Raw genomic sequence first — 57671 nt, forward strand, 5'->3', positions numbered from 1 at the left:
ATCTACAAGGCGGTCTCGTCCTGGTTCGTCGCGGTGACCAAGTTCAAGCACCGCATGGTCGAGCTGAACCAGCGGATCAACTGGGTTCCCGAGCACATCAGGGACGGCCAGTTCGGCAAGTGGCTGGAGAACGCCCGCGACTGGTCGATCTCGCGGAACCGGTACTGGGGCTCGCCGATCCCGGTGTGGGTCTCCGACGACCCGAACTACCCGAGGACGGACGTCTACGGCTCGCTGGACGAGCTGGAGCGCGACTTCGGTGTGCGGCCCGCGGACCTGCACCGGCCGTTCATCGACGAGCTGGTGCGCCCGAACCCGGACGACCCGACCGGCCGGTCGATGATGCGCCGCGTGCCGGAGGTGCTCGACTGCTGGTTCGAGTCGGGCTCGATGCCGTTCGCCCAGGTCCACTACCCGTTCGAGAACCGGGAGTGGTTCGAGCACCACTTCCCCGGCGACTTCATCGTCGAGTACAACGGCCAGACGCGGGGCTGGTTCTACACCCTGCACGTGCTGGCGACCGCGTTGTTCGACCGGCCCGCGTTCCGCAACTGCGTGGCGCACGGGATCGTGCTCGGCGACGACGGGCAGAAGATGTCCAAGTCCCGGCGCAACTACCCGGACGTCAACGAGGTGTTCGCCAGGGACGGCTCGGACGCCATGCGCTGGTTCCTGATGTCCTCGCCGATCCTGCGGGGCGGTGACCTGGTCGTCACCGAGCGGGGCATCCGGGACGCGGTGCGCCAGGCCGTGCTGCCGTTGTGGAACTCGTGGTACTTCCTCGCGCTCTACGCCAACGCCGAGGGCGTGGAGGGCACGTGGCGGACGGACTCCCGGCACGTGCTGGACCGCTACGCGCTGGCCAAGACGCACGACCTGGTGCGGGACGTCACGGCCGCGTTGGCGGCCTACGACCTGTCCGGCGCGTGCGCGGCGGTCCGGGACTTCCTGGAGGTCCTGACCAACTGGTACGTCCGGCGGTCCCGCGACCGGTTCTGGGCGGGGGAGCGCGACGCCGTCGACACCCTGCACACGGTGTTGGAGGTCGTCTCCCGGGTGGCCGCGCCGCTGCTGCCGCTGACCACCGAGGTCGTGTGGCGGGGCCTGACCGGGGGCCGGTCGGTGCACCTGGCCGACTGGCCGTCGGCGGACGAGCTGCCCGCCGACGACGCCCTGGTGCGCGCGATGGACGAGGTGCGACAGGTCTGCTCGTCGGCGTTGTCGCTGCGCAAGGCGAACAAGCTGCGGGTGCGGCTGCCGCTGGCCCGGCTGGTCGTGGCCACCCCGGACGCCGCCGCGCTGGAGCCGTTCGTCGAGCTGGTGCGGGACGAGGTGAACGTCAGGGAGGTCGTGTTGACCCCGGACGTGGCCGCGCACGGCCACTTCGAGCTGACGGTCAACGCCAGGGCGTGCGGCCCGCGGCTGGGCGCGGACACGCAGAAGGTCATCCGGGCGGTGAAGTCCGGCGAGTGGAGCCGGACCGAGGCCGGCGCGGTGGTGGCCGCCGGGATCGAGCTGCTGCCGGGCGAGTACGAGGAGCGGCTGGTCTCGACCGACCCGGGCGCGGCCGCGGCGCTGCCGGGCGGTGGCGGCCTGGTGGTGCTGGACACCGAGGTCACGCCGGAGCTGGCGGCCGAGGGCGTGGCCAGGGATGTGGTGCGGGCGGTGCAGCAGGCCCGGCGGGCGGCCGACCTGCACGTCTCCGACCGGATCGCGGTGACCCTGGAGCTGCCGGAGGACGTGGCCGAGGCGGTGCGGGCGCACCAGGAGTTCCTGGCCGCCGAGACGCTGGCCGACTCGGTCGCCTACGGCCCGGCCGGGGACGGCGCGTTCGACGGCACGGTCGGCGAGGGCGCCCCGGTGCGGGTGGCGGTCGCCAAGGTGTGAGGTGATCCTCGGCTGGGTGAACCGGGCAGGTTCACCCAGCCGAGGTCTTCGCGCGGTGGGGCGGGTGAGCGCCGGCGCACGGATCGGCGGCGCATGGACCGGCGGCGCACGGATTGGCCCGCCTGGTTCGGCCGGCCTGGTTCGGCGATCGATCGTCATGGTTCCCCGTGGTGCCCTTCGGGTTCGTTGTTTCGACGGCACGCGTGCTGTCGCGGGTATGAGCGCGGTCGCGGGCGCTCACGGCCAGGTGCTGGGCCTGTCCGCCGGTCGTCTGGGATGCGCCAGCGGTGTCGAATGATCTTCGTTCTGACGTCCGCGTGTTCGGCGCTGGTGATCCACGAAGTCAAGGTCTTCGGCGGTGGTTTGTCTTCTTTCGCCCTGTGGTGGGGTCTTTTCCCTCTGTCGAGGATCGAGTTGTCCCCAGGTGCCTGAGTTGTCCACAGGGGACGATCTTGTGCTTTCGGCGCCGGGGTGTGGCGGATAGGCTGGAGCGGGGCTCGCCCCCCGGGACGGGTGGGGGCTGACCTCGGTGGGGTGGTCCGGGCCGGCGGGCGGACCGTTGGTCGGCCGTTGATCGGGTTCTGGCCGGAGACCGGGTGGTGGTGCGCTGCCGGCTCGCCAGGCCCAGGGGTTGGCCGTTCGCGGTTGTTGGTTCGCCGACGACTCCTCGGCGGGCGTCCGGACGGGCTCGGTCGCCCCCTCCGAACGCCCCTCCCGGGCCGACGCCCGGCCGTTCCTGATGTTTTCGACTCCTGGTGATGTTTCCGGTCCGGCGTCGGGGAACCCCCGCTCCGAGGCGCCAGGGGCGGCGTCGCGCGTGTCCACTTCGGACCGGGTCGCCCGGCGGACAGGCCCCCACAATGAGGGCAGGGCGAGGTGACCGGGAGGTGGGGTGACGGGTCTGTCGGCCGTGCTCGGGATCGGCGCCGCGGTGGTCCTGCTGGCTGTGCTGGCGGTCCAGGTGTCGGTCCGACTGGGACTGCCCTCGCTGCTGCTCTACCTGGGCATCGGCCTGCTGCTCGGCGAGGCCGGGCTGGGCATCCGGTTCGAGGACGCGCCGCTGACCCAGGCGCTCGGGATCGCCGCGCTGGTGCTGATCCTGGCCGAGGGCGGGCTGACCACCCGGTGGCGCGCCGTCCGCCCCGCGCTCGGCATCGGCCTCGCACTGTCCACAGTGGCCGTGGTCGTGAGCGTCGGCGTCACCGGGGCCGCCCTGCACCTGCTGCTCGACCTTGACTGGCGCACGGCGTTGCTGTGGGGCGCGGTCCTGTCGTCGACCGACGCGGCCGCGGTGTTCAGCGTCCTGCGCGGCGTCGGCGTGGGGCGGCGGCTGGCCGGCGCGCTGGAGCTGGAGTCCGGCCTCAACGACGCCCCGGTGTTCCTCGCCGTGATCCTGCTCGCCTCGGGCGACCCGCTGCGCTGGTGGACCCCGCTCCAGGTGGTCTACGAGCTGGCGGTGGGCGCGGTCGTCGGGGTCGGGCTGGGTCTGGTGGGCGCCGTGGCCTTGCGGCGCGCGGCGCTGCCGGCCACCGGCCTGTACCCGCTGGCCACGGTCGGGGTCTGCGTGCTCAGCTACGGCGCGGCGCAGGGCCTGCACTCCTCGGGGCTGCTCGCCACCTACGTCGCCGGCCTGGTGCTGGGCAACGCGCGGCTGCCGCACCGCGGCGACACCCTGTCCTTCGCCGAGGGCCTCGGTTGGCTGGCCCAGATCGGCCTGTTCGTCCTGCTCGGCCTGTACGCCTCGCCGGGGCGGCTGCCCGGCGTGGTGGTGCCGGCGCTGGTGGCGGGGGCGGTGCTGTTGCTGGTGGCCCGGCCGCTCTCGGTGCTGACGGCCGTCCTCCCGTTCCGGATGCCCTGGCGCGAGCAGGTGTTCCTGTCCTGGTCGGGGTTGCGGGGCGCGGTGCCCATCGTGTTGGCCCTCGTGCCGTTGACCGAGGGCGTTCCTGACGCGCAACGCCTCGTCGACGTCGTGTTCGTGATCGTCGTGCTGCTGACCCTCTTCCAGGGCGGCACGCTGCCGGTGCTGGCCAGGGGGTTGGGCCTGGTGCAGCGGGGGCGCGTGCAGGAGGTCCAGGTCGACGCGGCCCCGCTGGACGAGCTGCGCGCGGTGCTGCTCCAGGTCAGGATCCCGGCGGGCTCCAAGCTGCACGGCGTGTACCTGGGCGAGCTGCGGCTGCCGGCGGACGCGACGGTCAGCCTCGTGGTGCGCGGGGACGCCGGGTTCACGCCGGAGCCGACGACCCGGCTGGCCGAGGGCGACCAGCTCCTCGTGGTGGCGACCGAGGCGGTCAGGGACGCGACCGAGAGACGCATCCGCGCCGTGGACCGCGCTGGCCGGTACGCGCGGTGGCGCGGCGAGGCCGGCGAGGCGGGCTGATCCGGTGGCTGAACCGGTGGCTGAACCGGTGGCTGAACCGGCCGCTGGCCGCCGTCGGAGGGGCAGCGCTCGTGTCGGGTTCGTGGGTGGTGGGTTCGCTGGTGGCGGGGAGCCTGCCCGGACCCCGCCCCTGGCGTGACGTCTCCCGTCCCGTCATCCGGGAGCGGGCGGCCGTGGCGGGAGGACCTCCGCTAACCTGCTGATCAAGGTCATGAGCGCCAGCGCGAAGCCCCGGCTCGCTGGCCGGCAACCCTCCAACCGCGGTGGGGTGCCCCGGGTGAGGACCTGGTCCGGCGCGGGGTGCGCCGGGCAAGCGCGGACCCCTCGCGGGTCCGGACGGACTCCCCGAGGAGGTCGTGTGTCGTCGCTCGCGCTCGTGTCGTCGGTCCCCACGTCGGTCCCGCCGGTCGTCGCCCACCCCGAGGTCCCGCTGGTCACCGGTGGTCAGGTCGGGTACGCCAACCTCGACCACGCCGCCAGCGCCCCCTGTCTGGAGCTGGTGCGGCGCGCGGTCGACGAGCTGCTGCCCTGGTACGCCAGCGTGCACCGGGGCGCGGGCTTCGCCTCCCAGGTCTCCACCCGCGTCTACGAGCAGGCGCGGAACGTCGTCCGGGACTTCGTCGGGGCGCCTTCCGACGCGGCTGTCGTCTTCACCCGCAACACCACCGACGCGTTGAACCTGCTCGCCCGGTCCCTGCCGAAGGGCACCACCGTTCTCCGTTTCGACACCGACCACCACGCGGCGTTGTTGCCGTGGCGCGGCCGTCAGGTGCGCCGGCTCGGCGTTCCGGCCTCGCCCGAGGAGGCGGTGGCCGCGCTGGACGCCGCGCTCGCCGACTGCCCGGTCGGCCCCCGGCTCGTCGTCCTGACCGCCGCCTCGAACGTCACCGGTGAGGTGTGGCCGGTGGCCGAGCTGGCGGCGGTGGCCCGTCGATACGGGGCGAGGGTCGCGCTCGACGCCGCGCAGCTCGCGCCGCACCGCCCGCTCCTGGCCGCCGAGTGGGACGTCGACTGGGTCGCGTTGTCCGGCCACAAGCTCTACGCGCCGTTCGGCGCGGGCGCGCTCGTGGGCCGCGTCGACTGGTTGCGGGCCGCCGAGCCCTACCTGGTCGGCGGCGGCGCGACCCGCCAGGTCGTCGACCTCGGCGACCGGCTCGGCGTGTCCTGGACCGCGGCCCCCGAACGGCACGAGGCCGGGTCGCCCAACGTGGTGGGCGTGCACGCGTTCGCCGTCGCCTGCCAGGCGCTCCGCCAGCACGGCTGGGACGCGATCGCGGTCCACGAGGAGGCGTTGGTGGACCGGCTGCGGGAGGGCCTGGCGGCGATCCCCGGCGTCCGCCAGCTCGCGCTGTGGGACGCCGACCACCCCAGGGTCGGTGTCGTGTCCTTCGTCGTGTCCGCTCCCGACGGGTCGGGGCTGGTCGACCCCGGCCTGCTGGCCGCCGCGTTGTCCGCCGAGCACGGCGTCGGCGTGCGGGACGGCGCGTTCTGCGCCCACCTGACCACCCGGGCGCTGCTGGGCCGGCTCGGTTCCGACGACCAGGGCGCGGCGCCGGGACAGGTGGGCGTCAGCCGCGCGCTCCGGGCCAGCGTCGGCCTGGGCACCACCGCCGAGCACGTCGAGCGGCTCCTCGCCGCGCTGGACGAGCTCGTGCGGCGGGGCCCGCGCTGGGACTACCGCCTGGTGGCGGGCCGCTGGACGCCCGACCCCGACCCCCGCCCGCTGCCCGCCCTCGTCACCGGTGACGCGGGCGACGTCGGGCCCGGCTGCGGCTCAGGGACAATGGCCGGGTGAGCTCAGAGGACACCAGTCCGGACGCTGTCCGGGAGGGCAGCCCCCCCTCCGCCGGCGACGGCGGGACCGCACGGCCGTTGCCGCCCCGCCGGCTGGCGCTGCTCGCCGCCGCGGCGGTGACGGCGCTCGCGCTCGACCTGGTCACCAAGGTCCTGGTGGTGGCCCGGCTGGAGGGCGAGCCCCCGGTGCGCCTGCTCGGCGGCGCGCTCTACCTCGTGGTGGTGCGCAACCCGGGCGCGGCCTTCTCGCTGGCCACCGGCATGACGTGGGTGCTCACCCTGATCGCGGTGGGCGTGGTCACCTGGATCGTCTGGATCGCGCCCCGGCTGCGGTCCCCCGGCTGGGCGTTGGGTCTGGGCCTGGTGCTCGGCGGCGCGCTCGGCAACCTGGCGGACCGGTTCTTCCGCGCGCCCGGCCCGATGCGGGGCCACGTGGTGGACTTCCTGTCGCTGTTCGCCCCGGACGGCAGCGTCTGGCCGGTGTTCAACGTGGCCGACTCGGCGATCGTGGTCGGCGGCGCGTCCCTGGTGCTCATGGCGCTGCTCGGCCGCGAGTACGACGGCAGCCGGACCAGGGACGGGGAAGCGACGCGGACCGGTCGGGAGGCCACGCGGTGAGGGACTCACGGACGTTGCCCGTCCCGGACGGGCTGGACGGCATGCGGGTGGACGCCGGGCTGTCGAAGCTGCTCGGGCTGTCGCGCACGGCGGTGGCCACGCTGACCGAGGCGGGCGACGTGCTGGTGGACGGACGCCCCGCCGGCAAGTCCGACCGGCTGGTCGCGGGAAGCTGGCTGGAGGTGCTGCTGCCCGCGCCGGAGCGCCCGACGGTGGTCGCCGCCGTCCCGGTCGAGGGCATGGTCGTGCTCCACGAGGACGACGACATCGTGGTCGTGGACAAGCCGGTCGGCGTCGCCGTCCACCCCAGCCCGGGCTGGACCGGGCCGACCGTCGTGGGCGGCCTGGCCGCCGCCGGCGTGCGGATCGCGACCTCCGGCGCGGCCGAGCGACAGGGCGTGGTGCACCGCCTGGACGCCGGCACCACCGGGGTCATGGTGGTCGCCAAGAGCGAGCACGCGTACTCGGTGCTCAAGCGCGCCTTCAAGGAGCGCACGGTCACCAAGTGCTATCACGCGCTGGTGCAGGGCCACCCCGACCCGACGCGCGGCACGATCGACGCGCCGATCGACCGCCACCCCAAGCACGACTACAAGTTCGCCGTGGTCGCCGGGGGCAAGCCGAGCGTCACCCACTACGAGGTGACCGAGGCGTTCCGGTCGGCGTCGTTGCTGGACGTGCGGCTGGAGACCGGCCGGACCCACCAGATCCGGGTGCACTTCGCTGCCCTGCGCCACCCCTGCGTGGGCGACCTGACCTACGGGGCGGACCCGGTGCTGGCCCGCCGGCTCGGGATCTCCCGGCAGTGGCTGCACGCGCGGACGCTCGGCTTCGCCCACCCCGCCGACGGCCGCTGGGTCGAGTTCACCAGCGAGTACCCGCACGACCTCCAGCACGCGCTGGACCTGTTGCGCGAGGAGTACTGACAACCAGCAGAGCACCGGCTCCGCGGACCGGTGGGACCGACGAGGAGGGCGGGGCGCTGGCCGACGGGCCGGCGCCCCGCCCTTGTCATGCGGGGGCTGGTGAGGGCGACGTCGCGAACCTGACGCGAAGAGTGGTCAGGACTCCGCCAGCGACCAGGTGAGCGTGCGCTGCTCGTCATCCGGCCGGGGGCTCCACCGGACCGCGACCAGGTCGGTGTCCTCCGGGAGCACGTAGACCGTGTGACCGCCGGCCGTCTCGCCGGGCTGCACGCCGATGCGGTGCGGCGGCCGGCTCGACAGCGACACCGGGGCCTTGGCCACCGGCGTGCCGTCGGCGGCGACCAGCACCAGGTAGAGGTCGGGCAGCGAGGAGAACGCGGTCGTGCCCTTGTTGGTCAGCTCGGTGTGCACCACGACCGCCCGCTCGCCCTCCTGGAGCCGGTACCCGGCCGCGGTGAACAGGAAGTCCGCCGGGTCGACGACCTCGACGAGCTGGATCGCCAGCCGCTCGCCCTCCAGGCCCTCGGTCTCCAGCGTGGAACCCACCTTGCCGGTGCGCGGGGCCGGCGCCGCCGGCGGGGCGTTGCGGCCGGGGGCGGGCTGCTGCGGCGGCTGGTCGCCCCTGGCCCACGACGCGCTCTGGGGCGGCCCCCAGGTGCTCATGGGGTCGGGCGTGGCCGGAGCGGCGGCCACGGGCTGGGGATGGGCCATGGGCGGCGCGGGTGGCTGGGGCGCCGCGACGGGGAACGGCTGGCTCGGGGGTCCGGGCTGCACCCCGGGGTACGGCCCGGTGGGCGGGACGACGTGCTGGGGGTGCGCCATCGGCTGCGGGTACTGCGCGGGAGGCGCCGGGTAGGGGCCGCTCTGCTGGGGCGTCGGGTACGGGCCCGTGTGGACCGGGTACGCGCCGGTGTGCACGGGGTACTGGCCGGTGGGGTAGACCTGCTGCTGGTACCCCCAGACGCCGGCGGCCGCGAGCGCGGCGCGGATGCCGTTCGGATCGCACTCGACGCCGACGACCAGCGGCAGGCCGCTCGCGGCGAGCGCGGCCAGCCGGGCGGCGACCTCCCGGACGTCCATTCCGGCCCGCGCCGCGATGTCGTGCACGGCGATCCGGCCGGCCTCGGCGACCAGGGCGAGCAGGCGGGTGTCCACGGGATCCGGCGCGACCACGCAGCGCACGCTACCCGGTTGCCCCGTCCCCCGTGGCAACGCCCGGCCAAGACATGACCATGTCCCTCACAGCGCACCCGTCTGTGGGGCGCGCCGGGTCCCCCGCGCCGCCGGGCGGCCTGTGAGAACGGCTCGGCCAGTAGGTCCGATGACTTCAGTGCCGAACGAGAAAAATCCCTGGTCGAAGACCGGAGGCGGGCAGGTCACGACCGGGCCCCTGGGGCGGGTCACGGCCATGGACGCCACTATTTCGGGGGACCTCGGCCCGGTGCCCCGCCGACGACCCCTGGTCCTGTCGGGGGTCGGGGGTAGGCAGGGGGCATGGCAGGGAACGACAGGGACGACCTCGCGGGACGGGCCGCCGGCCGGCCTCCGTTGGCCCGATCCGGTCCGGCGTTAGGCTGACCGGGCCCAGCCGACGGCGCCGGTCGGGGACCCGCGGTGTCGCGCCGCCCGCCCCCGTCCCACCTCCCGCGCCGCGTCGGCGGCACCGGACGTCGCACCCGACCTGTGAGGAGGCCCCTGCCCGTGGCCGGTGACTCGTTCGTCCATCTGCACGTCCACACCGAGTACTCGATGCTCGACGGTGCGGCGAAGCTCAAGGACATGTTCGCGGAGTGCGAGCGACTGGGGATGCCCGCCGCCGCGATCACCGACCACGGCAACATGTACGGCGCCTACGACTTCTTCAAGCAGGCGACGGCGGCCGGGATCAAGCCGGTGATCGGCATCGAGGCCTACATGGCCCCGGACTCGCGGTTCAACAAGGAGCGGGTGCGGTGGGGCGACCCGAGCCAGCGCGCCGACGACGTCTCCGCGAGCGGCGCCTACACGCACCAGACCATCTGGGCCAGGACCAACGAGGGCCTGCACAACCTGATGAAGGTCTCCAGCCTGGCCTCGATCGAGGGCCAGTTGGGCAAGTGGCCCCGGATGGACAGGGAGCTGATCGCCCAGCACTCCGCCGGGCTGATGGCCACCACCGGCTGCCCGTCGGGCGAGGTGCAGACCCGGCTGCGGCTCGGCCACGAGCGCGAGGCGCTGGAGGCGGCCGCCGCGTGGCGGGACATCTACGGCAAGGACAACTTCTACGTCGAGCTGATGGACCACGGCATCGAGATCGAGCGCCGGGTCAGGGACGGGTTGCTGGACCTGGCCCGCAAGCTGGACCTGCGGTTCGTGGTCACCAACGACTCGCACTACACCTACGCCGACGACCGGGACGCGCACGACGCGTTGCTCTGCGTGCAGACCGGCAAGACCCTCCAGGACCCGAACCGGTTCAAGTTCGACGGCGAGGGCTACTACCTGAAGTCGCCGGAGGAGATGCGGGCGATTGACTCCTCCGACGCGTGGCAGGAGGGGTGCCGCAACACCCTCGTGATCGCGGAGAAGGTCGACACGACCGGGATGTTCGAGTTCCGCAACCTCATGCCGCGGTTCCCGATCCCGGAGGGCAAGACCGAGGGCGAGTACTTCCGCGAGCAGGTCTGGGAGGGCATGCGGCGGAGGTTCCCCAACGGCATCGACGAGGTGCACCGCCAGCAGGTCGAGTTCGAGATCGGCGTCATCCTCCAGATGGGCTTCCCGTCCTACTTCCTGGTGGTGGCCGACTTCATCAACTGGGCCAAGGAGAACGGCATCCGGGTCGGCCCCGGCCGCGGCTCGGCCGCGGGCGCGCTGATCGCCTACGCCCTGGGCATCACCGACCTGGACCCGCTGGCCCACGGACTGATCTTCGAGCGGTTCCTCAACCCGGACCGCGTCAGCCCGCCCGACATCGACATCGACTTCGACGAGCGTCGGCGCGGCGACGTGATCCGCTACGTCACGCAGAAGTGGGGCGAGGACAAGGTCGCCCAGGTCATCACGTTCGGCACGATCAAGGCCAAGGCGGCGATCAAGGACGCGGCCCGGGTGCTCTACGGCCAGCCCGGCTACGCGGTGGCCGACCGGATCTCCAAGGCGATGCCGCCGGCCGTGATGGGCAAGGACATCCCGCTGTCCGGGATCTTCGACCCCCAGCACAAGCGGTACGCCGAGGCGGCCGAGGTGCGCGCGCTCTACGAGAGCGACCCGCAGGTGAAGGAGATCATCGACACCGGGCGCGGCCTGGAGGGCCTGATCCGCAACGCCGGCGTGCACGCCTGCGCGGTGATCATGTCCTCCGAGACGCTGACCGACCACATCCCGGTCTGGATGCGGCCCAACGACGGCGCGATCATCACGCAGTTCGACTACCCGACCTGCGAGACGCTCGGCCTGCTGAAGATGGACTTCCTGGGCCTGAGCAACCTGACCACGATCGACGACGCCCTGCGCAACATCGAGCTCAACGGCAAGGGCACGATCGACATCGCCAGCGTGGCGCTGGACGACAAGAAGACCTACGAGCTGCTCAGCCGGGGCGACACCCTGGGCGTGTTCCAGCTCGATGGCGGCGCCCTGCGCGACCTGCTGCGCCTGATGCGGCCGGACAACTTCGAGGACGTCTCCGCCGTCATCGCGCTCTACCGGCCCGGCCCGATGGGCGCGAACTCGCACACGAACTACGCGCTGCGCAAGAACGGCCAGCAGGAGATCACGCCGATCCACCCCGAGCTGGCGGAGCCGCTGGCCGAGATCCTGGACACGACCTACGGCCTCATCGTGTACCAGGAGCAGGTCATGGCGATCGCGCGGAAGGTGGCCGGGTACACGCTGGCACAGGCGGACCTGCTCCGCCGGGCGATGGGCAAGAAGAAGAAGGAGATCCTCGACAAGGAGTTCACCGGCTTCGAGGCGGGCATGCTGGCCAACGGCTACTCGCCGGAGGCGATCAAGACCCTGTGGGACATCCTGGTCCCGTTCGCGGACTACGCGTTCAACAAGGCGCACTCCGCGGCCTACGGCCTGGTCGCGTACTGGACCGCGTACCTGAAGGCCAACTACCCGGCCGAGTACATGGCCGCGCTGCTCACCACGAACTCGGACAACAAGGACAAGTCCGCGATCTACCTGGCCGAGTGCCGGCGCATGGGGATCACGGTGCTCCCGCCGGACGTCAACGAGTCCGAGCGCGAGTTCGCCCCGGTCGGGGAGGACATCCGGTTCGGGCTGGGCGCGATCCGCAACGTGGGCGCCAACGTGGTGGACGCGATCATCAAGGCGCGCAAGGAGAAGGGGAAGTTCACCGACTTCTCCGACTTCCTGCGCAAGGTGGACGCCCAGGTCTGCAACAAGAAGGTCGTCGAGTCCCTGATCAAGGCGGGCGCGTTCGACTCGCTGGGGCACCCGCGCAAGGGCCTGCACCTGGTGCACGCCGACGCGATCGACGCGGTGATGGAGACCAAGCGGGCTGAGGCGGTCGGCCAGTTCGACCTGTTCGGCGGGGACGACGCGCCCGACGTGGGGGGCGTGTTCGACGTCAAGGTGCCCGAGGAGTACTGGGATGCCAAGCACCAGCTCACGCTGGAGCGGGAGATGCTGGGCCTGTACGTGTCGGGCCATCCGCTCAACGGCGTCGAGCACATCCTGACCGCGCAGTCGGACACGCCGATCGCCACCATCCTGGAGGGCTCGGTGCCGGACGGCGCCCAGGTCACGGTGGGCGGCATCCTGGCGTCGGTGACGCGGCGGGTGAACAAGAACGGCGAGCCGTGGGCCGCGTGCCAGTTGGAGGACCTGGCGGGTGGCATCGAGGTGCTGTTCTTCCCGAAGAGCTACACGGTGCACTCGATCAACGTGGTGGAGGACGCGATCGTCCTGGTGAAGGCGAGGGTCACCAAGCGGGACGACCGGGTCTCGCTGATCGCCAACGACCTGGTGGTCCCGGATCTCAGTGACGCGGGCACGCAGGCGTTGCGGATCAAGATGCACGCGGCGAAGTGCACGGAGCCGCTCATCGTGAAGCTCAAGGACGTGCTCAAGACGCACCCCGGCACGACCGAGGTGCACCTGAAGCTGGTCAACGGGCAGCGGACGACGATGCTGCGGGTGGACTCGGCGTTGCGGGTGAGCCCGTCGCCGTCGTTGATGGGTGATCTCAAGGCGTTGCTCGGTCCGGGGTGCCTGGGCTGAGCGGGGTCGGCGAACGCCCCGGGAGACCGCGTGGGGTCTCCCGGGGCGTTCTCGTTTCCGGGTCGGGTTCTCACGCCGGCACACGGGGCCGTCGTCGCGCCTGCGGGGCGTCGCCCGTTTGCTGCGAGTGGCGGTGTCCGCGTTCCCCTGCCCATCCGTTCTTGCTGGGCCGTTCGGCGTCATCTGGTGGTTGGTCGGCACTGGGGCCTCGCCTTCGGCCGTTTTTGCGAGTGAACTGTGTTCACTCACCGCACGACCCGGAGGAGCCCATGCACCACACCGTGCTCGACGCGGCCTTCGTCCAGGACCCGTACCCCCTCTACGCCCGGCTGCGTCGCGAGGCGCCGGTCAGCCGTGCCGTCACGGCCACCGGCCTGTCGGTGTGGCTGGTCACCCGCTACGAGGACGCCAGGGCCGCGTTGGCCGACCCCCGCCTGTCGAAGGACGCGCGCCGCATACGGGAGGTCCTGGAGATCAGGGGCGGGGTGCGCGTGCTCGACGAGTCCATCATCGAGCACATGCTCAACAGCGACCAGCCGGACCACACCCGGCTGCGCCGCCTCGTCGGCAAGGCGTTCACCGCGCGGCGGGTGGAGGCGTTGCGGCCCCGGATCGAGGAGATCAGCGCCGGGCTGCTGGACGGGATCAACCCCGACTCCGAGATCGACCTGCTGACGGCCTACGCCTTCCCGTTGCCCATCACGGTGATCTGCGCCCTGCTCGGCATCCCGGACGCCGACCACGACGCCTTCCGCTCCTGGTCGAACACGATCGTGACCAACAGCGAGCCGGAGGAGTTCGAGCGGGCGCAGAGCGGCCTGGTCGCCTACCTCGTCCAGCTCATCGACCGCAAGCGCCGGGAGCCGGGCGAGGACATGCTCAGCGCGCTGGTCGCCGCCAGGGACGACGGCGACCAGCTCTCCGAGCGCGAGCTGCTGGCGATGGTGTTCCTGCTGCTGGTCGCGGGGCACGAGACGACGGTCAACCTCATCGCCAACGGGGTGTTGGCGTTGCTGCGGCACCCCGACCAGATGGCGCGGCTGCGGGCGGACCTCGGCCTGCTGCCGAGCGCGGTGGAGGAGTTCCTGCGGTACGAGTCGCCGGTCAACATGGCCACGTTCCGGGTGACGGCCGAGCCGGTGCGGATCGGAGAGGTGGAGATCCCGGCGGAGGAGGTCGTGCTGGTCTCGCTCGGCTCGGCGAACCGGGACGGCGACCGGTACGGGGACCCGGACCAGTTGGTGATCGACCGCGGCCTGGGCGGGCACCTGGCGTTCGGGCACGGGATCCACTACTGCCTGGGCGCGCCGCTGGCGCGGCTGGAGGCCGAGATCGCCTTCCGGGACCTGCTCACCCGGTTCGGCCGGATCGAGCTGGCGCCGGGGCGGGAGCTGCGGTGGCGGGACAGCCAGCTCATGCGCGGGCTGGTCGAACTGCCGGTTCGGTTGACGCCCGCCGAGGTTAACGCGCGGTAGCGAGCAGGGCGCGGCTCGCTAGCCTGCTGCGCGTGCCGCTGGTGCCCGTGTCCGTGCCGGGGCCGGTCGACCCCGACGTCGTCGCGGTGGTGTCGCGCCGCTGGACGAGGGCACGGCCCCTGCTGTGGTGGTCGCTGCTGGGCGTGCCCGCCCTCGGGGTGGCGGCGACCGTGATCCTCGTGCTCGTCCGTGGCTGGCAACGGGGTTCCACCTCCTGGTGGGCCTCGTTGCCAGCCTTCGCCGTGGTGGCGCCCCTGGTGGGCAATGTCGTGGCGCTGCGCGGCGACCAGTTGCCGTGGGACACCGACCGGTGGGGGAACCGGGCGGCGAGGACCGGGATGTTGCTGGCGCTGCTGGGCGTCGGGCCGGCCGTCGGGTTGGTCGGCGGTGGCGCGTGGACGTGGGCGCTCGTGCCGGCGTTCCCAGTGGCGGCCGTGGTGCTGGCGGCGGTGGCGCGACGTCGATTGCTGGTTCCGCTGTCGCCGGAGCTGGGCGCGAGCGCCTTCACCGTCGCGCTGCCCCTGCGGGGCGTGTGCCAAGGGCGGGTGGTGCTCGCGGCGGACCGGGTGTCGTGGGCGGTGTGGGAACCCGGTGGGGGCGGTCCGGCGGGGGAGGAGATCCCGTTGCGGGCCGTGCGGTCCGCACGCGCCACCGTGCTGCCGCCGGAGCAGCCACCGCTGCCGTGGACGAGCGACCGCGCGGGACGCCCGTTGTTCACCGATCCCGGACCGGCGGTGCTGCTGAGCACGACGTCGGGGGAGCTGTTGGTCCCGACCGACCACGCCCTGCTCCTGGCCGAGCTGGTGGGCCGCCGGCTGCTGCTGCGGCGTCGACTGGAGGGCGGGGACGGCGCGTTCTGGCGTGATCCCCGCCGCCGGGACGGCCTCGGGCGAGGGGAAGGCCCGTAGTCTGCTGGCCCATGCGACCCGAGGAACTGCTGGCGTTGGACCGCGCGCACGTCTGGCACCCGTACGGGCCGATGCCGGGCGTCGACGAGCCGCTGGTCGTGGAGTCCGCCGCCGGGGTGCGCCTCCGGTTGGCCGACGGGGTCGAGCTGGTGGACGGCATGTCCTCGTGGTGGTCGGCCATCCACGGCTACCGGCACCCGGCGCTGGACGAGGCCGCGCGCCGCCAGCTCGACCGGATGAGCCACGTGATGTTCGGCGGGCTGACCCACGAGCCGGCCGTGCGCCTGGCCGCGCGGCTGGTCGAGATCACGCCGGAGCCGTTGCGGCACGTGTTCCTGTCCGACTCCGGCTCGGTGTCGGTGGAGGTCGCCGTCAAGATGTGCCTCCAGTACTGGCGGTCGCTGGGGCGGCCGGAGAAGCGCCGCCTGCTGACCTGGCGCGGCGGCTACCACGGCGACACGTTCCACCCGATGAGCGTGTGCGACCCCGAGGGCGGGATGCACGGCCTGTGGCGCGGGGTCCTGCCCGAGCAGGTGTTCGTCGACGAGCCGCCGGCCGGCGCGACGTGCGGCGGCGCGGGCCCCGACGCCGCGTACGTCGCGCGCCTGGCGGAGGCGGTGGAGCGGCACGCCGGGGAGCTGGCGGCGATCGTCGTGGAGCCGAGGGTGCAGGGCGCGGGCGGCATGCGGTTCCACTGCGGCTGCTACCTGAGGGCGCTGCGCGAGCTGGCCGACGCGCACGACGTCCTGCTGGTCTTCGACGAGATCGCCACGGGCTTCGGGCGCACCGGCGACCTGTTCGCGGCTGACGGCGCGGGCGTCGCGCCGGACGTGATGTGCGTCGGCAAGGCGCTGACCGGCGGCTACCTGAGCATGGCGGCGACGTTGTGCACGACGCGGGTGGCCGACGGGATCTCCAGGGGCGCGGTCCCCGTGCTCGCGCACGGTCCCACGTTCATGGGCAACCCGTTGGCCTCGGCGGTCGCCAACGCCTCGCTGGAGTTGTTGCTGGGCCAGGACTGGGCTGGCGAGGTGCGGCGGATCGAGGCCGGGTTGCGCGCCGGTCTCGCCCCGGCGGCCGAGGTGCCCGGGGTGGCGGACGTGCGGGTGCTGGGAGCGATCGGTGTGGTCCAGCTCGACCACCCCGTCGACGTGGCCGCCGCGACGAAGGCGGCGGTGACCCAGGGGGTGTGGCTGCGCCCGTTCCGCGACCTGATCTACACGATGCCGCCCTATGTCACCGACGACGACGATGTGGCGCGCATCGCGGCGGCGGTGGTGGCAGCCGCGGCTGTGGGGTGACCGCGCTGGGCCGCCAGGGGACGTTGACGGCGCTCTGGCGCGCTTTTCGGCGCCCTGGGCGCCCAGGGCGGCCGGTCAGGTCGTCTGTGCGCGCCCGATGGCATCGACCTGGTGTCTGTGCTGGTCCGTCGGGTCGTCTGTCGGATGATCTGTGGGGCCGTCGGGGGCATCGCCGGCCGTTTGCGGGGTCGGTGGGTTGCCCGCCGGGCCGCCTGACAGGTGATCTCTTGGTCGCTCGACGGGGGCCTGCCGGATCTCCTGGCGGGTGATCTCTGGGGCTGTTTGGCGGGCGACTTGTCCGATCTCTTGATGGGTGATCTGTTTGGGCCGCCTGGTGAGTCGTCTGACGGGCCGCTCCCCGAGGCTGGCCCAGCCGATGGCCGGCGGCGCGCCGGGCCGGGACGCGCCGGGACGCTCCCGGGCCCGGCGCGCCGCCGGCCACTCTGGACAGAGATTTTTCCGTGGACAGAGATTTTCCGTTGTGTCAAAGGGTTTTCGCAGAAACCCCGGGGTTTATCCACATCACTCCGCTGAACCACTGGCCGGGCGATGGGTGGAACGCCTGTTGTCCACAGGCCCGCGGTCTTGTGATGCGGGGCGGGGTTGGTGCTGGCTAGGCTGGTCGCGGGGACGCCCCCCAGGGCGGGTGGGGGCTGTCCTGAGGGTGGGTTTCCGTTGGGGCGCCGAGGAAACGGGCGGCTCGACCGCGGGTGGTGCGGCCGCGCCGGCGTGACGACGCCACCACGGGCCTGCCGTCAGGCCCCGGGCTGAGAGGACCCGCCGGGCAGAAGCGCGGCGGCCAGCTCGGCGTCGGTCGGCTCCACCAGGATCGCGCCGTCCGGCAGCACCACGACCGGGATGTTGCGCCGCCCGGACAGCTCCACCGCGCGCTCCCGCGCCGCCTCGTCGTGCTCGACGTCGATCTCGGTGAAGGGCACCTCGTTGCGCCGCAGCCACGCCTTCGCGCGCCGACAGTCACCGCACCACTCCGCGCCGTACATCACGACCTGGTTGTCGCTCATGGGGCCCGACGCTACCCGTTGGGGGCCGCCGTCCAGAGGACGTAGCCTGGCTGGCCGTGGATCTCCTCGTGATCACCGGAACCGGGACCGAGATCGGCAAGACCGTCACGACCTCGGCCGTGGCCGCCCTGGCGGTCGACGCCGGCCGGTCGGTGGCCGTGCTCAAACCGGCCCAGACCGGCGTGCGTCCCGGCGAGCCGGGCGACGTGGACCAGGTGGCCGCGCTCGCCGGCGCGGTCACCGGGCGTGAGCTGGCCCGCTACCCCGACCCCCTGGCCCCGGAGACCGCGTCCCGGCGCTCCGGGCTGCCGCCGGTGCGGCCGGCCATGGCGGCGGCGGCCGCCGCCGAGCTGGCCGAGCGGCACGACCTGGTCCTCGTGGAGGGCGCGGGCGGCCTGCTCGTCCGCTTCGACGACCGGGGCGGCACCCTCGCCGACGTCGCGTGGGCGCTGGGCGCGCCGGTGCTGATGGTGGCCACCGCCGGGCTGGGCACGCTCAACGCGACCGCGCTCACCGCGGAGGCGTTGCGTCACCGGGGGATCACCTGCGCGGGCGTGGTGGTCGGGAGCTGGCCGGAGGAGCCGGACCTCGCCTCCCGGTGCAACCTGGTGGACCTGCCCGTGGCGGCCGGAGTCCCGCTGCTCGGCGTCCTGCCGGCCGGGATGGGCAAGCTGCCGCCCGCCGACTTCCTCGCCGCGGCGCGCCGGTGGCTGGCCCCCGAGCTGGGGGGCGAGTTCGACGCCGAGGACTTCGCCGCTCGATTCTCGGTGTGACCGGCGGTTGTGCGCCGTCCACAGTGTCGCGTCGGTCTTCTTGGAGAGTGATCCATGCCGCATCGACAGGCCCTGAGAGTGCGGCAGACTACAGCGCCAACCGCATCGACGACAGGATCGACGACAGGGGAGAGCCGTGACCGCAGCCGCTGAGCGAACCGCCGTCGAACCCGGCGCCGGGGACATCCTCGCCGTCGCCAGGGAGCAGGTGCTCGACCGGGGCGAGGGACTGACCGAGCAGCAGGTCCTGGAGGTCCTGCGGCTCCCCGACGGCCGGTTGGAGGAGCTGCTCCAGCTCGCCCACGAGGTGCGGATGCGCTGGTGCGGCCCCGAGGTCGAGGTCGAGGGCATCGTCTCGGTCAAGACGGGCGGCTGCCCGGAGGACTGCCACTTCTGCTCGCAGTCCGGCAGGTTCCCCACGCCCGTGCGGGCGGCGTGGCTGGACATCCCTGGCCTGGTGGAGGCGGCGCGGCAGACGGCGGCCACCGGCGCCACCGAGTTCTGCATCGTCGCCGCGGTGCGCGGCCCGGACCGGCGGTTGCTGTCGCAGGTCAGGGCGGGGATCGAGGCGATCCGCGCCGCCGGGATCGACATCCAGATCGCCTGCTCGCTGGGCATGCTGACCCAGGAGCAGGTCGACGAGCTGGTCGCGATGGGCGTGCACCGCTACAACCACAACCTGGAGACCGCCCGCTCGCACTTCCCCAGCGTGGTGACCACCCACAGTTGGGAGGAGCGCTGGGAGACGCTGCGGATGGTGCGCGAGGCCGGGATGGAGGTCTGCTGCGGCGGCATCATCGGCATGGGCGAGACCGTGGAGCAGCGCGCCGAGTTCGCCGCCCAGCTCGCCGAGCTGGACCCGGACGAGGTGCCGATGAACTTCCTCATCCCGCAGCCGGGCACCCCGTACGAGGACTTCGAGGTGGTCGAGGGCGCCGAGGCGCTGCGCACGGTCGCCGCGTTCCGGCTGGCGATGCCGCGCACGATGCTGCGCTTCGCCGGCGGCCGGGAGCTGACCCTGGGCGACCTGGGCGCGGAGAAGGGCATGCTCGGCGGGATCAACGCGATCATCGTCGGCAACTACCTGACCAACCTGGGCCGGCCCGCGCAGCAGGACCTGGACATGCTCCAGGACCTGCGGATGCCGATCAAGGCGCTGAACGAGACGTTGTGAGGGCGCGGTGAGCGAGGCTTTCTGCTCCTGGTGCGGCGGGGCGGCCGGGGAGGGACGGCACGAGGCCTGCCAGCGTCGGCGCGTGCTGGACCCGCCCCGGTACTGCTCCCGCTGCGCGCGGCGCATGGTGGTGCAGGTGACGCCGGCGGGGTGGACGGCCCGGTGCAGCGCGCACGGGACGACCAGCTCGGCGATGTCGGACGCCCCAACCGCCTGAACGTGTCGCCCCGCCACCCGACGAAGCGGGGTGGGCACGGGCGACACTAGGGTCCGGGATGCCCGACGGGGGTCGGGCGGTGGGCCGACGGGAGGTCTTGCGTGCCGGAGCAGCCGGTGGGGTCGCCGGAGAGCCGGGTGGAGTCGGACGGGGTGGTCCCGGCGGAGCGGGGGCCGGAGGCGTTGCCGCCCGCCGAGTGGCACCACGCGCGGCCGAGGGTCGTGGTGCGCCGCGACCTGATGCCGGCGGTGAGCGTGTTGTCCACGGTGGCGTTGGTCGGGCTTCCGGTGGGGTGGCTGTGGTCCCGGCTCGCGCCGCCGCAGCAGGTCCGCGTGGTCCAGGGCGAGCGGTTGGCGCCGCTGCCGCTGGAGAGCTACCACCGGTTCGACGACCTCGCGGTGTTCCTGCTGCTCACGCTGGCCGTCGGTCTGGTGACCGGCGGTGCCGTGTGGTTGTTGCGGCAGCGCAGGGGTCCGGTGGTGATGCTCGCCGCCGCCCTGGGGTCGCTGGTGGCGGCCTGGCTCGCCCTGCGCACGGGCCTGTCGTTCGCCGAGGGGCTCTACCCGCTGGGCGATCTCCACCGTGTCGGAGCCCTGCTGTGGGACCCGCCGCGTCTGGAGTCGGGTTGGGTAGTGCTGGCCCAGCCCCTCGCCGCGCTCCTCGCCTACGGCGCGTGCGCGGCGTGGAACGGTCACGACGACCTGGGGCGCCGGCTCGGCTGAGCGCTCGTGCGGCGGGGCCGCGCCCCTGGCCACCTCAGGCGCCGTTGATCGCCTCAGGTGCCGCTCATCGCCTGGTGCCACTGAACGATCTGAGGGCCACTGTCGCCTGAGGCGCCACTGACCGCCTGAGATGTCGCTGATCACTGGAACCCGCCGGCCACCGGAACCCGCCGGCCACCGGAACCCGCTGGTTACCGGAACCCGCTGGTTACCGGAACCCGCTGGTCAGGTCAGATCCGGGTGGCCCATCTCAGCGGGTCGGGTCGGCTCACCGTGGGGCGGGAGGGTCCAGGCCGCCGGTGCCTACAGCCCTGTAGTAGGGGGACCCCCCATTTCGAACATCTCACGGGGGTCTGACAGTTCGGGCCGTCGTCGGTCGCTCTTCCGGGTGGAACCGTGGAAGATCGCCCTGGGTGGGTGATCTCCGGGGTCGTTGTGGCATCAAGGAAAACGAGTTGTTCGGCGGGACCCCGCTCGAAGATCGTGATGCGTCGTCGGGTCGTCTGCCGAAGGAGTCCATGGTGCCCATCGAACGAACCGGTCCGTCGCCCCTGGCGGGCGAGCGCGAGATGCTCCGCGGCTACCTCGACTTCCATCGCGCCACGCTGGCGGCGAAGTGCGAGGGGCTCTCCGACGACGACCTGCGCCGGCGGTCCATGCCGCCCTCGACCCTGTCGCTGCTCGGGCTGGTGCGGCACATGGCCGAGGTGGAGCGCACCTGGTTCCGCCGTGTGATCAACAAGGAGGACGTCCCGCTCGTCTGGTCCGAGGACGGCGACTACCAGGTCGCCTACGACGACACCGGGGCGACGCGGGCCGAGGCGTTCGGCGCGTGGGAGGCCGAGATCGAGCACGCGCGCCGCATCGAACGCGAGGCGGAGTCACTGGACGTGACCGGGCGCCACCCCCGGACGGGGGAGGAGCTGTCGCTGCGCATGGTCATGCTGCACCTGATCGAGGAGTACGCGCGGCACAACGGGCACGCCGACTTCCTGCGTGAGGGGATCGACGGGACCGTCGGCGTCTGAGCGCCCGGGCGCCGCCGGGCCTCCCGCCGCGGCGTCGCCCCGGTCCGGCGTCGCCCCGGTCCAGTGTCACCTCGCCCAGTGGCCGTCGCGGGCTGAATCGCCGGGCCGCATCGTCGAGCCGACTTGCCGGGACGCCTCGCCGGGCCGCTCAGTTGCGGGACGGGAGGTCGGCGAAGTCGGAGAGCGGGGCGGGGACGGCGCGGAGCAGGCGGAGCAGGCCGGCCTCCCGGAGCAGCACCCGGCGGATCAGGCGCAGGCGCAGCGCAGGGCAGGTCTGCTCCAGCAGGTGCTGCCGGTCCTCGGTGCTCAGCAGGCAGTCGGCCGCGAGCAGGTGGGCGAGGTCGCCCGGCTCGGTCTCCGGCGGCGGTTCCTGCCAGTCCTCGCGGGACCACGCGATCGCGCAGTAGCGGCGGTGGGCGGCCCTGGCGGCCTCGGCGAGCGCGGGCACCGCCTCGGTGATCTCGGGCGTCGGCGCGGTGTCCGGCAGCCACTCCACGGAGCCGACCAGGTACGGCGCGGCCGTGTCGTCCACGTCGAGGAGTCGGAACCGGCGTTCTCCGGTGACGACGATGTCGAAGCGCCCGTCGGGCAGCCGGCGGGCCTCGCGGAGCGTGGCCGAACAGCCGATCCCGTGCAGCGACTCGACGTTGTCCGCGCCGACCTCCCAGCCCTGCCGGATGGCGACCACGCCGAACCGGCGGTCGGGCACGACCTCGGTCATCAGGTCCACGGTGAGCTGCCGGTACCGGGGCTCGAAGACGTGGAGCGGCAGTGACGCCCCGGGCAACAGCACGGTGCCCAACGGGAACAACGGGAGCGTCTCGGCCACCCGTTCACGTTACGACGACGCCCGGACGAATGCCGGCCGGATGACCATTTCGCTGCTCAGCGTGTGCTTCTCGGGGGCCTGAGCACCGCGAACGGGTCGGTCACGGCCAACCCCCGTCCGGTGAACCGGAACAGCGCGGCCGGCCGGCCCCCCGACGGGCCGGGCGGCGCGGTGTGCCCGGTCGGCTCCAGCAGGCCCCGGCGGGACAGCACGCGTTGCAGGTTGGTCGCCGACACCCGGTAGCCCAGCGCGGCGGAGTACAGCTCGCGCAGGGCCGAGACGGTGAACTCGCGGGGCGCGAGGGCGAAGCCGAGGTTGGTGTAGGAGAGCTTGGCCCGCAGGCGGTCGCGGGCCCGCAGCACGATCGCGCCGTGGTCGAAGGCGGTCTCGGGCAGCGCCGCGACCGGGTGCCACGCGGTGTCCCCTGGTGTCTCCGGGTCGACGTCGCAGGGGACCAGGCCGAGGAAGGCCGTGGCGACCACGCGTGGACCCGGCACCCGGTCGGGCGCGCTGAACACGGCGAGCTGCTCGACGTGGGACAGCCGGCGGACGTCGACCTTCTCCGCGAGCTGGCGGCGGATGGACGCCTCCACGTCCTCGTCGGCGCGGAGCCGCCCGCCCGGCAGCGACCAGCGGCCCGCGTGCGGTTCCAGCGCCCGTCGCCACAGCATGACCTGGAGTGATCCGGCTCTCACCTGGAGCACCGCGGCCAGCACCTCGTGTTCCACACCACCCGAACGGCTGATACCATCACCCACGTTTTCGATCCTAAGTCGAAAACCGGGGCGACGGCCAACCGGCCGCAGGGACCGGGTCCGCCACGCCGCGTCGCGGCCGCCGGGCGCGGGGTGCCCCGCAAGGAGCGCGAGGAGGACGAGATGGCCGCTACTGCATCCGTGGGGCGGGCCTCGGCGCTGGAGCCCTACGACGGGGTCCGGCCGGACGCGGCGTGGCGGGAGGAGGTGCTGCGGCTCGCCGAGCGGCGCAACGCCGTCATCCTGGCGCACAACTACCAGTTGCCGGAGATCCAGGACATCGCCCACCACACCGGCGACTCCCTCGCGCTGAGCCGGATCGCGGCGGACAGCGACGCCGACACGATCGTCTTCTGCGGCGTGCACTTCATGGCCGAGACCGCGAAGATCCTCAGCCCGACCAAGACGGTGCTGATCCCGGACGAGCGCGCCGGCTGCTCGCTGGCCGACTCGATCACCGCCGAGGACCTCAGGGCGTGGAAGGCCGAGCACCCCGGCGCCGTGGTCGTCTCCTACGTCAACACCACCGCCGAGGTGAAGGCGGAGACCGACGTCTGCTGCACCTCGTCGAACGCCGTCGACGTGGTGCGGTCGATCCCGGCCGACCGCGAGGTGCTGTTCTGCCCCGACCAGTTCCTCGGCGCGCACGTGAAGCGGGAGACCGGCAGGGAGAACCTGCACGTCTGGGCCGGCGAGTGCCACGTCCACGCGGGCATCAACGGCCCGGAGCTGGCCGAGAAGGCCGCGGCCAACCCGGACGCCGACCTGTTCATCCACCCCGAGTGCGGCTGCGCGACCTCGGCGCTGTACCTGGCGGGCGAGGGCACCGTGCCGCAGGACCGGGTGAAGATCCTCTCCACCGGGGACATGGTGAAGGCCGCCAGGGGCACCAGCGCCCGCACCGTGCTCGTGGCCACCGAGGTGGGCATGCTGCACCAGCTCCGCAGGGCCGCCCCGGAGATCGACTTCCGCGCGGTGAACGACAGGGCCGCCTGCCGCTACATGAAGATGATCACGCCGGCCGCGTTGCTGCGCGCGCTGCGCGAGGGGCGGGACGAGGTCCACGTGGACCCGGACGTCGCCGAGCGCGCGCGGGGCGCGGTCCAGCGGATGATCGCGATCGGCCAGCCGGGGGGCGGGGAGTGATGACTCCCTCCTGGGAAGCCGGCGCCGACCTGGTGGTCGTCGGCACCGGCGTGGCGGGCCTGACCGCCGCCATCACCGCCCGCGAGCTGGGACTGCGCGTGCTGGTGGTGACCAAGGCCGGTGCGGGCGACGGCAACACCCCCTGGGCGCAGGGCGGCGTGGCCGTCGTGCTGCCCGGCCAGCACGAGCCGGGCGACTCGGTGCGGCGGCACGTCGCCGACACCCTCGTCGCCGGCGCCGGGCTGTGCGAGGAGGCCGCGGTGGCCGCGATCCTCGCCGACGGCCCGGCCGCCGTGCAGCGCCTGCTGCGCGGCGGCGCGCGCTTCGACACCGAGGAGGACGGCAGGCTCGCCAGGGGCCGCGAGGGCGGGCACAGCACGTTCCGCGTCGTGCACGCCGGGGGTGACGCCACCGGGGCCGAGGTGGAACGCGCGTTGCTCGCGACCCTGCGCGACGGGCGGATCCCCGTGCTGGAGCAGCACATCGCGGTGGAGGCGTTGCGCACTCCGGCCGGTGAGGTCGCCGGTTTGCTGGTGCTCGACGCCCATGGCGTGCCGGGCGCGGTGCGCGCGCCCGCCGTCCTGCTCGCCACCGGAGGCGTCGGGCAGCTCTACCAGGCCACCTCGAACCCGGAGGTGGCCACCGGCGACGGCCTCGCGCTCGCGGTGCGGGCCGGCGCCGCGCTCGCCGACGTGGAGTTCGTCCAGTTCCACCCCACGGTGTTGTTCACGGGCGCTGGCGCGCACGGCCGTCGCCCGCTGGTGACCGAGGCCGTCCGCGGTGAGGGCGCGGTGCTGGTCGACCACACCGGCGCGCGCGTGATGGCCGGGGTGCACCCGCTGGCCGACCTCGCCCCGAGGGACGTGGTGGCCGCCGCGATCACCCGCAGGATGGTCGCCACCGGCGCGGACCACGTGCTGTTGGACGCCACGCGCCTGGGGGGCGAGGCCTTCCGGCGGCGGTTCCCGACGGTGCACGCCGCCTGCCGGGCAGCGGGCGTCGACCCCGCGGTCGACCCGATCCCGGTCGCGCCCGCCGCGCACTTCGCCTGCGGCGGTGTGGTGACCACTGTGGACGGTCGAGCCTCGGTGACCGGCCTGTACGCGGCCGGCGAGGTCGCGCGCACCGGCCTGCACGGCGCGAACCGGCTGGCCTCCAACAGCCTGCTGGAGGGCCTGGTGGTGGGCGCCCGCGCGGCCCGCGCCGTCGCCGCCGACCTGGCGGCGGGGCGGCTCGCCGACCCGAGAACGGCCGAGCCGGCCGAGCTGCCGGCGGCCCCGGTCGTGGAGCGGGCCGCGCTCCAGCGGGCCATGAGCCGGTACGCGGCCATCGGCAGGGACGCCTCGGGCCTGGTGGAGGCGGAGTCCGTGCTGGACGCGCACTCCGTGCACCGTCCACTTCGGACTCATCAGGAGGTGGAGGACGCGGCGCTGGCCATGGTCGCCAGGGCGCTGGTCGCCGCGGCGCTGGAGCGGACCGAGACCCGCGGCTGCCACGTCCGCACCGACTTCCCCCGCACCGAGGAGGCGTGGCGGCGCAGCCTGCCGATCCGGCTCGACGCGGCGGGACGGCTGGCGTTCTTCGAGACCGTGGCGTTGGGAGGGGCGGCATGACGGGCGAGTTCTCTACCGGGGCCGCCACAGGGTCCTCCTCCGGCTCCTCTGGCGGGTTCTCCGCTGGGGTCGTCGCGGAACTGGGCAGGGTGGGGCTGGACGCCGCCGAGGTGCGGCGGGTCGTCGGCCAGGCGTTGGACGAGGACCTCCGGTACGGGCCGGACGTCACCACCGAGGCCACCGTGCCGGCGGAGGCCGTGGCCGAGGCCGTGATGAGCCCGAGGAAACCCGGGGTGCTGGCCGGCCTCCCGGTCGCGCTGGCCGTCCTGGACGTCGTGGTCGGCGACTACGAGGTCGTCGAGCGGGGCGTCGACGGGCAGCGGCTGGCCCCGGGCGACGTGGCCCTGCGGCTGCGCGCGCCGGTGCGGGGCCTGCTGACCGCGGAGCGCACCGCGCTCAACCTGGTCTGCCACCTCTCGGGGATCGCGACCGCGACCGCCAGGTGGGTCGAGGCGGTCGCGGGCACCGGGTGCGCGATCCGGGACAGCCGCAAGACGCTGCCCGGCCTGCGGTCGCTCCAGAAGTACGCGGTGCGCTGCGGTGGCGGCGTGAACCACCGGATGGGTCTCGGCGACGCGGTGCTGATCAAGGACAACCACGTCGTGGCCGCCGGGTCGGTCACGGCCGCGCTGGCCGCCGCGCGCGAGCACGCGCCGGGCCTGCCGTGCGAGGTCGAGGTGACCACGCTCGCGGAGCTGGACGCGGTGCTCGCCATGGGCGCCGAGGAGGTGCTGCTGGACAACTTCACCGTCCCGCAGTGCGCCGAGGCGGTGCGGCGGCGGGACGCGGCGGGCGTGCCGACGCGGCTGGAGGCCTCCGGCGGACTCACGCTGGACGTCGCCCGGGCCTACGCCGAGACCGGGGTGGACTATCTCGCGGTCGGCGCGCTCACGCATTCCAGTCCGTCGCTCGATCTGGGCCTTGACATGTGAGGTCGGGCGCGGGGCGTGGAGTCATGCCTGGTGAGGGGGCTGGCGTCGGGTGCGGGACACCTGGCGTCAGCCCTCTGTCGTGGGACGGCCGCCCGCAGTTGTCCACAGTGTCCAGAGTTGTCCACAGTGGCGCTTTCGTTCCTTGTGCGGCCTTCGGGCTGTCGATAGGCTCGACGCGGGGTCGCCCCCCGGGCGGGTGGGGGCTGTACCGGGGTGGGAGGCGTTGGCGGCGGGTGTGTCGCCCCCCGGGAGGACGGCGGGCGGCCACTGGGAGCGCCGTTGGCCGGGATCAGCCTGGTGATCTCTGTCAGAGATCTTTGCGGGTCCGCTCGTGCGGAGCACGCGTCGGAAGACCTGAGGCGTGGGAGAGGCGCGGCGGAACTGCCGTCCGCCTCCGCGCGGCACGGAGACACCCGTGCCGCGCGGAGGCCGGGAACGGCTCGAACCGCTCGAAATCCCGAACCGCTCGAACCCCCGAATCGCACGAGGCTCGAACCAGGCGAGGCTCGAACCGGTCAAGGCCTCGAACCGGCCAAGGGCTCAAAGCGGGCAAGGCCTCGAACCGGAAACCGGGTGGGGCCCCGACGCACAGCGAACCGGTCGAGGCCTCCTCAGAAGCGGCGGTTCGCCAGCACCGGATTGGTCCGCCTGGCCTCCTCCACCACACCGGGGTCGATGTCGACGACCAGGCAGTCCGGCTCCGTGCCGAGCCGGGAGTGCACCCGACCCCATGGGTCCACCACCGTGCTCACCCCGATGCCGCACGGCGCGGCGCCGACCGGCTCCCGCCCCACCGTCACCGGGTCCGCCTGGTCACAGGCCACCACCCACGACGTGGAGTCCAACGCCCGCGCCCGCACCAGCAGCTCCCACTGCTCCCGCTTGCCGGGGCCCGCGCCCCAGCTCGCCGGCAGCAGGACCACCGAGGCCTCCTGCTCCGCCAACGCCGTGAACAGCCCGGGGAACCGCACGTCGTAGCAGGTCGCCACGCCGAGGGTGACGTCGGCGACCGTGAACGTCACCGGCCGCTCGCCGGGCGCGACGAACTTCGACTCCTGGTACCCGAACGCGTCGAACAGGTGGATCTTGTCGTAGTGGGTCTCCACATCCGGCCCGGTGACGAGCAGCGTGTTGCGCACCCGCCCGTCCCCGGCCGGCGTGAACATCCCGACGACGACCACGACGCCGGCCTCGGCCGCGATCCGGCGCACCCGCTCCGCCCACGGCCCGTCCAGCGGCTCGGCCAGCTCCGACCATCTGGCCCCCGAGCAGGCCATCGTGGCCTCGGGGAACACCACCACCTCCGCGCCCCGTTCCGCCGCGGCCGCGACGCCGTCGCGCACCAGGGGCAGGTTCGCCTCGGGGTCCGGCGTCGACACGATCTGGCACAGCCCGATCTGCACTGGCTCCTCCTCCACTCGCGGTGGTCATACGATGACCGACTGTTGTTAGCCTCTCTCAGGGATCGGTGGCACGAGTAGGGGGCGCGGGTGACTTCCGGCCGGGAACGCGCGTACGAGTTCCTCAAGGACGCCGTGCTCACCGATCCCCGGCTCCAGGGCCAGTTCGTCAGCGAGCAGGAGATCGCCGACCGGGTCGGCGTCTCGCGCACCCCGGTGCGGGAGGCGTTGCTGCTGCTGGCCGCCGAGGACCTCGTGCGCCTCGTGCCGAAGCGGGGCGCGTACGTGGCGCCCGTCACCGGACGCGAGGTCACCGAGCTGATGGAGTTGCGTGGCGTGCTCGAACGGTACGCCGCCGAGCGCGTGCTGGTCACGGGTTCCGCTCCGCTGTCGGAGATGCGGCACGCGGTCGAGATGCAGCGCACGCTGCTCGACGCCGCCGACGTGCGCTCGTTCGCCGAGTGGGACCAGCGGTTCCACACCGCCCTGGTGGCGGGCACGGGCAACAGCTTGTTGGCCCAGGTCTACGAGGGTCTGCGCGCGCGTCAGGTGCGGTGCGCGGCCGCCGCGCTCTACCGCACCGTGGAACGCAGGGAGGAGGCGCTGGCCGGGCACGAGGCGATCCTGTCCGCGCTGGCCGAAGGGGACGCGGTCCTGGCGGGCGCGGCGATCACCACGCACCTGGAGGCGGGGCTGCGGGTGCTGCTCGTCACCTGAGCCGGGGAGCGGCTGACAAGACCCGGATTTCGCCGACCAGCAGACTTGTTGCAAGTGCTTCGCAACGGAATCTAGGGTCTGCGCGTGCCTTTCCCCCGCCGACTCCTGCCGGGCGCCGCGGCCCTGGCGGCCGCCGTGGCCGTCGCCGCCTGCTCGACGCCGTCGAACCCCGACTCCGGACGCGACCGGGACCAGCTCACGCTGGCCGACGCCTACGAGCCGGAGAGCCTCAACCCGTTGCTCGGCTACGGGGAGGAGGGCGTGTCCAAGATCTTCGACGGGCTGTTGACCTACCGCGCGGACCGCAGCCTGGAGCCGGCGCTGGCCGCCGAGCTGCCCCAGCCCTCCGCCGACGGCCGGTCGTGGACCGTCAAGCTCCGCAAGGACGTCAGGTTCCACGACGGCTCGACCTTCGGCGCCGAGGACGTGGTGGCCACCTACAGGGCCGCGCTCGACCCGGCCTACGCCTCCACCATCCGCTCCAACCTGTCCATGATCACCAACGTGGAGCAGGTCGACCCGCTGACCGTGCGGTTCGACCTCGCCCACCCCTACGCGCCCTTCGGCCACAAGCTCGTGCTGGGCGTGCTGCCCAGCGAGGCCCTGGCCAAGCCGGAGCCGCAGGACCGGTCGCCGATCGGCACCAAGCCGGTGGGCACGGGCCCGTTCCGGCTCACCGAGTGGCGCAAGGGCGAGCGCATGGTGCTGGAGGCCAACGACAACTACTGGCACGGCACCCCCAAGATCCGCAAGGTCACCGTCGTCTTCGCCATCGACGACAACACGCGCGCGCAGCGCATGCGCGGCGGCGAGTTCGACGGCGGCCCGCTGCCGCCGAACCTGGCCAAGACCTTCGAGGGCGTCGACGGCTACCAGGTCGTGACGCACAGGAGCGCCGACTACCGCACGGTGGTCCTGCCCTCGGCCAACCCGGTCACCGGCGACAAGGCGATGCGGCTGGCGCTGAACCTGGCCATGAACCGGCAGGGCATGATCGACGCCCTGCTCGGTGGCAAGGGCGCGCCCGCGTCGACCCTGATCCCGCAGGCGCTGCCCGAGTTCGTCGAGCCCTCCGCCCAGTTCCGGTACGACAAGGCCGAGGCGGAGCGCGTGCTCGACGCCGCGGGCTGGGTCAGGGGCGCGGACGGGGTGCGGGCCAGGGACGGCCAGCGTGCGAAGTTCAGCCTGATGTACCCGGCCGGCGACAACGTCCGCAAGGACCTCGCGCAGGCCTTCGCCTCGGACGCCAAGGCGGTGGGTGTCGAGGTCGCGCTGGAGGGCCTCGGCTGGGAGGCCATCGAGCCGAGGATGGGCAACGACGCCCTCGTGCTGGGCGGCGGCAACCCGCTCGACCCCGACCTGAAGGCCTACCCGCTGCTGCACTCCTCCTACGCGGCCAACGGGTTCAACAACCCCGGCTCCTACCGCAACGCCGAGGTGGACGCCGCGCTGGAGGCGGGCCGGCGGACCACCGACCCCGCCCAGCGGGTCGCCGCGTACAAGCAGTTCCAGCGGGCCTACGTCGCCGACCCCGGCATGGTGTTCCTGGTCTTCCTCGACCACACCTACGTGGTGCGGGAGGGCTGGACGGGCTACCAGGAGGTCGTGGAGCCGCACACCCACGGCTTCACCTGGGGCCCGTGGTGGAACCTCCAGGAATGGGCGCCCAAGCGATGACCGAGGGCGCGACAGGTCGGGCCACGCCGGCGGCCGCACGGGGCCGGCGTGGCCCGTCCCGCGCCGCCGGACGCTCGCGCGCCCGCGCCGTCGCGGCCCTGGTCGGCCGGCGGCTCCTCTTCGCGGTGCCGGTGCTCGTGCTGGTCAGCGGGGCCGTGTTCGCCCTCGGCGCGCTCTCCCCGTTCGACCCGGTCAAGCAGTACTACGGCGTGCAGATCTTCAACGCGTCCCGGGAGGACGTCGAGCGGGTGCGCGCCGAGCTGGGCGTGGACGACCCGGTGATCGTCCAGTTCGGACGGTGGGCCGGCGGGCTGCTGACCGGGGACCCTGGCAACAGCCGGTCCTTCCGCCAGCCGGTGGCCGACGTCGTCGGCGAGCGGCTGCCGTGGACGTTGCTGTTGGTCGGCGTGGCCCTGGTGGTCGCGGTGCTGCTGGCGCTGCTGCTCGGGGTGGCCGCCGCGTGGCGTCAGGGCGGCTGGCTGGACCGGGTGGTGACGGCCGTCGGCCACGCGCTGGAGGGCGTGCCGCCGTTCGTGTTGGCGCTGGGCGCGATCGCGGTGTTCGCGTTGGGCCTGGGCTGGCTGCCGGTGGCCGGGCTCAGTGACGCGGGGGCCGAGGCGAGCGCGGGCCAGGTGGCCCGGCACCTGGTGCTGCCCGCGCTGGTGTTGGGGATCTCGCAGTCGCCGTGGCTGGTGCTGCACGTGCGGCAGTCGCTGCTGGCGGCCCTGGCGGAGGACCACGTGACCGGCGCGCGGGCCAGGGGTCTGGCCGAGCGGGTGGTCGTGCTGCGGCACGCCCTGCCCACGGCGCTGCTGCCGTTCGTCGCGCTGGTCGGCGCGCGGGTCCCGGAGCTGGTCACCGGCGCGGTGCTCGTCGAGGAGGTCTTCTCGTGGCCGGGGGTGGCCTCGGCCGTGGTGAAGGCCGCGCTGGCGGTGGACTTCCCGCTGCTCGCGGCGTTGACCCTGTTGGCGACGGTGGCCGTGTTGCTCGGTTCGCTGCTGGCCGACGTGGCCTCCGCGCTGCTCGACCCGAGGGTGGCGACCGATGGCTGACCTGGTGACGTCGTCCACAGAGGACAGTTCTGTTCCCTCGGCCGGTGGGCCGACGGCCCCCGCCGCGTGGCGGTCGGCCGCGCGCCGCCGCGCCGGGACCCCGCGCGCCTCAATCGGCTCCGGCCGGGCGGCCCGGCTGCGCTGGATCGTCGGCGCGGCAACCCTGGCGGCGCTCGCCGTGGGCGCGGTCCTGCTGCCGTGGCTGGGCGGGCTGGACGAGCGGGTGCTCGACTACGCCGCCGTGCGCCGTCCCCCCGGCCCCGACCACCTGTTCGGCACCGACGAGACCGGACGCGACCTGCTGTTGCTGGCCTTCGCGGGACTGCGGGTGTCGCTGCTGGTGGCCGTGCTGTGCGCGGTGGTCTCCACCATGCTCGGCGCCGTCGTGGGGGCGGTCTCCGGCGCGGTCGGCGGTTGGACCGACCGCTTGCTCATGCGCCTGGTGGACACCGTCAACGCCGTGCCGCACCTGTTGCTGGGCATCGTGATCGTCGCCCTGTACCGGGGGAGCCTCACGGCCGTGGTGGCCTCGATCGCGCTGACCCACTGGACGACGGTCGCCAGGATCGTCCGCTCCGAGGTGCTGTCCCTGCGGCAGCGCCCCTACATCGACGCCGCCATCTCGGGCGGTGCCTCGCGGTGGCGCGTGGTGCGCCGGCACCTGCTGCCGGCGGTCGTGCCGCAGGCCGCGATCTCCGCGGTCCTGCTGCTGCCGCACGCGGTGTGGCACGAGACCGCGCTGAGCTTCCTCGGGCTGGGCCTGCCGCCGCACATGGCCAGCATCGGCAACATCCTCGGCGACGGCAGGGACGCGGTGCTGCTGGGCGCGTGGTGGATCGTCGTGCTGCCCTCGGTGCTGCTGATCGTCGCCACCCTCGCCGTGTCGGGCGTCGCGGCGACCTGGCGGGACCGGCTGGTTCCCCGACGTCGATCGGAGCTGGCGCTGTGACCACGACCGCGCGTGAGCCGAGGCAGGCCCCGCTGGGCGCGGCGACGCCGCTGTTGAGCGTCGACCGGCTGTCGGTCCGCTTCCTGCTGGGCCGCGGCGGGCGGCGCGGCGAGGTCCGCGCGGTCACCGACGCGTCCTTCGACCTGCGCCCCGGCCAACTGCTGACGCTGGTGGGGGAGAGCGGCTGCGGCAAGTCCGTGCTGGCCTCGGCCCTGCTGGGCCTGTTGCCGGGCAACGCCCAGCTCAGGGGGACGGCAACACTGTCCACACAGGACGGTGGGCGGGTGGAGCTGCTGTCCGCGCCGGAGAGCGTGCTGGCCGGCCGGGTGCGGGGCAGGCTGGTCGGCCTGGTCCCGCAGTCCTCGGCCACCCACCTCACCCCGGTGCGCACGGCGCGCAGCCAGCTCCTGGAGGCGGTGCGGGCGTTGCGGCCCGGGCTGGACGACCCGGCCGGGCTGGTCGACCACCTCGCGGAACGCGTCGGCCTCGAACCCGCGGTGCTCGACCGGTACCCGCACGAGCTGTCCGGCGGGACCGCCCAGCGCGTCGCGGTGGCGTTGGCGCTGGCCGGCGACCCGCCGGTCGTGCTCGCCGACGAACCCACGACCGGCCTGGACCGGCCGCTGGTCGACCGCACCGTCGACCTGCTCGCCGGCCTGGCCGAGGAGGGCAGGGCCGTCCTGATGATCACCCACGACCTGGCGGCGGCCCGCGGGGTGGCCACCGACGTGGCCGTGATGTACGCCAGCCGCCTGGTCGAGATCGGACCGGCCGGCCGGGTCTTCGACGACCCGTGGCACCCCTACACGGCCGGGCTGCTGGCCGCGTTGCCCGAGGGCGGGTTCACGCCGATCCCCGGGCACCCGCCCGAGCTGACCGCCCTGCCCGACGGGTGCGCATTCGCGCCCCGCTGCGCGCTGCTCGGCGCCCGCGACGAGCGCTGCACCGGGCGGCCCGAGCTGGTCCGGCACGACGACCGCATGGTCGCGTGCCGCCGCCCGTGCTGACCGGGGCCGGCCTGGTCGCCGGCTACACCAGGGGACACCCCGTGCTGTCCGGGGTGGACGTGGAGGTCCGCCCCGGCGAGGTGCTCGGCATGGCGGGGCCCAGCGGCTGCGGCAAGTCCACGCTGGCCAGGGTGCTCACGCTGCTGTTGGCGCCGTGGGCGGGCGAGGTGCGGCTGGATGGCGCGCCCGTGCGCCGGTTCCGGCACGCCGCCCCGCGCGAGCAGCGCACCGCGGTCGGCGTGGTGTTCCAGCAGCCGCGACTGTCGGTCGACCCCCGGTTCACGCTCCGCGAGGTGGTGGCCGAGCCGATGCTGGCCAGCGGCCGCGCCGGGGACGTCGCCGACCGGGTGGACGAGCTGGCCGACCAGGTCGGCCTGACCGCCGAGCTGCTGCGCCGGCGCCCGCACGAGGTCAGCGACGGCCAGCTCCAGCGGGCCTGCCTGGCCCGCGCGCTCTCCCTGCGCCCCCGCTACCTGGTCTGCGACGAGATGACCGCGATGCTGGACGCGTCCACGACCGCCGCGCTGGTGCGCGTGGTCAACGCGCACGTCGAGTCCACCGGCGCGGGCGTCCTGGCGATCAGCCACGATGACTCCCTGCTCGGGGTGTGGGCCGACAGGGTGATGCGTCTCGCGCCGTGAGCGGCCCCGAGGGGCGCCTCGCGGCGGGGGTCGGTGTGGCGGGGGTCGGTGTGGTGAGACAGGAGGGTGACCAGTGATCGATCTTGACGCCGTGCGCGCCGACACGCCCGCGTGCCGTGACCAGGTCTTCCTGGACAGCGCGGGGTCCTCGCTGCCGCCCAGACCGGTCCTCGACGCGGTGGTCGGCCACCTCCGCCGGGAGGCCGAGGTCGGCGGCTACCGCGCGGCCCAGGAGCGGATCGACGAGATCGAGGCCGGCTACGGCGTGGCCGCCGACCTGCTCGGCTGCCGGCCCGAGGAGATCGCGTTCACCGACAGCGCCACCCGGTCCTGGGACCTCGCCTTCGCCGCGGTCCCGCTCGCCGAGGGCGACCGCGTGCTGGTGACCGAGGCGGAGTACGCCGGCAACGCGGTGGCGCTGCTGCACCGCGCCGCCGCCGTGGGCGCGACCGTGGAGCCGATCCCCTCCGACGAGCACGGCGCGGTGTCGGTCGAGGCGCTGCGGGACCTGCTCGACGAGCGCGTGCGACTGGTGTCGCTGGTGCACGTGCCGACCAACGGCGGCCTGGTCAACCCGGTGCGCGAGGTCGCCGACGCCGCGCACGAGGTGGGCGCCCTGGTCCTGCTCGACGCCTGCCAGTCCGTGGGCCAGCTACGGGTCAGGATGGACGAGCTGGACGTGGACATGGTGTCGGTGACCGGCCGCAAGTGGCTGCGCGGACCGCGCGGCACCGGCCTGCTCGCCGTGCGCGAGTCGGCCGCCGGGCTGCTGCGGCCCTACCTGGTCGACCACCACGGCGCGGACTGGATCGCGCCGAACCAGGCGCGGCTGCGCCCCGACGCCCGCGTCTTCGAGCTGTGGGAGTACAACGTCGCCGACCGGCTGGGACTCGTCGCGGCGATGCGGTACGCGCTGGGGCTGGGTGTCGACGCCATCGCCGCGACGGTGGTGGAGCGGGCGGAGCGGGTGCGTGCCGGGCTCTCCGCGTTGCCCGGGGTGACCGTGCGGGACCTCGGCCGGCAGCGCTGCGGCATCGTCAGTTTCACCGTCGACGGCATGTCGCCCGAGACGGTGCGGGACACGCTGCGGGAGCGGGGTGTCACCGTGACCGTCAGCCGGGTCTCGTCGACCCTGCTGGACATGACCCGGCGCGGGCTCGACGCCGTGGTGCGGGCCTCGCCGCACTACTTCGTGTCGCCGGAGCAGGTCGACGAGTTCGTCGCGGCCGTGGCCGACCTCCGCTGAGGTTCTCCTGGGAGCCGAGGTTCCTGAAGCCGAGGCTCCCGGAGCCGAGGTTCCTGAAGCCGAGGTTCCTGAAGCCAGGGTCCCCAACGCTGAGGCTCCCCGAGCGCGCCCCTGGGCGCGCTCGGCGCCCAGCCCTGCTCGGCCTTCTGGTGGTCCGGGGCAGCGCCTGGGAGTCCTCTATGGACAGTCCTCCTGGCCTCGCGCGCGACTCCAGCCCTGTAGTAGGGGGACCCCCCACTTCTAGCGTCTCGCGTGAGGCCGACAGTTCTGGCTTCGAGAAGGGGCCGCGCTCGGGTGATTTCGGTGAGCGGAGGGGAAGCGGGCGTCCTGCGGCACCATGCAACATCCTCACACCTGTGCGTCACGCGCCTGACGCTCGATTTTGTGGTGCGCGGCCCCGTGGTGCGCGGCCCCGCGGTGCTCGGCCCCGCGATGCGCGGCCTTCTGGTGATTCGGGCTACGCACTTGTGAGTCCTCTGTGGACAGTCGTGCTCGTCTCGCGCGCGACTTCAGGCCTGTAGTAGGGGGACCCCCCACTTCTAGCGTCTCGCGTGGGGCTGACAGTTTCGGCCTCGGCGTGGGGCCACAGGCGGGTGATCTCGGCGGGCGGAGGGAGGCGGGCGTCCTGCGGTCCGCCCCGCCGCCCCGCCCCGCGCGGGACGCCGGGCACGCCCGTGCGGCACGCGCCGAGCGCGCGTGCCGCACGGGCGGGGGAGAAGACCAGCCGTCAGCAGGTCTTGCCGATCACGCGGGGAACGCAGTCGGCGTAGGACACCAGCAGGTCGACGGCCTTGTCGTTGCGCGCGGTCTCGCGCGGGATGACCTCGTCGGGCGGGTAGAAGCCCGACAGGCCGCTGCTGCTGCGCGGGTACATCTCGAACGTGTACGACCAGATCTTGTGCTGGCCCCACATCCAGTCGTTCACCGAGCCGTCGGTGACGTAGAGGTCACTGGACTGCTGGGGCGTGTAGCCGTTGGTCTGGGCCATCTGCCGGCCCAGGGCGCTGAACGTCCTGGCGTCGTCGGCGCTCAGGCCGGGCGCGGTGTCGTCGTAGGTGTAGCCGTACGGCCAGAGGATCAGCTCCGAGTACGTGTGGAAGTCGATGTGCGCGGTGATCTGCTGCTTGCCGCCCACGACCCGGGAGTTGACGAAGTCCCGCACGCGCGCGGTCTCCGGCGCGGAGAAGGCCGACGGGCCTCGGTAGGTCTCGCTGCTCGCGCTCCCGCTGGAGCCGCCGCAGCAGCCCCACTTGTAGCCCCAGTTCCGGTTCGGGTCGGTGCCGACCGAGCCGCCGGCCGGCTGCCGGTTCTTGCGCCAGCCCTGGTAGCGGCCGGAGGCCACGTCGTACTCGGCGCCGTCGGGGTTGACGCTGGAGATCACGTAGATCTCCCGCGTGTCCACGAACTTCTTGATCGCCGGGTCGGTGGCGTACTGGGTGGTGAACCGCTGCACGATCCGCAGGCACATCTCCACGGTGAGGTGCTCGCGCGCGTGCTGGTTGCAGGTGAACAGCACCTCGGGCTCGTCCTCGTCGACGGCCACGTTGTCACTGATCTTGAGCAGCCACAGGTCGCGGCCCTGGTGGGACTTGCCGACGCTGGACAGCGCCGCGATGGAGGAGTGCGAGGACGCCGTGTTCCGCAGTTCGGCGGTCAGCTCGGTGTAGTTGTGGTAGTTCGAGTCGTTGGGCGGGAAGTCGAGCGTCGTGGGCCCGTCCGCTCCGGGGACCCGCTCGACCAGCTCGGTCCGGAAGCCCGCGGCCCGGACGGCCGCCGCCTGCTCCGGCGTGGCCGTGACCGTCACCCGGTCGTTCGCCACCCCCAGAACGTCGACACCCGTGCGGGCGATGGTCGTGCGCTGCTCGGGGCTCGTGGCCCCGTGCACCTGGTAGACGGCCAGGTCGTGGGGCCGTCCCGAGTCGGCCACCGCCGTCCCCGACGACGGCGTGCCGGCCGCCCAGCGCGCGTCCGCCCCGGCCACGGAGAGCGGGACGAGCAGGGACAGGCAGGCGCCGACCGCCGCGGCGACCAGCCTGCGACGCGTGGGTAACATCATGCCTCCGATCGTTGACGGAGAGTCATGGCAGGGTCGTGCACGGAGAATGCGGCCCGGTCACGGTGCGTGGCAAGGGATCGCCGAATCTGCAATGACCAGGTGTTATGGCGCTCACCCACAGGAGTGGCCAAGGTGACTCCCAGCCACTGATATGCCCGCTCGGCCGATCGGCGGCACCGTTTACCCTGGTGGGAGCGTCGATCCGCGAGGGCCGGCGCCCCCGCACCCGTCCAGCCCCCGACCTCCGAGGACGCCCATGCTCACCCGTGCCGACCTGCGCGGTCGTGTCCCCTCCCCCGTCGAGCTGCGTGCGACCCTGCCGCGCGCCGAGGTGGACGTGGACGCGGTGCTGCATCAGGTGCGGCCGGTGGTCGAGGCGGTCAGGGAGCGTGGCGTCGCGGCGGCGCTGGAGTTCGCCGAACGGTTCGACCGCGTGCGCCCGTCCTCGGTGCGGGTGCCGGTCGAGGAGCTGACCAGGGCGCTGGAGGAGCTGGCCCCCGCCGTGCGCGAGGCGCTGGAGGAGTGCGTCGCCCGCGCCCGCCGCGTGCACGCCGACCAGCGCCGGGTCGACGTGACCACGCAGGTGGTGCCCGGCGGCACCGTCACCGAGCGGTGGACCCCCGTGGCCAGGGTCGGCCTCTACGCCCCCGGCGGCCTGGCCGTCTACCCGTCCAGTGTCGTGATGAACGTGGTGCCGGCGCAGGAGGCCGGCGTCGAGTCGCTCGTGGTCTGCTCGCCGCCCCAGGCCGAGCACGGCGGGCGGCCGCACCCCACGATCCTGGCCGCGTGCGCCCTGCTCGGCGTGACCGAGGTCTGGGCCGTCGGCGGAGCCCAGGCGGTGGCGCTGCTGGCCTACGGCGGCGTCGACACCGACGGCGCCGAGCTGGCCCCGGTGGACATGGTCACCGGGCCGGGCAACATCTACGTGACCGGTGCCAAGCGCCTGCTGCGCGGGCTGGTCGGCATCGACTCCGAGGCCGGCCCGACCGAGATCGCGATCCTCGCCGACGACACCGCCGACCCGGCGCACGTGGCGGCGGACCTGATCAGCCAGGCCGAGCACGACACCCTGGCGGCGAGCGTGCTGGTGACCACCTCGGAGGCGCTGGCCGACGCGGTGGACGCCGAGCTGGAGCGCCAGGTGGCCGCGACCAAGCACGCGGAGCGGGTCCGCGCCGCGCTGACCGGCCCGCAGTCCGGCTGCGTTCTGGTGTCCACTGTGGACGACGGAGTGCGGGTGGTCGACGCCTACGCCGCCGAGCACCTGGAGATCCAGACCAGGGACGCCCGCGCGGTGGCCGGCCGGGTCCGCGCCGCCGGCGCCATCTTCGTCGGCCCCTACGCCCCGGTCTCCCTCGGCGACTACTGCGCCGGCTCCAACCACGTGCTGCCCACCGGGGGCTGCGCGCGCCACTCCTCCGGCCTGTCCGTGCAGACCTTCCTGCGCGGCATCCACGTCGTGGAGTACACGGCCGAGGCGCTGGCCGAGGTCGCGCCGAAGGTGGTCGCGCTGGCCGAGGCCGAGGACCTGCCCGCGCACGGCCAGGCCGTGACCGCCCGGTTCGCCGCGAGGGGTGGGGCGTGACCGTGACCGACGCCCACACCGGCCCGACCACCGGGTCGGGCGCCGCCCCGGCCGCCGGCCGGGTCCGGATGGAGGACCTGCCGCTGCGCGCCGACCTGCGGGGCCGCACCCCCTACGGCGCGCCCCAGCTCGACGTACCGGTCCGGCTGAACACCAACGAGAACCCCTACCCGCCGCCGCCCGAGCTGGTCGCCGACGTCGCGCGCGCGGTGGAGAAGGCGGCGCGGACGCTGCACCGCTACCCGGACCGGGACGCGCTGGCCCTGCGCGGGGACCTGGCCGCCTACCTGTCGGGGGCGACCGGCGTGCCGCTGACCGCCGCGAACCTGTGGGCGGCCAACGGGTCCAACGAGATCCTCCAGCAGATCCTCCAGGCCTTCGGCGGGCCGGGCCGCACCGCGTTGGGCTTCGAGCCGTCGTACTCGATGCACCCGATCATCGCGGCCGGCACGCGCACCGAGTGGGTGCCGGCCCCGCGCAGGGCCGACTTCTCGCTCGACGTCGCGCGCGCCGCCGAGCTCCTCGTCGAGCACCGGCCGGACGTGACGTTCGTGACCAGCCCGAACAACCCCACCGGCCAGTCGCTCCCGCTGGAGGACCTGCGCCGGCTCGTGGAGTCCGCGCCCGGCTTGGTGGTGGTGGACGAGGCCTACGCCGAGTTCTCCAGCCAACCCAGCGCGGTGGCGCTGCTGGACGAGCTGGGCCACAAGCTGATCGTCAGCCGGACGATGAGCAAGGCGTTCGCCTTCGCCGGCGGCCGGCTCGGCTACCTCGCGGCCGCCCCGGCGGTCGTCGACGCGTTGCAGCTTGTGCGCCTGCCCTACCACCTGTCGGCGCTGACCCAGGCGGCCGCGCGGGCCGCGCTGCGCCACGCCGAGCGGACGCTGGCCTCGGTCCACCGGCTCAGCGCGGAGCGGGACCGCGTCGCGGAGGCGTTGTCGGGCACGGGTTTCTCGGTCGTGCCCAGCGACGCGAACTTCGTCCTCGTCGGGCGGTTCGCCGACGCCGACGCCGCGTGGCGGGCCTACCTGGACCGGGGCGTGCTGGTCAGGGACGTGGGCATCCCCGGGCACCTGCGGGTCACCGTGGGCACGCCCGAGGAGAACGAGGCCTTCCTGGCCGCCAGCAAGGAAGTCGCCGCGGAGCACCTGCTCCGCGCGGAGGAACCCAGCACGGGCACGGAGGTCAGCCGGTGAGCCGCACGGGTCGGGTGGAACGGTCCACGAAGGAGTCCGCGGTCCTGGTCGAGCTGGACCTCGACGGCGTCGGCAAGGTGGACGTCAGCACCGGCGTCCCCTTCTACGACCACATGCTCACCGCGTTCGGCGTGCACGGCGCGTTCGACCTGACGGTCCGCGCCACCGGCGACATCCCGGTGGACGCCCACCACACGGTGGAGGACGTGGCGATCGTGCTGGGCCAGGCGCTGCGGCAGGCCCTGGGCGACGCGTCGGGCATCCGCCGCTTCGGCGACGCGTGGATCCCCATGGACGAGACGCTGGCGCACGCCGCGGTCGACGTGTCGGGGCGGCCGTACTGCGTGCACGTGGGCGAGCCGGAGTCGGTGGCGGGTTTCGTCATCGGCAACAACTACCCGGCGGTGCTCAACCGGCACGTCTTCGAGTCGCTGGCCTTCCACGCGAAGCTCGCCCTGCACGTGCGGGTGCTGCACGGCAGGGACCCGCACCACATCACGGAGGCCCAGTTCAAGGCGATCGCCAGGGCGCTGCGCGCCGCGGTCGAGCCGGACCCGCGGTTCGGCGGTGTCGTCCCCTCCACCAAGGGGTTGCTGGACGGGAGTTGAGCCGTCCCGCGACGGCGGAAGGGGATTCTGGGTGGCCAAGGACTGGATCTGGATCGGGCTGTTGGCGTTGGCCGGCTTCCTCGTCGGCGGCGCCTACGTGATGTGGAAGTCGATGAAGGTCTTCGCCGGCCTGCTGGCGGTCGCGGCCGTGCTGGCCGGGGTCGGCGCGGTGCTGTGGATGATGTGACGCCGCCTCACCGCGTCCTGGTCAGGTAGGCCGCCGGGACGCGTGGGGTGAGCCACACGCCGTTGGCGCTCACCCGGAACTCGTGCCCGGCGGCCGTCATCGCGGCGGCGTCGACCCGGAGCACCACCGGCTCGCCGCGTCGCCGGCCCACGCGGGTCGCGGTGGTGCGGTCGGCGGACAGGTGCACGTCGTGCCGGCGCACGGGGCGCGGCCCCTCGCGCAGGATGGCCGGCAGGAACCGCTCCACCGTGCCGTGGAACGGCGTCGGCGGCGGGGTGGCGACGGGGAGCCCGAGGTCGACCGGGACCGTGTGGCCCTGGTTGGCCCGGATGCGGCGTCCCGTCTCGTCAAAGGCGAAGCGGTGTTTGTCGTTGGCCGCGACCAGCTCGGCGAGCTGGTCGCGGCTCAGGCGCGTCCGTGTCGGGCCAACGCCGACAGCAGGTCGTCCACCGCGACCCAGCCGGCGGGGTCCAGGGTCAACCCGAGGCTCTCCGGCCGGTGCCGCAGGACCTGGGACAGTTGTTTCGAGACGCGGACGAGGTGGTCCTTCTCCATGTCTCCCAGCGCAGCACGATGATTCCGGCCAAGCCAACGGTTTGTCGTGACGGGATCGTCGTCGACGGCCGAGTGGGAACCAGCGTGTCGCGCGGAGCGCGTCCGTCGGTGCCGCGGTGGGCGGACAGTGGGTGGGCCGTGCGCGTGGTCAGATCCCGCCCTCGACGGCAGGCTTCAGTTTCGGCGCGCCCGGCCCGTACTCCGACAGCTCGTCGTCGGGGTTCTGGAGGGCGCAGGACTTCAACGACAGGCAGCCGCAGCCGATGCAGGATGTCAGGCGGCCGCGCAGCCGGTGCAGGGCGTCGATGCGGGCGTCCAGCTCCTCCTGCCACTGCCGGGACAGCCGCGCCCAGTCGGCCTTGGTGGGTGTGCGGCCGTCGGGGAGCGCGCTCAACGCCGCCCGGATGTCCTCCAGGGACAGGCCGACCCGTTGCGCCGCCCGGATGAACGCCAGTCGCCGCAGGACGGCGCGGGGGTAACGTCGCTGGTTGCCGCCCGTCCGCTCGGCCCGAATCAGGCCCTTCTCCTCGTAGAAGCGCAGGGCGGTGTGCGGCACGCCGCTGCGGGCGGCGACGTCGCCGATCGTGAGCAGGTCAGGCAGCTTCCCCATGGGTTCGCAGCCTACGACTTGACCTCTAGTTAGGTCGAGGTTGCACGCTGTGGCGGTGATCGCGAGAACGAGGCGCCCCGAGGCCGCCGAGGCCGAGGGTGCCGGCCACGAGGTCCCGCCGTCGCTGACGCGTCGGATGACCGGCGTCACACGGCACGGCGTCGCGGCCGCTTCCGTTCTCGCGCACTTCCCGTCCTGACCGCCCATCACCACCACGGACCGCACGCCGTCGGCAACCGCCAAGGGGAATAACCAGTCCCGCTCCGACACACCCCAACACCGGTTGCCGGCGGCGTGCCCTTGTCACCTCGGGCGCGCCAGGACACTCAGATCGCAGGCGGACGAAATCGCCGCCGGCGGACACCGCCCGGCGGACACTGCCCGACGGACACTGCCCGACGGAGGCGCGCGGCGCTTCCTCGATCCACTTCGGCGCGCGCTAGCCTGGTCAGGTGGCCCGTGTCGTCGTACTGGACTATGGATCCGGCAACCTCCGCTCCGCCGAGCGCGCGCTGCGCCGTGTCGGCGCGGACGTCGAGGTGACGGCGGACCATCGCGCGGCGCTCGCCGCCGACGGCCTGGTGGTGCCCGGTGTGGGCGCGTTCGCCGCCTGCATGACCGGGCTGCGCGCGGTGCGCGGCGAGCGGATCATCGGCGAACGCCTCGCCGGCGGCCGGCCGGTGCTCGGCATCTGCGTCGGCATGCAGATCCTGTTCGAGCGGGGCGTGGAGCACGACATCGAGGCCGAGGGCTGCGGCGAGTGGCCGGGCACGGTCGAGCGCCTGCGCGCCGACGTGCTGCCCCACATGGGTTGGAACACCGTCCGCGCGCCCGCCGGGTCGACGTTGTTCGCCGGCCTCGACGCGGACACCCGCTTCTACTTCGTCCACTCCTACGCCGCGCGGCGGTGGGAGCTGGAGACCAACCCGCCGTTCAGCCCGCCGCTGGTGACCTGGGCGCGCCACGGCGAGGACTTCGTCGCCGCCGTGGAGAACGGCCCGCTGTCGGCCACCCAGTTCCACCCGGAGAAGTCCGGGGACGCCGGCGCGCACCTGCTCGGCAACTGGATCAAGTCCCTGGGCTGAGCCCCGGCCGGCGCCACGCGTGGCGGTTCACCGGACAGGGTTCACTGGACAGAGTTCACCGGACAGGATTCACCGGACAGGGGGGAGGCGGCGTGACGTGGGCGGACCCTGGCGGCCTCCCAGCCGGTGGACCGCCTAGGGTGGTGCCGTGACGTTCACGCTGCTCCCCGCGGTCGACGTGGCCGACGGCAAGGCCGTTCGCCTGGTGCAGGGCGAGGCCGGGACCGAGACCTCCTACGGCGACCCGGTGGCGGCCGCCCTCGCCTGGCAGGAGGGCGGCGCCGAGTGGATCCATCTGGTCGACCTGGACGCGGCCTTCGGCCGCGGGTCCAACCGCGACCTGCTGGCCGACGTGGTCGGCCGGCTCGACGTGCGGGTCGAGCTGTCCGGTGGCATCCGCGACGACGAGTCGCTCAGGGCGGCGCTGGCCACCGGCTGCGCCAGGGTGAACCTGGGCACGGCGGCGCTGGAGGACCCCGCGTGGTGCGCGCGGGCGATCGCCGAGCACGGCGAGCGCGTGGCGGTGGGCCTGGACGTGCGGATCACCGCCGAGGGGCACCGCCTGGCGGCCAGGGGCTGGACCTCGGACGGCGGCGACCTGTGGGAGGTGCTGGAGCGCCTGGACCGCGACGGGTGCGCCCGCTACGTCGTCACCGACGTGAGCAAGGACGGCACGCTGCGCGGCCCGAACGTGGAGCTGCTGCGGGAGGTCTGCGCGCGCACCGACGCCCCGGTGGTCGCCTCCGGTGGTGTGTCCAGTGTGGACGATCTGAGGGCGCTGGCCGAGCTGGCTCCGCTGGGCGTGGAGGGCGCGATCGTGGGCAAGGCCCTGTACGCGGGCGCCTTCACGCTGCCGGAGGCCCTGGCGGCCGTGCGCGCGCTCTGACCCCTGGTCCACTGTGGACGCCCGGTCGGGTGGACCGGCCGGCGTTCCCCGATCCTGTCGATGATCGTCAACCCGTCGTGCGCGGACCCCGCGCACGACGGGTTCTCGTGTCTCCGGCCGTGTGTCGCCGTCCTGGCGCGGACGCCCACCAGGAACGCGCGGAACTCGGTGAGGCGTCTTCTGGCCCCGGCTGAGGGTGATCGCGGGATCTCGCCCAGGGATCGACTTCGGCGGCTCGCGACCCGAGGGGCCGAGTGGATCACCGAGCCTCGCGCGCGACTCCAGGCCTGTAGTAGGGGGACCCCCCTTTTTCAACGTCTCACGGGGGTCTGACAGTTCGGCGTGTTCCGGTGTCGCTCTGCCGGGTGGAGTGGGGGTGGACCACTGGAGCGGGTGATCGGGTCCCGCGCCGGCGGGTCCGGCCACTGTGGATCTTCGGTGGCGCAGGTCCCGGCGGTTGCCCGCCGCGCGGGGGCGGGCCGGGAGGGGGCGACACCCGTCGGGGCGCGACAACGAGGCCGTAGGCTGGGGGTATGGCGGTCGCCGTACGTGTCATCCCCTGCCTCGACGTCGACCAGGGGCGGGTGGTCAAGGGCGTCAACTTCACGAACCTGGTCGACGCGGGAGATCCCGTGGAGCTGGCGCGCGCCTACGACGCGGAGGGCGCCGACGAGCTGACCTTCCTCGACGTGACCGCGTCGTCCTCGGACAGGGAGACGACCTTCGACGTGGTGCGCCGCACCGCCGAGCAGGTGTTCATCCCGCTCACCGTGGGCGGCGGGGTGCGCAGCACCGACGACGTGGACCGCCTGCTGCGGGCCGGCGCGGACAAGGTGAGCCTCAACACGGCCGCCATCGCCCGGCCGGAGCTGCTGCGGGAGGCGTCGCAGCGGTTCGGCGCCCAGTGCGTCGTGCTGTCGGTCGACGCGCGCCGGGTGCCGGAGGGTGAGCGGCCGACGCCGTCGGGGTTCGAGGTCACCACGCACGGCGGCCGGCGCGGCACCGGCATCGACGCGGTCGAGTGGGCGGCGCGCGGCCAGGAGCTGGGCGTGGGCGAGATCCTGCTCAACTCCATGGACGCCGACGGCACCAAGGCCGGCTTCGACCTGGAGATGCTGCGCAGGGTCAGGGCGGTCGTGGACGTGCCGTTGATCGCCAGCGGCGGCGCGGGCGCGCTGGAGCACTTCGCGCCGGCTGTCGAGGTCGGCGCGGACGCGGTGCTCGCGGCCAGCGTGTTCCACTTCGGACAGCTCAGGATCGGCGAGGTCAAGGACTCCCTGCGGGCGGCCGGGGTGGAGGTTCGGTGAGCCGGCTGTCCGGCTCCCCGCTGGAACTGCGGGTGGCCGGGGCGCTGCTGGCCGCCGCGGGTCTGGTGTTCCTCGCGCTGGGCGTGGGGCGGTGGGCCGCCGAGGGCGGGGCGGACGTCGTCGCCCTGCCCGCCGTGCTGGCCGCGCTCGGCGTCGGCGCGGGTGTGGCCGTGCTGACCGGGCGCCGCGCCGCCCGGATCGTCGGGATGGTGGTCGCCACCGTCGCGAGCGTGCTGCACCTGCTGCTGGCGCTCGGCGGCGGGGCGTGGTGGGCCCGCCTGCTGTCCGGTGTGCTCGCGGCGTCCCAGGTGTACGTGTTCGTGTTGCTCAACACCCGTCCCGCGCGGGACGGGGCGGACCACGAGGAGATGGGGGCCCGGTGAGCGGTCCTGGTCTGGACCCGGCGATCGCCGGTCGGCTCAAGCGCACGGCCGACGGTCTGGTGTGCGCGGTGGCGCAGCAGCGCGGCACCGGCGAGGTCCTGATGGTGGCCTGGATGGACGACGAGGCGTTGCGGCGCACGTTGACGACGCGCCGCGCCACGTACTACTCGCGGTCCCGCCAGAGTTACTGGGTGAAGGGGGAGACCTCCGGCCACACCCAGTACGTGCACGAGGTGCGCCTGGACTGTGACGGCGACACGCTGCTGCTGGTCGTCGACCAGGTCGGCGCGGCCTGTCACACGGGGACGCGGACGTGTTTCGACACCGACGTCCTGCTGTCCGCCGAGTCGGGGACCGAGGCGGAGAAATCGGCACTGACCAGCGATGACGCCGCTGGCGGCACCCCCGTTTTGGATTCCTGAACCGGCTCGTGTAGTGTTCTCCATGTCAACGCGGGGTGGAGCAGCTCGGTAGCTCGCTGGGCTCATAACCCAGAGGTCGCAGGTTCGAATCCTGTCCCCGCTACTACACGAGAGGGCCGCCGGATCATCGATCCGGCGGCCCTCTCGGTGTGCGCCCTCCCCGGCCTCACCCGTCGGACGGCCCGGCGCCGGCGGTCCCGATGTCGCCGGTGAGGTAGCGCTGGAGGTTCGGGGCCATCGCGGCGACCACCGTCTCGATGTCGGCGGACGCGAGCGGTTCCAGCCTCAGCACGTAGCGGGCCATGCCCAGTCCGACGATCTGGCTGCCGCACAGCGTGGCCCGCAGCTCGCCCCGGTCCATGCCCAGTTCGGCGATCACGCGGGCGAAGACCTTGCGGACGAACACCTCCCGCAACGCCGTGGCGGCCATCTCGGTGCCGGCGACGCTGCGGACCAACGCCGTGAACTGACCGCCGCCGGTGTTGTCCCACACCGTGAGGAAGGTGCGGACCATGCGTTCCCCGACCGACTCCGCCGGGCCGGCCAGCAGGCGCTGGATGATCTCGCTGGGGCGGATCGGCAGTCGGATGACCGAGGCCGTGAACAGCCCCTCCTTGCCGCCGAACCAGTGGTTGACCATGGCGGGGTCCACGCCGGCCCTGCGGGCGATCGCCCGCACGGTCGCGCCGTCGAACCCCTGCTCGATGAACTCGGCCCTGGCGGCGTCGAGCAGGGCGGCGCGCGTGTCCTCCCCGGCCGGGCGGCGTCCCCGTCGGCGGGGACGCGCCCCGTCCGTCGTCGCGCCAGCCGCTCCGTCAGGCGCCCTGTCGGCTGGTCCGCCCGCGGTCGCGTCGGTCGCCCCGACGTGGTTGTGCCCCGCCGCGCCCGCGCCCGCGCCCCCGCCGCGGCCGCGGTCGGTCGCTGGCTCCCGTACCCCGGGCTGCCCCGCCTCGTCGTGTCCGTCCACCGCGTCGTTCCGCGCGTCGCCCGTCCAGGGGACGTCGCCGTGCTCAGCGCCTCCAACCACGTTGTCATCATCTCCGGTGAACGCGCGGCTTCCGTGGGAGCAGGGGCTGGCGGCGCGGCGCGCTCCTGCCCGCCAGGTGTGGGCGTTCGCCCTTTTCAACAGGGAATGAAAAGGTAGGTCGTCGAATCGGGCGCGGTCAACGCCGGCCGCCAGCCCGAGCCTCCCCGTCGGGTCCCGTGGGTTCCCCGTCCGTTCCAGTTCGTGGGAAGCGGGCTCCCAACCCGGGGCCTGCCGCCGACGGGTGACCCTGGGTCGGCAGAATGGCCCGCATGCTCAGCGCCAATGGCAGTGGCGTGCGCGCCGCCCTGGGGGTCGGTCCGGTCTCGCCCAGCCGCGAGGAGTTCCGCGCGCTGGCCGCGGACCGCAGGGTGATCCCGGTCGTGCGGCGGCTGCTGGCCGACGGGGAGACCCCGGTGGGGGTCTACCGCAAGCTGGCCGCCGACCGTCCGGGCACCTTCCTGTTCGAGTCGGCGGAGAACGGCCGTTCCTGGTCCCGCTGGTCCTTCGTGGGCGCGCGCAGCGCGGCGGCGCTCACCGTCGTCGACGGCGAGGCGACCTGGGTGGGCAACCCGCCGGTCGGGCTGCCCACGGGCGGCGACCCGCTCCAGGCCCTGCGCGCCACGGTCGAGGCGCTGCGCACCGACCCGCTGCCCGGGCTGCCACCGCTGACCGGCGGCATGGTCGGCTACGTCGGGTACGACGCGGTGCGGCGGCTGGAGCGGCTGCCCGAGCTGGCCGAGGACGACCTCGGGCTGCCCGAGACGGTCATGCTGCTGGCCACCGACCTGGCCGCGCTCGACCACCACGAGGGCACCATCACCCTCATCGCCAACGCGGTGAACTGGGACGACACCGACGAGCGGGTGGACGCCGCCTACGACGACGCCGTGGCCCGCCTCGACGCCATGACCAGGGCGCTGTGCACGCCGGCCCCGCCGAGCGCGGTCGCCTTCACCGCGACGCCGCCCCGGTTCACCCGGCGGCGGAGCGCCGAGGACTACCAGGCCGCGGTGGAGCGCGCCAAGGAGGCGATCCGCGCCGGCGAGGCCTTCCAGATCGTGGTCTCGCAGCGGTTCGACCTGCCCACCACCGCCGACGCCCTCGACGTCTACCGGGTCCTGCGCACCACCAACCCCAGCCCGTACATGTACCTGCTCCGGCTGGACGGCTTCGACATCGTCGGGTCCAGCCCCGAGGCCCTGGTGACCGTGCGCGACGGCAGGGCCACCACGCACCCGATCGCGGGTACGCGGTGGCGGTCGGACAACCCCGACGAGGACCTCCTGCTGGAGAAGGACCTGCTGCACGACGAGAAGGAGCGGGCCGAGCACCTCATGCTCGTCGACCTGGCCCGCAACGACCTCGGCCGGGTCTGCCGGCCGGGCTCGGTGCGCGTCGCCGACTTCTTCCGCGTCGAGCGGTACAGCCACGTCATGCACATCGTGTCGACGGTGACCGGCGAGCTGGCCGAGGGCCACACCGCGTTCGACGCGATCACGGCCTGCTTCCCCGCCGGGACCCTCTCCGGCGCGCCCAAGCCGAGGGCGATGGAGCTGATCGAGGAGCTGGAGCCGACCCGGCGCGGCCTGTACGGCGGCGTGGTCGGCTACCTGGACTTCGCGGGCGACGCGGACACCGCCATCGCCATCCGGACGGCCGTCGTGCGCGCCGGCGTGGCCCACGTGCAGGCGGGAGCCGGCGTGGTCGCCGACTCCAACCCGGTCGCCGAGGACACCGAGTGCCTGAACAAGGCACGGGCCGTGCTCAACGCGGTCGCGACGGCGGAGACGTTCCGGCTGGCCGCGACCGTGCCGTTGCTGCCGGTTGACGGCGTCGACGGCGGCGTCGACGGCGACGGCACTGGCGGGGCCGACGTCAACGGGGGTGGCCAGCGGGCGCACGCTCCGTCGAACGGGTCGAACGGCGCGGCGGTCGTGGTGCCGGAGGCCGACCGGGGTGTCTGAGTCCGTCCCCTCCGGCCCCCGGAGGGCGAGGCCGGTCCTCGGGGTGCTGCTCGCCGCCACGGGCGCGCTGCTCCTGTGGCTCACCGTGGCCATGGTGTTCGGCGTGTTCGGTCCGCTGGCACCCCAGGAGGACTTCGGCTGGTTCGAGTACCGTCCGCTGGACGTCGCGGTCGTGGCCGAGGCGGGGCGGGGCGACGGCTGGGTCCCGCTGGCCTGCGCGCTGCTCGGGGTCCTCCTGATGGTCGCGGGCGTGCTCCAGGCCGTGCCCTGGCTGCCGTTGCCCGAGCGGTTCCTCGGCTGGCCGGCCAGGCTGGTGGGCGCGCTGCTCGTGGTGTTCGGCCTCGCGGTGTGGTGCGAGCAGCTCTGGCCCGCGCTGACGGCCCCACCCGGCCTCCAGGTGCTGTCGCAGGGGCGGTTCGTCGAGGCGGAGGTCCTCCACACGTGGGGGCAGTTCTTCGGTCTGTTCGTCACCGTGGGGGCCGCGGCACACCTCGTCGTGGGGGCGACGTTCATGCTTCGGGGTGGCCCAGGAGCGGGACACCACGGTGAGGAGACGGAATCCGATGGTCGACGGGACCGGGAAGACGGCGGGCACGACGCCTGAGGGGCGCGGTGCGGCGCGACGTCCGATGTGGGTCGTCGTGCTGCTGCTGGTGCTCGCTGCCGGCGCGCTGTGGGGCTCCTCGCGGCTGGCCTGGACGGCCCTCGTCGAGGAGCGGCCGGGGGGCGCCGTCACCGTCGCCCTGCGGGAGGGCGATGAGCACAGCCCCGCTCTGGTGCCGCTGGCGCTGCTGGCGTTGGCCGGGATCGCCGCCGTGGTGGCGACGGGCGGGTGGGTGCGTCGGGTGCTCGGCGCGCTGCTGGCGGTGATCGCCGCCTCTGTGCTCTGGCTGACGGTGTTCCAGGCTGGGTTCCAGGCTGGGTTCCAGGCGGATGAGGGGCACGGGAGCGCCGCCCGCCTCAGCCCGCAACAGGCGGAGAAGGTCCGTTCCGCCGAGGCGCAGCGGCCGTGGGCGCTGGCGTTGGCCGGCGTGGGCGCCGGCGCGGTCGTGGTCGCCGGGGTCGTGCTCGTGCTGCGCGGACACCGCATGCCGCGGATGGGGGAGAAGTACCGGGCGCCCTCGGCTGGCGCGCCGCCGATGGACCCGCAGCGCCGGATGTGGGACGCGCTCGACGCCGGGGAGGACCCCACGAACGGACCCCGCGACCAGGCCGACTGAGCGTCGGGCGGCTCGGGGTTCGGCCCCGGGACCGACGCCGGCCGGCCCGCGGGCCTCTCCGGAGGCGACCCTGGCGATGATCATGCTCGTCCCTGTCCGCGGCCCCGGCGGGGGCGCGACCGACCGGACGCCGGGCGCGACCTGGGTGATCTTGTTTCTCGCGGTCTTCCCGGTTCCGCCTCCACCGGGGGCGCCGATCGGGTAAGGGTGTTCGGAGCAGGGGCCCCGCGTGCCGCCGGGAGGGGGAAGGGCCTTGCTACGCAGGGCGGATTCGGCTACCCGGTGCCCGGACCGGGGGATGACCGGGGTTAGCATCCAGAGGCGACCCGGCGGCGGGGAAGGGGAGTGTCGTGAGCGAGCGCGACCAGCGAACATCGGGCCTGGGTGCGGCCGGCCCGCTGAGCCCAGGACGGAGGCGCCCCGCCGCGGCCGGGAGCGGGTGTTCGGCGGGGTTCGGGGCGACCGTCCCGGGCGCGACCGCCATGGCCGAGGGGGAGGCCGCGTGAGCGAGCGGGCCACGCAGCACGACAGCGTGCTGGACGCGATCATCGACGGGGTGCGGGCCGATCTCGCCGAGCGGGAGGCCCTCGTCCCGTTCGAGACGATCAAGGAGAGGGCGGCGCGGGCCGAGCCGGCCAGGGACGCCGTCGCCGCGCTGCTGGCCCCGGGCGTCGGCGTCATCGCCGAGGTGAAGCGGGCCAGCCCGTCCAAGGGGTCGCTGGCCGCCATCGGCGACCCGGCCGCGCTGGCCAGGGACTACGAGGCCGCGGGCGCGCGGATGATCAGCGTGCTGACCGAGCGCCGGCGCTTCGGCGGCTCGCTGGCCGACCTGGACGCGGTGCGGGCCGTGGTGGACGTCCCCGTGCTGCGCAAGGACTTCGTCGTGACCCCGTACCAGGTGCACGAGGCGCGGGCGCACGGCGCCGACGTGGTGCTGCTGATCGTGGCGGCGCTGGAGCAGAACGCGCTGGTGTCGCTGCTGGACCGGGTCGAGTCGCTCGGGATGACGGCGCTGGTCGAGGTGCACACCGAGGAGGAGGCCGACCGGGCGCTGGAGGCGGGGGCGAAGGTGATCGGCATCAACGCCCGCAACCTCCGGACGCTGGAGGTCGACCGGGACGTGTTCGGCCGGATCGCCCCCGGCCTGCCCAGCGAGATCCTCAAGATCGCCGAGTCCGGTGTGCGCGGGCCCAGCGACCTGATGGCCTACGCCGGGGCCGGCGCGGACGCCGTGCTGGTCGGCGAGGGCCTGGTGACCAGTGAGGACCCGAGGACGGCTGTCACCCAACTGGTGACGGCGGGGTCCCATCCGGCCTGCCCGCGCCCCGGCCGCTAGGCCGGGCGGCGGGCGTCGCGAGTCAACGAAGTCAGGAGATGCCGATGAGTAGCGCCCTGCACCCGACCCCGCACGACCCGGACGAGCGCGGGCACTGGGGGCCCTGGGGCGGGCGGTTCATGCCGGAGGCGTTGATCGCGGCGCTGGACGAGCTGGCGGCGGAGTACGAGAAGGCGCGGCTCGACCCGGCGTTCGTCGGGGAGTTCCAGCGGCTGCTCCGCGACTACGCCGGCCGGCCGTCGCTGCTGACCGAGGCGCCGCGCTTCGCCGAGCACGCGGGCGGGGCGCGGGTGTTCCTCAAGCGCGAGGACCTCAACCACACCGGCTCACACAAGATCAACAACGTGCTGGGCCAGGCGTTGCTGACCAGGCGGATGGGCAAGAAGCGGGTCATCGCCGAGACCGGCGCGGGCCAGCACGGCGTCGCCACCGCGACCGCGTGCGCCCTGATGGGCCTGGAGTGCGTCGTCTACATGGGCGAGGTCGACACCCGGCGCCAGGCCCTGAACGTGGCCAGGATGCGGCTGCTCGGCGCCGAGGTGGTCCCGGTGACGACCGGTTCGCGGACGCTGAAGGACGCCATCAACGAGGCGCTGCGCGACTGGGTGACCAACGTGGACACCACCCACTACCTGCTCGGCACCGCGGCGGGCGCGCACCCGTTCCCGCTCATCGTGCGGGACTTCCACCGCGTGATCGGTGTGGAGGCCAGGGCGCAGATGCTGGAGCAGGTCGGCCGGCTGCCCGACGCGGTGGTGGCCTGCGTGGGCGGCGGGTCCAACGCGATCGGCATCTTCCACGGCTTCCTCGACGACCCGCGGGTGCGGCTGGTCGGCTGCGAGCCGGGCGGCGAGGGCGTGGACTCCGGCCGGCACGGCGCGACCCTCACGGCCGGCAGCCCCGGCGTGCTGCACGGCGCCCGGTCCTACCTGCTCCAGGACGAGGACGGCCAGACCACCGAGGCCCACTCGATCTCCGCCGGCCTGGACTACCCGGGTGTCGGCCCCGAGCACTCGTGGCTGAAGGACCAGGGCCGCGCCGAGTACCGGCCGGTCACCGACGCCGAGGCGATGGAGGCGTTCCGGCTGCTGTCCCGCACCGAGGGCATCATCCCGGCGATCGAGTCCTCGCACGCCCTGGCCGGCGCGCTGAAGCTGGGCAGGGAGCTGGGCGGGGACGCCGTGCTGCTGGTGAACCTGTCCGGCAGGGGCGACAAGGACGTCGACACGGCGGCCACCTGGTTCGGGCTGACCGGCTCGGAGACCGCCGCCGGGAGCAACGAGCGGGGAGAGGCCTGATGTCGCGGCTGGACCAGCTCTTCGAGGCCACCAGGGCCGAGGCCCGCGCCGCCCTGGTCGGCTACCTGCCGGCCGGGTTCCCCACCGTCGAGCGCTCGCGCCGCACCCTGGCCGCGATGCTCGACGCCGGCTGCGACCTGGTCGAGGTCGGCGTGCCCTACTCGGACCCGGTGATGGACGGGCCGACCATCCAGGCCGCCGCCGACGAGGCCCTGCGCAACGGCTTCCGGCTGCGTGACCTGTTCTCCGTGGTCGAGTCGGTCGCCTCCGCCGGGGGCCACGCGGTCGTGATGACCTACTGGAACCCGGTGCACCGGTACGGCGTGGACGCCTTCGCCCGCGACCTGGCCTCGGCCGGCGGGCTCGGGCTGATCACCCCGGACCTGATCCCGGAGGAGGCGGGGAACTGGCTGGCCGCCAGCGCCGAGCACGGCCTGGACCGGATCTTCCTGATCGCGCCGTCCTCGACCGAGGAGCGGATCGCCAGCACGGCGGCCGCCAGCAGCGGCTTCCTGTACGCGGCGTCGACGATGGGCGTCACCGGGGCCAGGGACGCGGTCAGCAACGCCGCTCCCGCCCTGGTCGGCCGCGCCCGCGCGCACACCGACCTGCCGATCGGCGTCGGGCTGGGTGTGCGGTCGGGTGCGCAGGCGGCCGAGGTCGCGGCGTTCGCGGACGCGGTCATCGTCGGCTCGGCGTTCGTCGCGAAGGCGGCGGAGGGCGACGCGGCCGTGCGTGGCCTGGCCGCCGAGCTGGCCGAGGGCGTGCGGGACCAGGTCCCCACGTCCGGGTGAGACCGGGCGGTTCGCCGTGGGCGTCGCGTCGCTGGGACTCCGGAGCGACTGAGAAGCGCCCTTGTCCATTGGTTCCCCCGGCGGGGTCGCGCGTGCCGCGACCCCGCCGGGGACGCTGTTCTGGGTGACCCTCGGCCTCTCGTGGGCAGGTCAGTAACGATTTGCGACGGCGGACGAGTCCGCCGTGCGGGGGCGCGCGCCGCGGTCGCTACGGTGGGGCCGTGAGCTTGACGGCCTTCCTCGCCACCATCCCGAGCCCCGACCGCGGCGTCTGGTTCCTCGGCCCGATCCCGATCAGGGCGTACGCCCTGTGCATCATCGCCGGCATCGTCGTGGCGATCTGGTGGGGGGAGAAGCGGTTCGCGGCCAGGGGCGGCGAGCCGGGCACCATCACCGACATCGCCGTGTTCGCGGTGCCGTTCGGCCTGGTCGGCGGGCGGCTCTACCACGTGGCCACGGACTGGCACAAGTACTTCGGGGACGGCAAGAACCCGCTGGACGCGCTGAAGATCTGGCAGGGCGGGCTGGGCATCTGGGGCGCGGTCGCGCTCGGCGCGGTGGGCGCGTGGATCGCCTGCCGCCGGCGCGGCGTGCCCCTGACCGTGGTGGCCGACGCGATCGCGCCCGGCCTGGTGACCGCCCAGGCGGTCGGCCGGCTCGGCAACTACTTCAACCAGGAGCTCTTCGGCGGCCCGACGAGCCTGCCGTGGGGCCTGGAGATCTACCACCGCGTTGACCAGGCGACCGGGCTGGACGACCCGCTCGGCGGCGTCGCCCTCAACCACACGCCGGAGAAGGTCGTCCACCCGACGTTCCTGTACGAGCTGCTGTGGAACCTGGGCGTGGCCCTGCTGCTGGTCTGGGCCGATCGCCGGTTCCGCATGGGCAGGGGCCGGGTGTTCGCCCTCTACGTCGCCGCGTACACGGCTGGCCGGTTCTGGATCGAGCTGATGCGCACCGACGAGGCCAGGATGGTGCTCGGCCAGCGGATCAACGTGATCACCTCGATCGTGGTCTTCCTCGCCGCCGTCGCCTACCTGCTGCTCGTGCGGGGGTCGAGGGAGGACCTGTCGGCCGTCCGCGCGGACGCGGCGGGTGGCGACACCCCCGCGCAGGGGGACGGAGTGGACGAGGGCGCCGCCAGCTCGGCCACGCTGTCCGGCTCCGGCTCCGGCTCCGGCTCCGGCTCCGGCTCCGGCTCCGGCTCCAGCTCCGGCTCTGGCTCTGGCTCTGGCTCCGAGCCTGGCACCGGCGCCGCCGGCGGAGCCGACCGGCCGGAGGAAGCCACGCCCACCATGGCGGCGCCCACCGAGCCGACGGCGAGCGGCGCGCCGCGGTCCGCCGAGCGCGCGGACACGCTGTCCGAGCACGGCGGCGACCAGAAGCCCGGATCGGGGGCCGGTGGCCCGACGACCTGAGCGGGCAGGGGGCTTTCTCAGGATGGCGGTCCGGGAGCCGGAGGGCGGATGTCGCATGCGTTCCGTGCCGGTTCCCGGACCGCTGTCGCGGACGATCGACGAGGCCGACCAGGGCCCTGAGCGTGGACGACCGACCAGGACCAGGTCGGATCGCTTCGGCTGTCGCACACGAGTGTCATCGGGGCCTGTTCGGATATCGCGGACGATGCGTGCCGGGCAAAGCTCGACGATTGCATACGATCGACGACCATGCGCATCCTCGTCGTCGAAGATGACGACCGGGTGGCCAGGGGCCTGGTGACCGCGTTGCGGCACGCCGGCTACGACGTGCGCCGGGTCGCCACCGGCGCGGCCGCTCTGCGGGCCGCTCCGGCCGACGTCGTGTTGCTCGACCTCGGGCTGCCGGACGTCGACGGGCTGGACGTGCTGCGCCGCCTGCGCCGCAGCGAGAGCACGGCGGTGATCGCGGTGACCGCGCGCGGCGAGGAGCGCGAGCGCGTCACCGGGTTGCGCAGCGGCGCGGACGACTACGTGGTCAAGCCGTTCGGCACGGCCGAGTTGTTGGCCAGGATCGAGGCCGTGCTGCGCAGGACGCGGGCGGCACGGGCCACCGCCCCCGACCACCCCGTGCTGCGGGTCGGCGAGCTGGAGCTGGACACCGGGGCACGCACGGCCGCCGTCTCCGGCCAGCCGCTGTCCCTGACCCGCAAGGAGTTCGACCTGCTGGCGCTGCTCGCTGCCCGCGCGGGCAGCGTCGTCCTCCGGGACCACATCGTCGACCAGGTCTGGCACGCCACGTGGGAGGCGCCCTCGCGCACGCTCGACACCCACGTCGCCGCGCTGCGCGGGAAACTCGGCGGCCGGCTGCGGATCGAGACCGTGCGGGGCGTCGGCTATCGACTGGTCGCAGTGGACGGTTAGATGCTGCGCCGCCTGCTGCTCGTGCTGCTGCCGCTGCTGGTCCTGCTGGCCGGTGCACTTGGCGTGCCGCTCGCGATCGCGGTGGCGCAGCGGGAGACGCAGTCGACGTACCTGGACCGGCTCGCGGACGCCGGTCGGTTCGCGTCGCTGGCCGAGAACGCCCTCGCCTCCGGCAGGACCGCCGCGCTGCGGGACGAGCTGGCGCGGTACGACGAGCTGTACGGCATCCCGGCCGCGCTGGTCGCGCCCGGCGGCCGCGTGCTGCTGTCCTCACGGGACCGCATTGATCTGTCCACATCGGACGTCGTGGCCGGGCTGGACGCGGCCTTCGCCGGGTACCGGCCGGACGCGCCGCGCGTGCGCTGGCCGTGGCGGGACGACCCGCTCGCGGTGGTCGAGCCGGTCGGCAGGGACAGCGAGGTGGTCGCCGCCGTCGTCACCGTCTCGCCCACCGACGGGCTGCGCGGCCAGGTGTGGCGGGAGTGGGGCCTGCTGGCGCTGGTCGGGTTGGTCCCGGTGCTGGCCATGGTGGCGGCGGCCTGGCCGGTGTCGTGGTGGGTGCTGCGCCCGGTGCGGCGGCTGGACGAGGCCACGGCCGAGGTCGCCGGCGGCCGGCTGGACGCGCGCGCCGACGTGCACGGCCCGCCCGAGCTGCGCCGGCTCGCCCGCTCGTTCAACACGATGGTCGAGGTGGTGGGCCGCGCGCTGCGCCGGCAGCGGGCGTTCGTGTCCGACGCCTCCCACCAGCTCCGCAACCCGTTGGCGAGCCTGCGCCTGGCCGTGGACAACCTGGAGCCGCACCTGACCGGCGAGGCGGCCCGCGAGGCGCACCGGCTCGCGGTGGAGGAGACCGCCGAGATGGGGCGCGTGCTCGACGCCCTGCTGGCCGCGACCCGGCTGGACAGCGCGGCGGCGGCCGAGCCGGTCGAGCTGGACGTCCTCGTCGCCACGCACGAGCCGGGGTGGCGGGCGCAGGCGGAGCGGGCCGGCATGGCGCTCGTGACGGACGTGCCGGCCGGGCTGACGGCCCTCGCGCCGCCCGGCGGGCTCGGCAGCGTGCTCGACGAGCTGGTCGGCAACGCCGTGCGCCTGTCCGGCGGCAGCCGCGTCGAGGTGCGGGCCGACGTCCGCGACGACGGGGTGGACCTGCGGGTCGTGGACGACGGCGCCGGGCTGGACGAGGAGGAGCGGGCGGCGGCGACCCGCCGGTTCTGGCGCTCGCCTCGGCACCAGAACGTGCCGGGCACCGGTCTCGGCCTGGCCATCGTCGCCGATCTCGTGGTCGCCGCCGGCGGGGAGCTGGACGTGCGCCCGGCGTCGCCGCGTGGGCTGGAGGTCGTCGTGCGGCTCCGGCGCTGACCGCCCGGCTCGCGTCAGCGCTTGGCCGAGCGGAAC

51 protein-coding genes, 1 tRNA gene, 2 pseudogenes and 1 riboswitch (2 of these 55 only partly in view) are annotated in these 57671 nt (G+C 73.8%); of the genes and pseudogenes, 44 read left to right on the forward strand and 10 right to left on the reverse strand.

Annotated elements, in window-relative coordinates; all coding sequences use genetic code 11:
• From ileS to LX15_RS03305, 5 genes are all read left to right on the forward strand, one after another.
• Positions 1-1887, forward strand: the 3' portion of a protein-coding gene (gene ileS / locus LX15_RS03285) for an isoleucine--tRNA ligase (protein WP_253667936.1). The gene continues 1263 nt to the left of window position 1, outside the view; only the last 1887 of its 3150 coding nucleotides appear in the window; its start codon lies off the left edge, out of view; it ends in the stop codon at positions 1885-1887.
• Positions 1888-2779: 892 nt separating this feature from the next.
• The gene (locus tag LX15_RS03290; protein WP_253667937.1) at positions 2780-4264 is read left to right on the forward strand and encodes a potassium/proton antiporter; all 1485 of its coding nucleotides are present in this window, start codon (positions 2780-2782) and stop codon (positions 4262-4264) included.
• A gap of 207 nt (positions 4265-4471) precedes the next feature.
• Positions 4472-4586, forward strand: a riboswitch (SAM riboswitch).
• Positions 4587-4622: 36 nt separating this feature from the next.
• Positions 4623-6059 (forward strand): aminotransferase class V-fold PLP-dependent enzyme, encoded by a 1437-nt coding sequence (locus tag LX15_RS03295; protein WP_372502194.1) that lies wholly within the window; start codon positions 4623-4625, stop codon positions 6057-6059.
• Entirely contained in the window at positions 6056-6676 is a 621-nt protein-coding gene (gene lspA, locus LX15_RS03300; protein ID WP_308213398.1) for a signal peptidase II, read from the forward strand. Before LX15_RS03295 ends, lspA begins: the two co-directional genes overlap by 4 nt.
• Before the next feature lie 41 nt (positions 6677-6717).
• Positions 6718-7602, forward strand: a complete 885-nt coding sequence (locus LX15_RS03305; protein WP_253668012.1) for an RluA family pseudouridine synthase — start codon at positions 6718-6720, stop codon at positions 7600-7602.
• 135 nt (positions 7603-7737) lie between these two features.
• Here LX15_RS03305 and LX15_RS03310 read toward each other — a convergent pair whose 3' ends face one another.
• Positions 7738-8775 carry an Lrp/AsnC family transcriptional regulator gene (locus LX15_RS03310; RefSeq protein ID WP_253667938.1) on the reverse strand — a complete coding sequence of 346 codons (1038 nt, stop codon included), beginning with the start codon at positions 8773-8775 and terminating at the stop codon, positions 7738-7740.
• Positions 8776-9303: 528 nt separating this feature from the next.
• On the opposite strand from LX15_RS03310, the gene dnaE reads away from it, so the two are divergent.
• From dnaE to LX15_RS03335, 4 genes are all read left to right on the forward strand, one after another.
• Positions 9304-12834, forward strand: a complete 3531-nt coding sequence (dnaE, locus tag LX15_RS03315) for a DNA polymerase III subunit alpha (protein ID WP_253667939.1) — start codon at positions 9304-9306, stop codon at positions 12832-12834.
• 269 nt (positions 12835-13103) lie between these two features.
• The gene (locus LX15_RS03320; RefSeq protein ID WP_253667940.1) at positions 13104-14309 is read left to right on the forward strand and encodes a cytochrome P450 family protein; all 1206 of its coding nucleotides are present in this window, start codon (positions 13104-13106) and stop codon (positions 14307-14309) included.
• 32 nt (positions 14310-14341) lie between these two features.
• Positions 14342-15217, forward strand: a complete 876-nt coding sequence (locus LX15_RS32155; protein WP_301303877.1) for a hypothetical protein — start codon at positions 14342-14344, stop codon at positions 15215-15217.
• Between the two features lie 11 nt (positions 15218-15228).
• Positions 15229-16518, forward strand: coding sequence for an adenosylmethionine--8-amino-7-oxononanoate transaminase (locus LX15_RS03335; RefSeq protein WP_253667943.1), 1290 nt, complete (start codon positions 15229-15231; stop codon positions 16516-16518).
• A gap of 755 nt (positions 16519-17273) precedes the next feature.
• On the opposite strand, the gene LX15_RS03340 is transcribed toward LX15_RS03335, so the two are convergent.
• Entirely contained in the window at positions 17274-17540 is a 267-nt protein-coding gene (locus LX15_RS03340; RefSeq protein WP_253667944.1) for a glutaredoxin family protein, read from the reverse strand.
• 56 nt (positions 17541-17596) lie between these two features.
• Here LX15_RS03340 and bioD point away from each other — a divergent pair, with 56 nt between their 5' ends.
• The 5 genes from bioD (at position 17597) to LX15_RS03365 (ending at position 21454) form a co-directional block, all read left to right on the forward strand.
• Positions 17597-18313, forward strand: coding sequence for a dethiobiotin synthase (gene bioD / locus LX15_RS03345; protein WP_253667945.1), 717 nt, complete (start codon positions 17597-17599; stop codon positions 18311-18313).
• 136 nt (positions 18314-18449) lie between these two features.
• Positions 18450-19487, forward strand: coding sequence for a biotin synthase BioB (gene bioB / locus LX15_RS03350; RefSeq protein WP_253667946.1), 1038 nt, complete (start codon positions 18450-18452; stop codon positions 19485-19487).
• A 7-nt stretch (positions 19488-19494) separates the two neighbouring features.
• The gene (gene bsaP / locus LX15_RS03355) at positions 19495-19704 is read left to right on the forward strand and encodes a biotin synthase auxiliary protein BsaP (protein ID WP_253667947.1); all 210 of its coding nucleotides are present in this window, start codon (positions 19495-19497) and stop codon (positions 19702-19704) included.
• A gap of 101 nt (positions 19705-19805) precedes the next feature.
• On the forward strand, positions 19806-20426 hold the full coding sequence (locus LX15_RS03360) for a DUF2567 domain-containing protein (protein ID WP_253667948.1): 621 nt from the start codon (positions 19806-19808) through the stop codon (positions 20424-20426).
• A gap of 518 nt (positions 20427-20944) precedes the next feature.
• Positions 20945-21454 (forward strand): DinB family protein, encoded by a 510-nt coding sequence (locus LX15_RS03365; protein WP_372502199.1) that lies wholly within the window; start codon positions 20945-20947, stop codon positions 21452-21454.
• Positions 21455-21602: 148 nt separating this feature from the next.
• On the opposite strand, the gene LX15_RS03370 is transcribed toward LX15_RS03365, so the two are convergent.
• Both LX15_RS03370 and LX15_RS03375 read right to left on the reverse strand, forming a co-directional pair.
• The gene (locus tag LX15_RS03370) at positions 21603-22283 is read right to left on the reverse strand and encodes an LON peptidase substrate-binding domain-containing protein (protein ID WP_253667949.1); all 681 of its coding nucleotides are present in this window, start codon (positions 22281-22283) and stop codon (positions 21603-21605) included.
• Positions 22284-22339: 56 nt separating this feature from the next.
• Complete coding sequence (locus LX15_RS03375; protein ID WP_308213403.1) at positions 22340-22987, reverse strand: NUDIX hydrolase; 648 nt, start codon at positions 22985-22987, stop codon at positions 22340-22342.
• A 174-nt stretch (positions 22988-23161) separates the two neighbouring features.
• Here LX15_RS03375 and nadA point away from each other — a divergent pair, with 174 nt between their 5' ends.
• The 3 genes from nadA to nadC are packed head-to-tail and all read left to right on the forward strand — an operon-like array spanning position 23162 to position 26729.
• Positions 23162-24184 carry a quinolinate synthase NadA gene (gene nadA, locus LX15_RS03380; RefSeq protein ID WP_253667950.1) on the forward strand — a complete coding sequence of 341 codons (1023 nt, stop codon included), beginning with the start codon at positions 23162-23164 and terminating at the stop codon, positions 24182-24184.
• On the forward strand, positions 24184-25797 hold the full coding sequence (locus tag LX15_RS03385; protein WP_253667951.1) for an L-aspartate oxidase: 1614 nt from the start codon (positions 24184-24186) through the stop codon (positions 25795-25797). The genes nadA and LX15_RS03385 overlap by 1 nt, the downstream gene beginning before the upstream one ends.
• The gene (nadC, locus tag LX15_RS03390; RefSeq protein ID WP_301303878.1) at positions 25794-26729 is read left to right on the forward strand and encodes a carboxylating nicotinate-nucleotide diphosphorylase; all 936 of its coding nucleotides are present in this window, start codon (positions 25794-25796) and stop codon (positions 26727-26729) included. Before LX15_RS03385 ends, nadC begins: the two co-directional genes overlap by 4 nt.
• A gap of 611 nt (positions 26730-27340) precedes the next feature.
• Here the strand turns inward: nadC and LX15_RS03395 are convergent.
• Positions 27341-28132, reverse strand: a complete 792-nt coding sequence (locus LX15_RS03395; RefSeq protein WP_253667952.1) for a carbon-nitrogen hydrolase family protein — start codon at positions 28130-28132, stop codon at positions 27341-27343.
• 87 nt (positions 28133-28219) lie between these two features.
• Between LX15_RS03395 and LX15_RS32940 the strand changes: the two genes are divergently transcribed.
• The 7 genes from LX15_RS32940 (at position 28220) to LX15_RS03430 (ending at position 35418) form a co-directional block, all read left to right on the forward strand.
• Positions 28220-28846: a GntR family transcriptional regulator gene (locus LX15_RS32940; protein ID WP_253667953.1), complete on the forward strand. Its 627-nt coding sequence runs from the start codon at positions 28220-28222 to the stop codon at positions 28844-28846.
• Positions 28847-28930: 84 nt separating this feature from the next.
• A complete protein-coding gene (locus tag LX15_RS03405) occupies positions 28931-30523 on the forward strand; it encodes an ABC transporter substrate-binding protein (RefSeq protein ID WP_253667954.1) in 1593 nt (530 codons plus the stop codon).
• Entirely contained in the window at positions 30505-31575 is a 1071-nt protein-coding gene (locus LX15_RS03410) for an ABC transporter permease (protein ID WP_253667955.1), read from the forward strand. Before LX15_RS03405 ends, LX15_RS03410 begins: the two co-directional genes overlap by 19 nt.
• The gene (locus tag LX15_RS03415) at positions 31568-32524 is read left to right on the forward strand and encodes an ABC transporter permease (protein WP_253667956.1); all 957 of its coding nucleotides are present in this window, start codon (positions 31568-31570) and stop codon (positions 32522-32524) included. The genes LX15_RS03410 and LX15_RS03415 overlap by 8 nt, the downstream gene beginning before the upstream one ends.
• Positions 32521-33531 carry an ABC transporter ATP-binding protein gene (locus tag LX15_RS03420; RefSeq protein WP_253667957.1) on the forward strand — a complete coding sequence of 337 codons (1011 nt, stop codon included), beginning with the start codon at positions 32521-32523 and terminating at the stop codon, positions 33529-33531. The genes LX15_RS03415 and LX15_RS03420 overlap by 4 nt, the downstream gene beginning before the upstream one ends.
• A complete protein-coding gene (locus LX15_RS03425; RefSeq protein ID WP_253667958.1) occupies positions 33513-34172 on the forward strand; it encodes an ABC transporter ATP-binding protein in 660 nt (219 codons plus the stop codon). The genes LX15_RS03420 and LX15_RS03425 overlap by 19 nt, the downstream gene beginning before the upstream one ends.
• Before the next feature lie 73 nt (positions 34173-34245).
• Entirely contained in the window at positions 34246-35418 is a 1173-nt protein-coding gene (locus LX15_RS03430) for an aminotransferase class V-fold PLP-dependent enzyme (RefSeq protein ID WP_308213399.1), read from the forward strand.
• Between the two features lie 727 nt (positions 35419-36145).
• Here LX15_RS03430 and LX15_RS03435 read toward each other — a convergent pair.
• The gene (locus LX15_RS03435; RefSeq protein ID WP_253668017.1) at positions 36146-37471 is read right to left on the reverse strand and encodes a M14 family metallopeptidase; all 1326 of its coding nucleotides are present in this window, start codon (positions 37469-37471) and stop codon (positions 36146-36148) included.
• A 259-nt stretch (positions 37472-37730) separates the two neighbouring features.
• Between LX15_RS03435 and hisD the strand changes: the two genes are divergently transcribed.
• The 4 genes from hisD (at position 37731) to LX15_RS03455 (ending at position 41050) form a co-directional block, all read left to right on the forward strand.
• The gene (gene hisD, locus LX15_RS03440) at positions 37731-39059 is read left to right on the forward strand and encodes a histidinol dehydrogenase (RefSeq protein WP_253667959.1); all 1329 of its coding nucleotides are present in this window, start codon (positions 37731-37733) and stop codon (positions 39057-39059) included.
• 68 nt (positions 39060-39127) lie between these two features.
• On the forward strand, positions 39128-40255 hold the full coding sequence (locus LX15_RS03445) for a histidinol-phosphate transaminase (RefSeq protein ID WP_253668018.1): 1128 nt from the start codon (positions 39128-39130) through the stop codon (positions 40253-40255).
• Complete coding sequence (gene hisB / locus LX15_RS03450) at positions 40252-40863, forward strand: imidazoleglycerol-phosphate dehydratase HisB (protein ID WP_253667960.1); 612 nt, start codon at positions 40252-40254, stop codon at positions 40861-40863. Before LX15_RS03445 ends, hisB begins: the two co-directional genes overlap by 4 nt.
• Before the next feature lie 31 nt (positions 40864-40894).
• On the forward strand, positions 40895-41050 hold the full coding sequence (locus tag LX15_RS03455) for a CG2302 family histidine operon protein (RefSeq protein WP_253667961.1): 156 nt from the start codon (positions 40895-40897) through the stop codon (positions 41048-41050).
• A gap of 7 nt (positions 41051-41057) precedes the next feature.
• Here LX15_RS03455 and LX15_RS03460 read toward each other — a convergent pair.
• Positions 41058-41605, reverse strand: a pseudogene (locus LX15_RS03460) (RNA 2'-phosphotransferase).
• A gap of 148 nt (positions 41606-41753) precedes the next feature.
• A complete protein-coding gene (soxR, locus tag LX15_RS03465; protein WP_253667962.1) occupies positions 41754-42215 on the reverse strand; it encodes a redox-sensitive transcriptional activator SoxR in 462 nt (153 codons plus the stop codon).
• Positions 42216-42270: 55 nt separating this feature from the next.
• Between soxR and LX15_RS03470 the strand changes: the two genes are divergently transcribed.
• The 7 genes from LX15_RS03470 to LX15_RS03500 all read left to right on the forward strand — a co-directional run bounded on the left by LX15_RS03470 (position 42271) and on the right by LX15_RS03500 (position 46401).
• Complete coding sequence (locus LX15_RS03470) at positions 42271-42414, forward strand: hypothetical protein (protein ID WP_253667963.1); 144 nt, start codon at positions 42271-42273, stop codon at positions 42412-42414.
• A gap of 253 nt (positions 42415-42667) precedes the next feature.
• Entirely contained in the window at positions 42668-43300 is a 633-nt protein-coding gene (hisH, locus tag LX15_RS03475; protein ID WP_253667964.1) for an imidazole glycerol phosphate synthase subunit HisH, read from the forward strand.
• Between the two features lie 148 nt (positions 43301-43448).
• Positions 43449-44186, forward strand: coding sequence for a bifunctional 1-(5-phosphoribosyl)-5-((5-phosphoribosylamino)methylideneamino)imidazole-4-carboxamide isomerase/phosphoribosylanthranilate isomerase PriA (gene priA / locus LX15_RS03480; RefSeq protein ID WP_253667965.1), 738 nt, complete (start codon positions 43449-43451; stop codon positions 44184-44186).
• 533 nt (positions 44187-44719) lie between these two features.
• Complete coding sequence (gene hisF, locus LX15_RS03485; protein ID WP_253667966.1) at positions 44720-45493, forward strand: imidazole glycerol phosphate synthase subunit HisF; 774 nt, start codon at positions 44720-44722, stop codon at positions 45491-45493.
• Positions 45490-45876 carry a hypothetical protein gene (locus tag LX15_RS03490; RefSeq protein WP_253667967.1) on the forward strand — a complete coding sequence of 129 codons (387 nt, stop codon included), beginning with the start codon at positions 45490-45492 and terminating at the stop codon, positions 45874-45876. Before hisF ends, LX15_RS03490 begins: the two co-directional genes overlap by 4 nt.
• Positions 45873-46298: a phosphoribosyl-AMP cyclohydrolase gene (gene hisI / locus LX15_RS03495; RefSeq protein ID WP_253667968.1), complete on the forward strand. Its 426-nt coding sequence runs from the start codon at positions 45873-45875 to the stop codon at positions 46296-46298. The genes LX15_RS03490 and hisI overlap by 4 nt, the downstream gene beginning before the upstream one ends.
• Before the next feature lie 29 nt (positions 46299-46327).
• Positions 46328-46401, forward strand: a tRNA-Met gene (locus LX15_RS03500).
• 63 nt (positions 46402-46464) lie between these two features.
• Here the strand turns inward: LX15_RS03500 and LX15_RS03505 are convergent.
• Positions 46465-47076, reverse strand: a pseudogene (locus LX15_RS03505) (TetR/AcrR family transcriptional regulator); the annotation flags it as partial.
• 518 nt (positions 47077-47594) lie between these two features.
• On the opposite strand from LX15_RS03505, the gene LX15_RS03510 reads away from it, so the two are divergent.
• The 9 genes from LX15_RS03510 (at position 47595) to LX15_RS03550 (ending at position 57635) form a co-directional block, all read left to right on the forward strand.
• Positions 47595-49289 carry an anthranilate synthase component I gene (locus tag LX15_RS03510; protein WP_253667969.1) on the forward strand — a complete coding sequence of 565 codons (1695 nt, stop codon included), beginning with the start codon at positions 47595-47597 and terminating at the stop codon, positions 49287-49289.
• Entirely contained in the window at positions 49282-49893 is a 612-nt protein-coding gene (locus tag LX15_RS03515; RefSeq protein ID WP_253667970.1) for a hypothetical protein, read from the forward strand. The genes LX15_RS03510 and LX15_RS03515 overlap by 8 nt, the downstream gene beginning before the upstream one ends.
• Positions 49853-50509, forward strand: a complete 657-nt coding sequence (locus LX15_RS03520; RefSeq protein ID WP_253667971.1) for a Trp biosynthesis-associated membrane protein — start codon at positions 49853-49855, stop codon at positions 50507-50509. Before LX15_RS03515 ends, LX15_RS03520 begins: the two co-directional genes overlap by 41 nt.
• A 502-nt stretch (positions 50510-51011) precedes the next feature.
• Positions 51012-51845 (forward strand): indole-3-glycerol phosphate synthase TrpC, encoded by an 834-nt coding sequence (trpC, locus tag LX15_RS03525; protein WP_253667972.1) that lies wholly within the window; start codon positions 51012-51014, stop codon positions 51843-51845.
• Between the two features lie 44 nt (positions 51846-51889).
• A complete protein-coding gene (trpB, locus tag LX15_RS03530) occupies positions 51890-53143 on the forward strand; it encodes a tryptophan synthase subunit beta (protein ID WP_253667973.1) in 1254 nt (417 codons plus the stop codon).
• Positions 53143-53937 (forward strand): tryptophan synthase subunit alpha, encoded by a 795-nt coding sequence (gene trpA, locus LX15_RS03535; RefSeq protein ID WP_253667974.1) that lies wholly within the window; start codon positions 53143-53145, stop codon positions 53935-53937. Before trpB ends, trpA begins: the two co-directional genes overlap by 1 nt.
• A gap of 227 nt (positions 53938-54164) precedes the next feature.
• A complete protein-coding gene (lgt, locus tag LX15_RS03540) occupies positions 54165-55355 on the forward strand; it encodes a prolipoprotein diacylglyceryl transferase (RefSeq protein WP_253668019.1) in 1191 nt (396 codons plus the stop codon).
• A gap of 249 nt (positions 55356-55604) precedes the next feature.
• Positions 55605-56276: a response regulator transcription factor gene (locus LX15_RS03545; protein WP_253667975.1), complete on the forward strand. Its 672-nt coding sequence runs from the start codon at positions 55605-55607 to the stop codon at positions 56274-56276.
• A complete protein-coding gene (locus LX15_RS03550) occupies positions 56277-57635 on the forward strand; it encodes a sensor histidine kinase (RefSeq protein ID WP_253667976.1) in 1359 nt (452 codons plus the stop codon).
• Between the two features lie 14 nt (positions 57636-57649).
• On the opposite strand, the gene LX15_RS03555 is transcribed toward LX15_RS03550, so the two are convergent.
• A protein-coding gene (locus LX15_RS03555) for a TAXI family TRAP transporter solute-binding subunit (protein WP_253667977.1) crosses the window boundary here: on the reverse strand, positions 57650-57671 show its final stretch. The gene runs 941 nt beyond the window's last position; the window shows 22 of its 963 coding nt (coding positions 942-963); its start codon lies off the right edge, out of view; the stop codon is at positions 57650-57652.

It is taken from the genome of Streptoalloteichus tenebrarius, assembly GCF_024171885.1.
GTDB lineage: Bacteria > Actinomycetota > Actinomycetes > Mycobacteriales > Pseudonocardiaceae > Streptoalloteichus > Streptoalloteichus tenebrarius.

Bases quoted from the DNA above. Each gene is read 5' to 3' on its own strand.
- LX15_RS03415 (WP_253667956.1), top strand. From the start codon at position 31,568: ATGGCTGACCTGGTGACGTCGTCCACAGAGGACAGTTCTGTTCCCTCG.
- hisD (WP_253667959.1), top strand. From the start codon at position 37,731: ATGCTCACCCGTGCCGACCTGCGCGGTCGTGTCCCCTCCCCCGTCGAG.
- hisF (WP_253667966.1), top strand. From the start codon at position 44,720: ATGGCGGTCGCCGTACGTGTCATCCCCTGCCTCGACGTCGACCAGGGG.
- nadC (WP_301303878.1), top strand. From the start codon at position 25,794: ATGACGGGCGAGTTCTCTACCGGGGCCGCCACAGGGTCCTCCTCCGGC.
- nadA (WP_253667950.1), top strand. From the start codon at position 23,162: ATGGCCGCTACTGCATCCGTGGGGCGGGCCTCGGCGCTGGAGCCCTAC.
- LX15_RS03385 (WP_253667951.1), top strand. From the start codon at position 24,184: ATGACTCCCTCCTGGGAAGCCGGCGCCGACCTGGTGGTCGTCGGCACC.
- trpA (WP_253667974.1), top strand. From the start codon at position 53,143: ATGTCGCGGCTGGACCAGCTCTTCGAGGCCACCAGGGCCGAGGCCCGC.
- LX15_RS03410 (WP_253667955.1), top strand. From the start codon at position 30,505: ATGGGCGCCCAAGCGATGACCGAGGGCGCGACAGGTCGGGCCACGCCG.
- LX15_RS03320 (WP_253667940.1), top strand. From the start codon at position 13,104: ATGCACCACACCGTGCTCGACGCGGCCTTCGTCCAGGACCCGTACCCC.
- LX15_RS03550 (WP_253667976.1), top strand. From the start codon at position 56,277: ATGCTGCGCCGCCTGCTGCTCGTGCTGCTGCCGCTGCTGGTCCTGCTG.
- trpB (WP_253667973.1), top strand. From the start codon at position 51,890: ATGAGTAGCGCCCTGCACCCGACCCCGCACGACCCGGACGAGCGCGGG.
- LX15_RS03445 (WP_253668018.1), top strand. From the start codon at position 39,128: ATGGAGGACCTGCCGCTGCGCGCCGACCTGCGGGGCCGCACCCCCTAC.
- LX15_RS03305 (WP_253668012.1), top strand. From the start codon at position 6,718: ATGCGGGTGGACGCCGGGCTGTCGAAGCTGCTCGGGCTGTCGCGCACG.
- LX15_RS03340 (WP_253667944.1), bottom strand. From the start codon at position 17,540: ATGAGCGACAACCAGGTCGTGATGTACGGCGCGGAGTGGTGCGGTGAC.
- LX15_RS03520 (WP_253667971.1), top strand. From the start codon at position 49,853: ATGGTCGACGGGACCGGGAAGACGGCGGGCACGACGCCTGAGGGGCGC.
- LX15_RS03335 (WP_253667943.1), top strand. From the start codon at position 15,229: ATGCGACCCGAGGAACTGCTGGCGTTGGACCGCGCGCACGTCTGGCAC.
- soxR (WP_253667962.1), bottom strand. From the start codon at position 42,215: ATGGGGAAGCTGCCTGACCTGCTCACGATCGGCGACGTCGCCGCCCGC.
- LX15_RS03365 (WP_372502199.1), top strand. From the start codon at position 20,945: ATGGTGCCCATCGAACGAACCGGTCCGTCGCCCCTGGCGGGCGAGCGC.
- LX15_RS03545 (WP_253667975.1), top strand. From the start codon at position 55,605: ATGCGCATCCTCGTCGTCGAAGATGACGACCGGGTGGCCAGGGGCCTG.
- LX15_RS03510 (WP_253667969.1), top strand. From the start codon at position 47,595: ATGCTCAGCGCCAATGGCAGTGGCGTGCGCGCCGCCCTGGGGGTCGGT.
- LX15_RS03435 (WP_253668017.1), bottom strand. From the start codon at position 37,471: ATGTTACCCACGCGTCGCAGGCTGGTCGCCGCGGCGGTCGGCGCCTGC.